The following is a 43,925-nucleotide window of genomic DNA, read 5'->3' as shown; positions in this document are numbered from 1 at the left end:
ATCTTTAATTACAGCGTATGATCTGCGGTGCAGCATGAGCGCCAAAGGTAATTGCTATGATAATGCTTGTGCAGAAACGTTCTTCCACTCACTTAAGGTAGAAGCAATCCATGGTAACCGCTTTCCTACAAGGTGCCTCATGCGAGAAACCGTATTTGAGTATATAGAGATAGACTACAATCGAAATCGCTTACACAGCGCCAATGGCTACTTAAGCCCTGAGGCGTTTGAGGTACAACTAGTCGCTTAGTGGTGTGTCCGTTGTTGATGGGTAGGATCATAGATCACAAAACCTTAAATGCTCTCCAGGCTTGGAAGGATACCGCTGAACGAAAGGTTTCATGGGATTGGGAATTTTCCCGGAGCTATAAGATTTTCTACCCGAAGTCATTCGATATGTCAGTTTGGTTGGGAAATACTCTATGTTCAATGTCCCTTGGTCGCCCTACATTCAAGGGCACCGAAATGCGTTTAGATTTTATAGAGAGAGCCCCTAAGAATTGTCCATACACCGGTGAAATGTTCAGTATTTCTCTATTGGCGTATGAAATTTATGGGGATCTAATTGGTGCAAAGAAAATTCGCATCATGGAGCCTATGAATGACAAGCTCATAAAGTACTATATGTCTCATGGTGGGTTTAAATTGGTTGGTTCAAAGAAAGGCAATCCACATTATCTGGTAAGAGACTTATGAACGATAAAGAAAGATACGAACAGGCAAAAAAGGAAGCCGAAGAGAGGGCAAAAGAGTTGTTCAAGCCACTTCCCGAAGATATTAAGGAAGAGCTTGAAAAAGATAGCACTTTGGGCTCACCGGAAAACCTAATAGATCGTAGTGATGAAGAAGAATAGGTTGAAAAATGACCTCAGTTTTCTGCGAGCTAGTTATACTGCTTGTTCGATCCAATTTGTGTTGACTTTTACCTTTCTGTGGAGAGGTGACTTTTTGTAGTTGTGAAGAGGGCTGTTTAAGTTCACTGCCCTATACCTCGAAGATAACTAGCTATTAATAGCGTCTTTATTGAGGTGTAGCCTCCTTCCCTGGAGAGCCTATCCTCTACGCCTTCCATTGCCTAGTTTTTGTTCATTTTTATGCGTACATAGATCTCTTCACGATGGACGGGAAGAGATTTGGGGGCGCGGATGCCTATCTTTACTTGATTTCCCTTCACTTCCAACACTGTGATCGAGACATTCGTTCCAATTCTTAGGTTCTCGCCTGTTCGGCGCTTTAGGATCAACATGTTTTCTTCCTACCGATACTCAAGCTGTGGATGGGCATTCCTTTGTGGGGAAGCTTGGTGAGTGATACTTGGTAGAAGAGTGGAGGGGCGCGTGGGCGGTGGGCGCAGAATAGGAAAAGGCGGGCGCTAGGCTCCCAAAGCTTGGGGAGTCGCTCCAAGCTACTGATTGTGCTCCACTTTATTGAAGACGAGCGGGTTTCTAGCGTAGTATGCATACAGCCATCTTGATAGGACTCTTATCAATTTGGTTAGCTGGCCCCTGGTGTTGCAGCACCTTGGGTCAGCGCCTTTTCTCTATTTTTACTTCACGCTACCTTCTCCTATTGTGGGCAGGTTCTTTTAGAAAATCTTTGTGGCTCTTGCAGAGTGTTGGCCTTGTGAGGGTTTGTCTAGCTATAGACCACAACTTTGACGGTTATCTTTTGATTTTACGTGGCTTTGGCGAAAGGGAAAACCAAATAAGTTCCAATAAGATAATTTAGGCGCCTATATATTCTTCGATGCGTTAGCAAGAAAAGCCATTGAATAACTATTGTTTTGTGTAATGTTCTTCTTCAGTCGAAACTCTTGGCGATTTATACTTCTGTTTAGAAGGTGTATGGGGTCACCATTTATTAATAGTGAAGTTGTAAAAAGGAATTTTGATGGCTGGTATGGAAATCGATTTAATATCTAAACAAGCACAAGACTATTATGGAAGTACACCAGTTATTATTTTGGGTAGTGGTGCATCCGCTGCTCATGGTATGTCAGGTATGGGAGCTTTATCTCAACATCTAATTAGATCAGTTGAGGTTGAGGGTTTAAGTTGTCAAGAGGTTGGATTATGGGGAGAATTCTGCGGCTTTCTTGAGGATGGGGTTGATCTTGAGACCGCTCTTCATAAGGTTAACTTAACTCCAGCATTAACAAGTAAAGTCGTATTGTCTACATGGAATCTACTTTCTCCTGAAGATGTTGCAGTGTTTGAGAAGGCTCTAGTTGATCAAGAACTATTTCCGCTCGGCAAGCTTTTAAGACATATGCTGAGGAGCACTGTAAGGCAGGTCAATATTATTACTCCAAACTATGATCGATTGGCAGAGTATGCTTGTGAACAGGAGAGTATTCATCATTTTTGTGGGTTTTCACATGGGTATAAGGGCTTTCCAGAAAAAAAAGATTATTTGAAGCCCTCGAGACAGGTTAACATTTGGAAGGTACATGGTTCTTTGGGGTGGTTTGTTAATGATCAAGGGGTTGTCTGTTCGCTTGGTAATATTGGTAGAACACCTGAAGGTTTAACCCCCCTCATAGTTACTCCAGGCAATGAAAAATACCGAAGTACTCATAGAGAGCCATATAAAACAATCATTCATGAGGCTGATGATGTCATTGATGCTGCATCCTCATATCTTTGTATCGGGTTCGGGTTTAATGATGATCATATTCAAGAGAAGCTGGTGAATCGCTGTGCAAAAGGTGATGCCTCAATAACTGTTGTTACACAAAAGCTTTCTGAATCAGCTAGGAATTTTTTATTTAGAAGCCAATTGTCGCGATATCTGGCAATTGAAATGTGTGAAGATGGTCCCGGTTCGTTAGTATATAGCTCTGAATGCGTAGAGCCGATTAAGATTGAGCGCAACTGTTGGTCTTTAGGTGGATTTTTAAATTTAATAATGTAGGGCTTAGCTATGGCAATTTTTAACTTTTCAGATGATGATGCACTTGGGACCGTTTCTTCAGTTGATACTGCAACTGTAATCGTGTCTGTTGAAGACAGTGAAAAGCTAAAAAGATTGCAAGTAAATAGACTTGCTGTTTTACAAAGCAGCAAGCCAGGGCAGCACTTGATCGGTCTTATAAGTCAAGTTACCCGAAAGCGGTTGATTCTAGATCAGGATGAAAATCATGGCGAAGAGTTTGATGAACAGAATCTTTGCAAAGTTTCATTGATAGGATCATTGCTCGATGCGGAGGGCCTTAACCGAAATGTTTTCCGAAGAACATTGGAGAGCGTACCTGAGATTGAAGCAAATTGTTTTTCGCTAGAGGGAGAAGACCTTACAGAATTCATGCGCGTTATCTCTCATTCGGAGAATGATGGAAATTCCTTGGTGCTAGGTAGATATACTTTAGATGATAAAGCCGAAGCTTTTCTTAATGGAAATAAGTTTTTCCAACGGCATGCTTTTATAGGTGGAAGTACAGGGGCGGGGAAGTCATGGGCGACTGCAAAAATCATTGAGCAAGTCGCACACTTGAAAAATTCGAATGCAATTATTTTTGATCTTCATGGTGAGTATGCTCCACTGGCTGGTGATGGAGTGAAGTATTGTAAGATTGCCGGGCCTGGAGATGTGGAGTCGGGAAAAACCATTTCTGATGGCACTATATTTTTGCCTTATTGGCTTCTTTCTTATGAGGCAATGGTTTCATTGTTCGTAGATAGAAGTGATCAAAATGCACCAAATCAGGCGATGATTATTTCTAGAGAGGTTAATGCGGCAAAAAATAGATATTTATCTGACGGTGAATATAAAGATATATTAGAAAATTTCACTATAGATAGCCCTGTTCCTTTTGATCTTTCATCTGTGATGGATGGTTTGAATAGAATTAATGAAGAGAAAGTTGCTGGTGTAAGGGGTCCCAAGGCAGGAGAATTTAATGGAAAGCTGAGTCGATTGATATCCAGACTTGAAAATAAAATCTCAGACCGGAGATTGGGTTTTCTTTTTAAAGGAGGCGCTGATGTTCTTCAATTTGATTACCTTAATCGTTTGGCAAATTTACTGTTAGGCTGTGCTGTTGAAAATGGTACTGGTGGAGTTAAGATTATAGATTTTTCAGAAGTGCCATCTGATGTATTGCCATTAATGGTTTCATTGGTAGCGCGAGTATCATTCTCTATTCAGCAATGGACTCCGCTAGAGAAAAGACACCCGATAGCCTTGATGTGTGATGAGGCTCATCTTTATATACCAAATAGAAATCTCACCGGATCAGCAGATGATATATCAATAAAAATCTTTGAAAGGATTGCAAAAGAAGGTAGAAAATATGGGCTTAGTTTGGTTGTAATCAGCCAGAGGCCATCTGAGGTTAATAAAACAATTCTTAGTCAATGTAGTAATTTTGTTTCAATGAGGCTTACTAATTCTGATGACCAAGGTGTGATCAAAAAATTGCTTCCAGATAGCCTGGGTAGCTTTAGTGACATACTACCTACGCTCGATACTGGTGAAGCTTTGGTAGTGGGTGATGCCAGTCTATTGCCTAGTAGAATACGAATAGATGAGCCAGTAAGAAAGCCAAATAGTGGAACTATAGAATTTTGGAGGGAATGGCAAGGCGAGGTTGATCGAGCACGGCTTGGTTCTGCCATAGACAACTGGAGGAAGCAGAAAGTAGAGTGATGCTTACATAAATCGCTTTTATCAGAAAAATGTGAGCGTTCTAACTATGATATTGAGTGCGGCTTTAAGCCGCACGATAATCTATACATCCCTCTAATCCAGCTCCACCAACCTCCGCATCAACGGAAAATACAGCGCACACCGAATATTCCGCTCCCCCCGCGCATAAAAAAGCTTGCGGTAATTTTCCAGCTGATTCCGATACTGCTCCAGCTGAGCCGCAATAAACTCTTCCTGGCTTTCCTCACCACTGGTCTCAGCCGTTTTGTAGTCGACAATCCAGCGGGTGCCTTCGTTATCGATAAAGGTGCGGTCGACAATAGAGCGTCTTAACTGTCGGCCGCCGCTGTGGAGTTCCAGTTCGCAGGCGGATTCCCTTAGTGAGCCATCCAATAACCAACGGCCGGTGGGGCAGTTGAGGCTGTTGCGTACGGCGATCTCCACTTTCTCGGCGGCGCGGTCCAGGCTGGTGGCGGATAGCCCCAATTGCTTTAGGCGCAGTTGCCATAGGGGGCGTTGGGCTTCCAGTTTGCTGGGTGTCCAGTCGTTGATATTGGTCTCGGCAATGGTGGCGAGGGTTTCGTGTGCTACGGTGCCGGCGTGTTTTAACCAGCGCAGGGCTACCTGGCCCAGTTCGGGAATATTGTCTTCTTCCTCGGTTTTGGGTTGGTAGTCTGGCATGCGGTATTGGGCCAGCCATTCCTGCCGGGGCACGGCCTGGGGTTGCCATTGGTTGGGCAGGCGCAGGAGGTAGTCGTGATCTCTGCTGGCTTCGTCCTGGTTGAGTAGGGGGTCTTCCGCTTCCAGCCAGTGGCACCAGTCGCTTTCCTGGTGGTGCAAAACACTGGGCCAGATGCCGGCGAGTAGGGCGGCGCTGCCGGGGGCTTTTAGGTGGCCCTTTTTTTCATCCCGGTTGCTGCAGGCTAAAAGATGCAGTGAGCGGATGGCGCGGGTGCAGCCTACATACAATAGGCGGGTGCCTTCCAGGCGCTCGCGTTCGCTGTTGTCGTGCTTCAGGTATTCAAAAACCGGGTCGCGGCCGCCGCGCGCATTTTTAGGAGCGAGCAGGAAGCGGCTTTCGCCTTCGCGGCTAAGCCATTCGCTCCAGCGCAGCAGTTGGTCGCTGCCGGGTTTTCCGCCTTGGTCCAGGCCTGGGATCAGTACGTGTTCGAACTCCAGCCCTTTTGATTTGTGAATGGTCATCACCTGCACTTTGGCATCCTGGGCGGGGCGGGCGTAGAGCTGTTCCAGGGCCAAGGTGAACTGTTGCCAGTCGGTAATGGCTCCGCCGGTATCGAAGGCTTCTAATAATTGCAGAAAGTCCTGCACATTATTCAGGTCAGATTTTTGCGCTACGGTGGCGGGGCCGCCCAGTTCCAGCCAGAGGCCTTCAATCCAGGTGCGCAGGGGTTTGCGGCCGCGCTGTTGCCAGGCGTGCAGCAGATTGGGGGCCACTTGGGCTAGGCGTGTGCGCCCTTCATCGCTGAGCAGGGCGATATCGTCTACTTCCTGCAAGGCCATTAACAATGGACGCGCGCTGGTATCGGTTACGGTGATATCCCCATTGCCCCAGTTGGCCAGGGTGTAAAGATCTGGCAGTTGCAGTCCGCACCAGGGGGCGCGGAGTACGGCCAGCCAACTGATTCGGTCGCTGGGGTCGAGTAAGGCGCGGGTGAGACTGAGTAAATCCAACACCACCATTTTACTGGCGAGCGGCGCCAGTTCAGGGGCTTGGAAGGCGATATTGGCAGTACTTAGGGCCGGCAAAATCTTTTGCAGGTGTTTTTTCTTGCGCACCAGAATGGCGATGCGGCTTTCCGGATCTTGCGCTTGTAATTGCTGCACCAGTTCAACCGCTTGGGTGGCTTCGCGGTTGCGGTCTTCGTCATCAATGCAGCCGTAAAAATTCACCGAGGGCTCGGTCCATTTGCTGCCTTTAAACGCTTCGGATTGCAGATAGCGTACGGCGCCGCGACCGATATTGTCCGCTTGCGGAAAGGCCCTTTGGAAAGTCTCGTTGACCCAGTTCACCACTGCGCTTTCGGAGCGGAAATTGACCTGGAGATCGAGGGCCTCCAGGGGGACTTCACCGATACCGCGTTCGCGCGCATCCAGGAAAATACCCACGTTGGCATTGCGGAAGCCGTAACAGGATTGCATGCCGTCGCCGACAATAAATAGGGTGCGGCCGTCTCCCTGCTGCCAGCCGGCAGTGAGTTTTTCCAGCAGTTGTAGCTGGGTGTGGGAGGTGTCCTGGAACTCGTCCACCAGAATATGCTGGGTTTGCAGGTCTAGTTTTAGGGCCAGGTCTGTGGGGTTATCGCTATCGCCCAGGGCGATCAGTGCGGCTTGGGCCACTTCGGTATAGTCGGTGGCGCCCAGCTGCTGGAAGACCAACTTTAATTCGGCGACTAACTTGGGCAGTACCTGGGCGAGCCCTTGCAGCAGTTGCCATTGGCTCTGTTGCAGTCCGCTGGGAAGCTTGCCCACTTCTCGCAGTGCGGAGAGCAGCGGTTCGTTGCCGGCCAGTTCTGCCAGCAGGTTTTTCATGCGCTGTTTGTATTCTTCGGCGATTGGGCGCTCGGGATCTTTTTTATCCGGTAGGCCAAAACCGAGTTTTTTATTGATGCCGCCGCCTTTGCGCAGATCACCGGTGGTGGTGAGGAGCAGGCTGCCGAGGGCGAGCCAGGCGGGCAGGCCGCTGCTGTCTGTGCTGGGGAAATCGTCCAGTTCGGCGAAGAGGCACAGGCCGTGGCTGGGGTTTTCCTTTTGTAAATTGCCGCCGGCATAACTGGCCAGCTCCAGCAGTTCCCCGGCGTAACTGCCGAGGGCTGTGGTGAGGTCTTGCAGCTTTTCCGCTACCAGTTCGTCGATAACAAAATGGAAATAATCCTGGGCGCCGTCGAAGTTAACGCTCAAAAGTGGGCCGAGCCATTGCTCGCGCTTGTCCAACAAAATACGCAGCAGCTTATTGAGCTGGCCCAGGTCGTTGTCCAGGTGGAGCAGTAGCTGCTGTAGATCTGCGTCTGGGGTTTCGCCATCGAGGTGTTTGAGCAGGTTCACCACGGCCAGTTCGAAGGCGATTTGAGTGCGCTCCAGGGGTTCACCCGGTGCGCCCAGGCCGCTTTCGATCGGCAGTTGGCTGGCGAGGCTGCGGCAGAGGCCGTCAATGGTTTGAATACGCAGGCGCTGGGGTGTTTGCAGCAGTTCCCATTCCAGTTCGCGATCCCGCTCCAGCAGGGCGCGGGCCAAATCCCAGGTGATGGCATCGTGTGGGTTATCTGGCCGGGCTTGGTCACGGGCGCTGTGGAGGGCATCGATCAGGCGCTCGCGCATTTCACCGGCAGCTTTGCGGGTGAAGGTAATGGCCAACACTTCTTCTGGCTGCTGGCAGGCGGCGAGCAACTTTAATACGCGCTGGGTGAGCAGGCCGGTTTTACCGGAGCCCGCCGGGGCGGACACAGCAAAACTGCGACTGATATCCAGGGCTTGGCTACGGGCGTCGGCATCGATGGGTCGGCGCAGGGCGGGAGTGGTCACAACTTCGTTCATTCGGTTATTTGCTCCCTTTCCGGCCAGCGGTTTAGGGGCCAGAGTTCACTGTTGTTATCGGTGGGGCGATCAAAGGCGAGGGTGGCTACACCACTGCGATATTCTGTGGCGAGGGATTCCAGGCTGTAGCGCCAGTGCTCCACCAGATTGCTCCAGGTGCCGTAGGGGGATTCTTTTTCCGTATCGCCCACGGCTTTTATGCCGGCGATGGGGTGCTCCAAATCTCCGCAGCCATTCCATTTGCAGTCGCCGTTGCGCACCTGGCCGAAGGCGATGGCGTGGGCGTCCGGTTGGAAGAGGGCGTAGAGCGGCAGCTGGGGTTCGCGGATACGCTGGGTAAGCCAGTCGCGAATACTGGGAATACCGGTTTTGTAATCGATTACCAGTTGCTCGCCGCTGGCGAGTTGGTCCAGTCGGTCCAGGCGCAGGTTAAAGTGCAGCCCGCCGATTTCCACGGCTTGTTCCCATTCCACTTTTTCTACGGAGAAATTGGGCCTGTCCAGTTCCACAGACAGCCATTGTTGCAGCAGACGCTCCAGGCGCTGCTTTTCCATGGCCCAAAATCCGATCGGCAGGTGATTGTATTTTTTGCGCACACTGCCGAGGGAGCGCTCCACCGCGCGTTCGATTTGCGCTTGGCGTTGCTCGTCGTCCATGGCTTGCAGTTGTGTGAGGGTGCCGCACCGTTGCCAGAATTCCGCCAGCACCTGGTGCACCACATTACCCCGCTCGGCAGGGCCGAGGCCGATATCCGGTTGGGTAAAACTGCTGGCGCCAAGGCGGAAGCGCAATTGCGCATTTAACGGGGACAAGGCCTGGGCCTTGAGCACCGAGGCACCGCCGCGCACCCGCTCGCATTCGGGGGGGGTGAGTGGCGGTAGCTTTTTGTCTTCGATTTTTTCCAGCTGACAGGCTTGCGCCAGTTGGCTGTAGTGATTATGCAGGGCGCCTTTGGCAAAGTGTTGGGCTTGTTGCGGGCTTTCAAACAAGCTGCTCAGGCCTTGCTGTACACCGTCTTCTTCACAGGTGTAACTCACGACGATATCGCCGCTGGCATTTTGCAGGTCGGCGGTGAGTTCGCGGGCCAGTTCCAATTCCCGCTCGGCGCTGGCGCGGGGCATCTTCCAATGTTTTTGCCATTGAATCGGCAACAGCGGATTGGGTGCCGGTGCCGGCGGCCACTGTTGTTGACCGAAGCCGACCAGGCGCAGGTGATCGAAGGCGAGGCCGCCGGCTTCCAGTACCCCGAGAATTTGCAGGGGGCCATCGCGGGTTTCCGCTTGGAAGGGGGTGCGGCTAGCAATCTGACGCAGCAATTGCAGGGCCTGGGTGAGGGTAAGGTTGCCACCGCAGGCGCTGAGTGCGGCGAACTCTTCCAGGATGGACTCCCATTGCATCAGCTGCTGGTATTCCTGGCTGTCCGGGTTGCGGCTGCCGGGCCAATTTAATGCGGTCAGTGTTTCGGAAAAACGCGCGGCCCAAATTTCTGCGGGGGCTCGCTGCCAGCGGCGGGCGCGTTCGGCCATTTGCTCCAGCTGGCGGGGCAGTTGCGGCGATTCCAAGTGGAGCACTTCTGCGCTGCGCTCGGCCCAGTAGCGCAGGGTTGCGCCGTCGATGCGGCGCAGCTCCAGTTTTTGTAAACGGCGGAACAGGGCACTGCGCAGCCAGGTTTCACTGTCGTCACCCCAGAAGGGGCTGAACAGGATGTTTTGCAATTGGGGGTAATCCCATTCGTCTTGCAGTAGCGATAGCAATTGCAGGGCGGCGCTGCCGACCGGTGTCTGCGCCAGTGGCGTACCGGCGGAGAAGTTAAACGGCAGTGTGTAGCGCGGTTGCTGCGGGTCCAGGTATTGGGGTTCGAGCACGCGGGAAAATACCGCTTCCACCTGGGCGCGGCATTGGCCCAGATTGTTCACCACTATACCGACGCTGTGGCCGGGGTTTTCGGCGAGCTTTTGTCCGGCCCAAAGAGCTGCTTGGTAGAGTTCTTCATCCAAATCGGCGCAGGCGGTTACGGATAATTCACTTTGCTGGGTAAGTCCCGGCCTTTCATTAACGGCTGTTGCACCTGCGTGAATCAGGGCATTGGCGAGGGGCGAAATCTGGGCGAAGCCGGCGGTATCAATTTGCGCGACGGGTTCCAGAATGCCTTCCTGGAATGCGCGCAGGATCAGTTGATCGCGCTGGTCTGGCGTGATGGCACTGTGGGCTTGAAGCTCAGTGGCAAAGGCCTTGATCATGGCGCATAGCGGCAGTTCGTCGCTGCGCATAGAGAGTGCGAACTGCTCCAGTAAGGGAGTTAGCGCTTCATCTATTTGCGAGAGATCGGAAATCAGCTGCCATTGGAGTAGCTGCGCCAGGGCGCTGTCGGCATCCCGGCACAGTTGTTGGCTGTTGAGCAGTTGCCGGTCCAGGGATTCATCCAGGGCGCGCTGCCAGAGTAATTGCCGCTGCTCGCGATTCAATACCTGCTGCAAGGCGGGCTGCCAGTTGCGTTGTTGCAGCTGGAACCAGAGCTTGTCCAGCCAACTGCGCAGGGATTCCACCGGCGGCGGCATCCAGCAGGCACCGGGCGACTGCTGCGTGGCAAACACCTGCTGGCAGCGGTTGCGCAAACGGTTGTTGGGGGTGAGCAGCAGTCCTCCAGGGGGCAGCTGCGCAAATATTTCGAGAGCGGAAAATGCCGGCTTCAGCATGAATTCGGGTACCGGTTAGGGCTTGTTATTTGGGGAACGGTCGCGGTTTGTCGTGCTGCTGTCAACTTGACGACATTTTTGCGGAGGCGTTTCTGGGAATGAACTCGCGAAAAGCCGCGGCAATATTGCCACAGTGGTCGCTGGCACTGGTTATCAGTTGGCTACAGTTCGGCTGGCTGGATAGGGGCAGGCCGAGTTCGTCGAGCCACCAAGCTACACGGCGGGCGATAGCCTCGCCAGAATCCAGCCACTGTATTGGGCGGGGTGAGAATTGCTGTAATTCTTCACGCAGTAAAGGAAAATGCGTGCAGGCCAGCACGGCAATATCCACTTGGTCGCCCCCGGCTGTGTGGAAGATGCGGTGTAATACAGGCTCCAGGTCGCTGGAGTTAATTAGGTTGCCGCGCAGTTTGGCCTCTGCCAGATGCACCAGCTCTGGGGCGGGTACATTGATTACCCGGTTACCATTGGCAAACTGCTCTATCAACTCGCGGGTATAGCGACGATTTACGGTGCCCTCGGTGGCGATCAAGGCAATAGTGCGGGACCGACTGGCGGCCGCGGCAGGCTTGACGGCGGGCACCACACCCACCACAGGATTTGTCAGATTCTTTCGCAGTTGGGGCAGGGCCAGGGTGCTGGCGGTATTGCAGCCCACAACGAGAATATCTGCTCCGCACTGGGCCAGCATACTTTGGGCCTGCGCCACGATCCGTGGGCGCAGCTGCGCCTCCGTTTTATTGCCGTAGGGGTAATAGCCATTATCCACCCCGAAGTGCAGAGTGAGGCCCGGCAGCATACGGCGAATTTCCCGCGCAATACTGATTGCGCCCACGCCGGAATCAAAGATCAAGGCGCTCGCGGGCGTGTAATCGGGAGAGGCGCTGTCTGCATGCATAAGTTCGGAGATACCAACATCGAGAGTAATTCTGCAAGAATACCTCAAATTTCGCGATAAGTTACGCTTGCGCCGGGTCCTACGACTGGGTGGGCCGGGGACGACAGTACATTCCCCGGTCAAGCTGTTAGAATGGCCGCCTCGCCTGGGGGGAACTTCGGGCATGTCGATTGCGGACACATGTTCCCAGGAGAAATCCTGCTTCATATACCTCTATTCCGGGTCTGGGAGTACCTTCTATGCCAGCGTTCCCGCTGCAACTCAATACCGATCATGCGGTGTTGGCGGCTATCGCCTTATTCGTTTTACTGGGCTTTGCCTTTTGGCTGGGTCGTTCCGGTGGTCGCCGGGCATTACTTCAAGTGCAAGCGGCCCATCAGGATGCGATTGCGGCTCAACAGGTGACCCAGGCACGCCTGGACAACAGCCGTGAACGGGAAGTGCAACTAAATGGCGAGGTCGAAGCTTTGCGCGGCGAGCTGACCGGCAAGCTGCAACAGCTCACCCGCAGCCAGGTGCTGGTGGAGAAGGGAGAGCAGGCACTGGCGGAGCAACGCCAGTTGGTGGAGCAGATGCGCGCCGCCATGGGCGAGCAGTTTGAGAACCTGGCCAACCGCATTTTCGAAGAGAAGCAGCAAGTCTTCGCGCGCCGCAGTGAAGATAGTTTACGCAAGAGTCTCGACCCGCTGGAGCGCCAGCTGGGAGACTTCCGCAAGCGGGTGGAGCATGTTTATGACCGCGAAAACGCCGAGCGCAACAGCCTGCTTGGGCAGATTAAGGCCCTGCGCGAGCAGACCCAACGTATCAGCGATGAGGCCCTAAACCTGACTTCGGCCCTGAAGGGAGACCGCAAGATCCAGGGTAACTGGGGCGAAGTGGTGCTGGAGCGTTTGCTGGAAGAATCCGGTTTACAGAAGGGCCGTGAATACGAAACCCAGGTAACCCTCACCAGTGACGGCCGCAGGCGCCAGCCGGATGTGATTGTGCGCCTGCCGGAAAATAAAGACCTGATTATCGACTCCAAGGTCTCTCTGGTGGATTACGAGCGCTATAGCTCGGCGGAAACCGATGAAGCACGTGCCCAGGCCCTGAAACAACATGTAAACTCCTTGCGTGCTCATATTACTGGCCTCAATAAAAAGGCCTACGAGCAGCTTGAGGGTGTGCGTACTCTCGACTTTGTCTTTATTTTTATGCCGATCGAGGCTGCGTATATGCTTGCCATGCAGGCCGACCCAGATCTGTTCCGCTTCGCTTATGAAAAACAAATCGTATTGGTAAGTCCCACCAGCCTGATGGCCACTCTACGCACGGTCGAGAATATCTGGCGCTATGAGAAGCAGAACAAGAATGCGGAAAAAATCGCCGACGAAGCCGGTAAGCTGCACGACCAGTTTGCTATGGTGCTGGAGTCGCTGGACGATTTAGGCGGGCGCTTGCGCCAGGCTGAGGAAGCCTACCAGCAGACCTACAAACGTTTGGCCACTGGTCGCGGCAACGCGGTGAAGCGCATTGACAGCCTGCGGAAGCTTGGTGCAAAAACCCGCAAGCAGATTGCCTCCGATCTTAGGGAGCGGGCCAACACCCCGGAAGTGAACACTTTGCCACAGACCGAGGTGGCAACTACGGAAGATTAATCGCCCATGGAAAACCTTGCATTTGCACTCTCGGTCACCGGGCCCATCTTCCTGATGATTATTGGTGGGTACCTGCTGAAGCTAAAGGGGATTGTGCGAACCAGCTTTATCGATGATGCCTCCAGGTTGGTTTTCCATATCACCTTGCCGGCACTGCTTTTCATCAATATTTATTCCTCAGATGCCAGCCCCTCTAAAGAGATACCTCTGCTTACCGCGGGAGTTCTTGGCACTTTTTTGATGCTCCCGCTTGCCTGGCTGTTGGCTCGACCGATTATGCCTATGGATCGCAGCGCTTTTATACAGGGCGCTTTTCGTGGGAATGTGGCTATTGTCGGCCTCGCGTGGATTCAAAAAGCCTATGGCGATACAGGTGTCTCTAACTCGGCTGCGTTAGTGGCTGCGCTTACGATTCAGTTCAACGTGATCGCCGTCGTTCTTTTTGTGCTTTACAATAAGGAGACGAAATTTGGCTGGCGGATATTGTTTTGGGAGCTGGTCAAGAATCCTCTTATCCTCGGTGTATTCGCAGCTATTGTGTGCCGCATGTTGGCGATCAGGCTACCGGAAGTACTCCACGATACAATTCAGTATTTGGCCTCCGTGAGCCTGCCTTTGGGTCTTATCTGTGTCGGTGCCAGCATGAAGATGCGAACACTCATGCGCAGCTCCCCAACAGCGCTGGTCGCTTCGTTACTTAAGTTGGTAGTGGCCCCGATGGTCTGTTTACTGATTGGCTTGGTATTGGGTATGAGTCCCGAATATTTGGGTTACCTGATGCTGATGGCGGGTTCCCCCTGTGCTATTTCGGCTTTCGTTATGGCCCACGCCATGGGTGGAAACAGCCAGCTTACTGCGAATATCGTTGGGCTCAGCACATTACTCTCTGTTGTTACTGCCAGCATCGGACTGGCATTGCTTAAGGTATATTTGTGAGTGCGAAGGACTCAGTCTAAATATATCAAAGTTTAAGATAAGGGGTGTTGTGAGGGGTGGTTTGTGAATAGAGAGGACTAATATGGAGGAGCTGGAATTTTCGTTTTCAGTAATTAGTCCAATTTTCCTTACCATGGCTGCGGGATATTTTTTGCTCGTTTCAGAGCGCTAGAAAAACAATTTGTTGATAAATTATCCAGGTTTGTCTTTAACATAACATTGCCAGCCCTATTATTTTTTAATATTTACATGTCAGATGCTGGCCTGAAGGAAGAGTTTTTATTTTTAACTGCAGGGGTTCTCGGTACTTTTATGACAATCCCAATGGCCTATCTTCTTGCATTTCATGTAAGGCAGAATGATCGAAGCACGTTTATTCATACCGCCTTTCGAGGTAATATGGCAATTGTTGGATTGGCATGGGTGGAAAGTGCTTATGGCTTGAGTGGCTTAGCGCAAGGAGAACTCTTAGTTGCTTTTGTCAGTATTGTTTACAATGCAGTTGCAGTAGTTCTACTTGCTTATTTTAGTGAAGATAGAAATTTCAGCTGAAAAGTGTTACTCAAAGAGGTTGGGAAAAACCCCCTGATTTTTTCAGTTTTGTTAGCACTTTTGTTGCGAGAATTAAATGTGCAACTTCCTCAAGGCCTCTTGCAAGCGGGAACTGAGGTGGGATCAATTACGTTACCACTGGCTTTGCTGTGTATTGGCGCTAGTTTTGATTTTAAATTGCTTCGTGATAGCTCATTAGCAACATTTGGAGCAACTGCGATCAAGTTATTACTGGTGCCTATGGCGATGCTAATACTAGGTTGGCTGTTTCGTCTTGAGCAACAAAAATTGGGTGTGTTGGTATTGATGGCAGCAGTTCCCAGCTCTTCAGTTTGCTTTGTGACAGCAGAAGGTATGGGTGGAAACAGCCGTATGGCAGCAAATATAATTGGACTAAGTACATTGCTTTCTATCATTACTGCTAGTTTTGTATTGACGATCTTTAAGGTGTTATTTGAATGACTGTTTTTCCAGTTTTTGTGTTAGTTATTGCAGCATTAATAATTTTCTTCCTCGCCACTCTTGCCGGTTACTACTTGCGCAAGCTTGCAGTCGCTCAAAAAAAACAGGCTGAGCAACTGGCTGAATTGGAGCAGGCCGCACAAGAACAGCGTCAAAGAGTGAACGATAGCATTCAGATTATTGCGCGTTCCCTACTGGATGATGGGGTAGGGCTTACTGAAGCTTCCATTCGTATTCGCGTGCTCCTGGATTCACTTCAAGTGGAAGATAGTGTGCGTGAAGAATTTGTCGCTTTCTATACCATCGCAGAAAAAACCAGCCATATCCCAATCCTGAAGGACTGGAAAGCACTACCGCGCAAAGAGCAATTTCAGTTTGAGCTGGAGATGGCGAAAGTAGAAGTAGACTATAAAGATTTTGCAATGGATGCGGCCAAACGCATTCTAGGTCGTTCGTTCTGAGGGCGTAGTGCATGGTTCAGAAATCATCAGTTTGCCTGCTGATTTTTGAACCGATCCCTTCTACAGCTTGCGCGCAGAGCCATTTTTCATTTTCGCGCCACTGAATTGCTCAGTCTCATTTATCCCAGCTGGCAAAGAGCAACTTCCCATTCGAATGATAGTGTAGGTTTTTTCAGTGAGACTTGCTAATTTGTCTGGATAAAGCTGTATTTTTCCCGCGATTTTGTGTGTTAAATAAATCAACATTCAAAATACGCCTCTAAGTATCCTTGTAAAGATAAGCTGCCAATGCCAATGCCAATGCCAATGCCAATGCCAATGCCAATGCCAATGCCAATGGGAAAGGGAATGGTGGTTTGATCCCTTACGTTAAATAGGGTGGTGGCTAACGATCTCAAGTAGGGCGATGTGGGCAAGCTTCTGTGTAATTAACCCGATAGGTTTCCATAAAAATACGATATCGAAATTTTAATCGTGGTGTGGGTCGATATTCATGGGGGAACATGTTCTGTAGGGATTTATCCGGAAAACAAAATGCCTGGTAATCTGGGGGTTTGTACAGTTTGTCCTCGCCTTAGCGGGCAGCGTTGTTGTGTATTTTAATGCTTCTTTTTGGATGCGCAGCGGTTTCCTATTACTCTTGGTGTAAAGAAAGACGCAATAGGACTTAACGGCGGCGGGCTGTTCATTTTCCTGCTGAAAGGATCTTTGACTCCCTGCTGAGGCATCAATTAAGCCTTACAATTCCTTCCTTAAGGGAATCGACAAGTTCTCAAATGGAGCTAAATTGTGAGTTCGAATAGGCTTTTAATGTTTGCTGGAATATCCTTCTAGCCCACCTGGGTATAGGTTTTGTGTTTCAGGTAGTGTTTCTCGGCTTTCGCGGCTCCCATCTCCATATTAAGATATTTATAGATTTGCCAGTCGCAATGGGTTATTTCAGTATCAATATAAAATAAATATAAATTCAGAAAAGATTAAGCGTATCAATTTTATTGGGCCTTTACTCATGGTTTTGAGTTGCTGGTATTTCCTTTGGACAGTCTATTGTGTGTGCTTTATGATCGTAGTTAACCTTCTTTGTGATAAGTGAGGCTGTTCTTGATAGGTTACTTGCAAATGCGGGTCAAGTTTGAAGGAATCTGTATAGGGGCGCTATCAGTTTTTAAAATAATCATGTGTCGGTTATCAAAGTGTGAGATTATCTGTTGTAGAGCGACGAATAGATATGTTAGGTGGATTGATCGCCGGTAAGGGAAAACTCTATGAACCTTGAAGTCGATACAAGCTGCGTAGGGGAAAAATAAAGTGCGTGTGGCAGATATTCGTGATAAACCCAAACTGTCGACTTAGAGAATGTTTAGGGTTTGCTTTATAGATTTTCAGCTGCAAAATCCTGATAAAGGTTAGCGTTTACAAGACAAGTTGAGTTTTTTGTGACATTGATATTGATTTCAATCTTTACGGCTGTAATGGCCATATTTACCTTGACTCCAATTTGTAAAGTTGAGGCTTGGTATATACGTGGTTTCGATTTTCCGCGGGTACAGTTTTCATTGCTCATTAGTCTTCTTTTGGTTGCTCAATGTATCTTTTTGGACTTGAGCAGTCCTATTGTATGGGGGCTGATTTTAGTTGCGCTCAGTTGTTTAGGCTATCAACTATGGTGGATAGCTCCGTATACACCACTTTTTCCGGTTGAGGTTGAGCGTGCTAAACGGTCCGGGGGGCTTACAAAGCCTTATGATACGGTTAGTATTCTAACGGCAAATGTATTGACGCCAAATAAAAATGCTAAAGGGCTTGTTGATCTAATAAAACGGCATCAACCAGATATATTTGTTACATTAGAGTCGGATAATTGGTGGCAGTCTCAGCTGGATGTTTTAGAGTTAGACTACCCCCATACCATGAAATGTCCACTCGATAATCTATACGGAATGCATGTTTATGCCAGGTTCCCCTTATCGAAGAGTCAAATACAGTTCTTAGTCGAAGATGATGTGCCTTCAATGCACACGCTGATTCACACCCCGAGTGGTCATACGATCAATGCCCACTTTTTACATCCCGCCCCACCAAGCCCGACTGAAAATGAAACCTCCGAAGAGCGAGATGCTGAGCTGCTCGTGGTTGCAAAAAAAGTTTCTAAAACTGATGTGCCCACCATCGTCGCAGGAGATTTAAATGATGTTGCTTGGTCGTACAGTACAAGGCTATTTCGAAAAATAAGTGGGTTACTTGATCCACGGGTTGGGCGAGGTATGTACAACACTTACCATGCCAGCTATTGGTTCATGCGCTGGCCATTGGATCACTTGTTTCACAGTCATCATTTTAGGCTCCTTAAGATAGAACGTTTACCGGGCTTTGGGTCTGATCATTTTGCCCTGTTGACACAGTTACAGCTTGAAGCTGAAGCTAAGCCGGTTCAAAACACAGTGTCATTGGAGGAGGGAGATGAAGCTATTGCGCAAGAAAAAATTGATCAACAAAATGTTGAGGTGAGTGATGTAGCTTCTTTCAACAATTCGAAATAGAAGCTAGGCAAGACTATTGTTAATTTGTCGTCTTTTTAGTTTGACAGGTGGATAGTATGGCTGTTTTACTAAATTTTGCACTCTAGGCGTAACTCTCAGCAAAGGGCGTTGTCGACCCCGCGAGGGAGGTTGAATGTCCTAGTCGAGTTGATTTTCTACAAGTTAGAGAACCTAACTGAGAGGGAAAGAGCTCGGATGTTGGGTTGGTACACCGGTAATAAGAGGTTTATAAATTGGCCGCAATTGATACGTTAAGAAAGCAGTGCATTGGTAGGTTTGATTTAGATTGTGGTGATGATACGTCGACGTTTTTAGATAAGCTTCGTCCCTTTTCTGAAGTGTCCATGAGTGATTTTTATCAGATTATTTGTGCGGCCGAAGAGATTTATCAGTCAACGGCTAATGATCAGGTAATAGATAAGGATGTGATATACCAGCTTAATGGGTGTGCTCATTATGTTTATATCTGGGCGTTGAGAGATGGCGCGATGTTAACCTGTAATGGATTGATTTCCGATGCTCAGAAGAAACAGCTGGAGAAAATATATAAAGTATTAATGGGGGTTATTGCTCAGTTATGTAATCCTCATGATAGATCGGATAACGGAACTTCACCGATGGAAGTCTATGTGGGTGAGTTTGGGACTGGGGACAACAAATAGAACAGCTGTTTCTAGGGTGGTGTTTAACTTAAGTCTATTGCTCAGCATGAATCACAGCCTGGTAATTTCTTTACGCTTGTTGGTATGTAAAAATACAGAAGCATGATGAAGTTTGGCTTGGGAATGCAATGCTGAGTGACCGGAATCGAAAAGAGCAGGGGCTGCTGCGCAGCCCCTCGATATTTATCATCCGGTTACCTTGAGCTTGTTCACTACTTTTTCCACGTCATCCGTGTTCTCTGCAATGGCTTCAGCCAAGTCTTTCTGTGCTCCAGATTTCACCGAACCCTTAAGGGTAATGGTGCCCTCCTGAGCTGAAACATCAATCTTAGTGCCGGAGACTTCTCGGTCTAACAGTAGGCGGGTTTTTACAACCGCCGCTATTTTCGTATCTGTGTATTCTTTTGAAAGGGTTTCGCCAAGGCTCTCATTGTTGGCAACGGTAAGCTTATTTTTCACTTTCTTGACACCGTCAATACCAATGATTAACTCTTCCGCAAGGCGTTTGTCAATGTTGCTTTCAACTTCACCGCTCAAAATCACAACACCGTTATGGACATCGGTATCAATAGCAAAGTTATTTAAGTTCTCATTAAGGAGAAGTACTGTCTCGGCTTTTCCGTCCAACCAGGCATCACCCATGGTGAAACTCTTCTGTTCAGACTTTTCTCCGGCGATGGCGCCAGCTGATACGGAAACTGCAATGACTGCGGCACTCAGGGTTTTTTTCATAAGTTTCATAACTTACTCCTTCTTTGCTAGTGGTAAAATATATTAAGCAGCTTTCATGCCAAGTTTTCGGTTTCGTGATTTATTGGCGCATGTACGCGGTTTGAGTGGTGGCGATATTCTTCAGTTGATCGATAGCAATTTGCAGTTTTGCTGTTTGTGCAGAGAGCGCCAGACCAAGACGAAAGCCGCATAGGGACTGAATAATCTGTAACTGCTGGTTCTTTTGGAATTTCTCACACTCTATAAGAGTATTGATCAAACTGCTGGGGGGCGATTCTGAAATCAGTGCGACTGGACGATGCTTAATCTCCATATCGGGTACCGTCGGTGAAGAGTTAAAGGGAGGGCCCTTGAGTAAATTTTTTACATCGCCGTGTAAATTTTTCAAAACACCAAAAACTTCCTTCAATTGATGGTCGCGAACATTTTTTGTACCAGTTTTATAAAAAAGTTCTGCGTGGGCACTCAGATAGCGGACGGTGCTTATCTCCGTCTTTATATTGTGTTGGGAAATTTCTGCGGATGCTGATAATTCTACGGCCTGATAACTCATTGGACTCTCATTTGTTTACGATACTGCAATATAGTCAATTTTCGTGCCAATGTTGTTATTTGCGATATTTAGTCCTTCTCTGGAAATATTATTCACCGAGTCCGCGCCTTTTGTAGGTTGAAATCCAACGTATAGAAAAGAAAACCCTAGTAACCCACGAGTTGTATCTATCAGTTGTTAGAAAATAAAGATGGTCGTCAACAAAGTATTGAAATAATCCAATCAAAGAAATCCGTTGGAGTCTTTAGGCTGGGTCGTTTTGATGAGGTCAGCGGCAGGAGTATATTTTTGTCGTTGAGCGACGTGTTCTAATTTTTACTTTGGCCGTTTGTTGTGTGTATAAATACCTTTACCGCTGTTGGGCGGCAATAAAAGATATTTTTCTTTAGGGCGGGGAGATGGTGAGTTTTACAGTAAAGTACTTTTCCTTGGTGAAAAAAATCGGCAGGGCAGGGCGCTTTTGCGCCCTGCCTTAAGGGCTAGCAATCGGAGTCCTTTGCATCTACTCCTTCTTTAACCTCTTCACAGGCGTCTTCAATTGTGTTGCCTAGCTGTTCTGCTTTTTCGTCAACGCGCTCTCCAAGCGTCTCTGCTGGCTTATCTTCACATGCGGTAATAGAAAAACTAAACACGGTGGCCAGTAAAATCATACTGAGTTTATTGCTTGGCATTTTCATTGTACTTTCCTTTGTAGTCGATTTTTGATTTGTGGGCGCTTTACAAAATTCCCAGGGGAAAGAGTATTCTAAAAGTTCGCCGGTTAACTGTTACAAGGCAAGAGCCGTGCCAGCTTATGTTTTATGGGCTTTTCGAGGGATTAACGCTGGTTTTGGGCTTTATGGTGATCTGAGGAGTGAAAATATTTCACTGCTGTATGTAGGGACTACAATCGCAACCAGTTCCCAGGCAACGGTTGCGCCTGATGATTAACTCTGAACAATAAAGGCGTCACTGAGACTTTAAAGTTAGCCGTTGAAGCTTAATCCGGCTAGGCCGGGGTTACTACCAGGTAGCACACCCCAGCCGTTAGATACTTTTGATACTAAGGAATTACTTGCGAACCAGCATCAGGCCAGTTTCGGTGTGGTCGGTGTATGGGAACTGGTCGAATAGAGCAAAGCATTCGATGCGGTGCGTCAGGCTCAGTTGCTTGAGATTTTCTAGCTGGGTTTCTGGATTGCATGAAATATATAAAATGCGCCGAAAGCGGGCCACCATTGCACAGGTTTCACTGTCCAGGCCTGCGCGGGGCGGGTCTACCAGAACCGTGTCGAAATTGTAGCTATCCAGATCTATCTCTGCCAAGCGGCGAAATGGTCGGATCTTATCGATGGCTTGGGTAAACTCTTCACTGGACAGACGCACGATATCGAGGTTGGTGACTCCGTTGGCCTGGATATTTTCCTGGGCAGAATTTACTGAAACTTTGGAGATTTCTGTGGCCAGCACTTTCTCAAAGTGCTCACTCAGGGGGATGGTCAGATTGCCATTACCGCAGTAAAGCTCGAGCAGGTCGCTTGTATTCTTGCCGCAGGCATTCTTTGCCCAATGGATCATGGAGCGGCAGATCTCCCCATTGGGTTGGGTAAAACTGCCTTCCACTTGCTTGTATTGATAGGTTTTACCGTCAATGTCGAGCTTTTCGGTAACGAAATCCCGCTCTAGCACCACTTTCTGCTTTCGAGAGCGACCCAGAATAGGGAAGCCCAGTTGTTCCTGCAGAGCCCTGGCTTCCTGTTCCCAGCTTTCATCCAGCTTTTTGTGGTAAATCAGAGTAATAAGTGCATCGCCACTCAACGTGGTGAGGAATTCGGCTGAGAATAGGCGCTTGCGCAGCACCTCGCTGTGATTTACGGCCTGTAAGACTCTAGGCATCAGCTGGTTCATCAGCTCAGAGCCCACCGTGAACGCATCAATGATAAAAGGTTTCTTATATTCACCCTGGCGGTACATGGCATAGTGGGCCATGCCGTCTTCATGCCAAACTTTGAACTCGGCGCGCAGTCGATAGTGAATCGGTGGGGAGGGGAACAGCTCAGGCTCCAGGTTAGTGAATTCCCGGTATGCTTCAGTCAGGCGTTCAGCCTTCTTGTGGAGCTGGTCTTGATAGTCGTCTGTGTTAACGCGGTGCAGTGCCATATTAGAATACGGTAGTCTCATTGGTAGAGCGGGCGCGAATTATATAGGAATCCGTATGGCAATAGGTGAGATTGCAATAACAGTGGCAGGGCAGGGGTTGCACGAGTTTACTGACCAGGTCGCTGGCTGGGTCTCCAGGCAGATTGTGGGGGAAGGTCTCTGCACGTTATTTATCCAGCACACGTCCGCGAGCTTGTTGATTCAGGAAAATGCGGACCCCAGTGCACGTAAGGACCTTGAGCAGTGGTTAAATCGTCTAGTACCTGAGGGGGATCGGCTCTATACCCATACTCTTGAAGGCCCAGATGATATGCCTGCCCACATCAAGGCCGCCCTAACAGCCAGCAGTCTCTCTATTCCTTTTAAAAAAGGTCACTTGATGCTGGGTACTTGGCAGGGAATCTTTTTGTGGGAGCACCGCCACCACCATGGAGAGCGGCGTGTGATATTGCATATCTAGCCGCTCGGTGGCGTTTTACAGGCAATTGGTAGGTTTTGGCAGGCCGGCGATTTTACTGGCGACCTTGGCCGGGCTGGGTGGAAAAAGTTGCATTAAATAGATACTGCGGCCTTTGTCTGCCCCCAGGTTCTGGCCGATAAATTTCACCAGAGGGCGCATGGCAGGAGAGAGCTCGAACTGGCGATAAAAGTCCTGTAGCAGTCTGATGATTTCCCAATGGGCATCGGTCAGCTGTATGCCCTCAGCTGCCGCCAATTGTTCTGCGACATCCCGGCTCCAGTCATTGAGGTCACGCAAGTAGCCCTCTTTATCGAGGGGGATTTCCTGGGCGTTCACTTTCAGGTTGCTCACTCTTTTGGTCACCGGAACCAGCTGACGATGGGGTTGTGTTCGGTGCACAGGTGCACCCAGCGAGCGTCGTCGATTGCCTCCACGGAACAGGATATGGCAGAGGGCAGCAGCCCGCGCGCTTCGCTGTCGGCGGCCAGATAGAAGATCTCTGTGTTTTGCAGGTCTTGTAAGGCCTTGTGCTGCAGAGCGTACACACCGTCCTCGATCAGCAGAAGGGCATCGCCATCGGCAAAGCTCTCTAGACAGTCGCTCAGAGCCTGGGTACTGAATGGGGACTTACTGACAATATGTAGCGTCATATTAAAAGCTCAACACACATTGATAAGCGGCGATCAGGTTCCCAGGTTGGTCGACCAAGGTGATTTCCGCACCGGGAATTTGTATTTCTTCCGGGGTGAGTCCCCTCTGCGCCAGGCTGCCTCGGGCAACATACAGCTGTTCGATGCCAAACATGGGTAATGCCATCAGGTTGCGGCGTAGGCTTTTTTGTCCAATAGCCATTGGGGATTGATGATCCAGCAATTGGAAAACGCCATCGCCGAGAAACAATAGATCGATTTCTTGCTCCATAGCGGCGGAGGCGAGAACCGCTTCGAGGCCTTCGCGGGCCAGGGCACTGCCATAGGGTGCGGCCCGGCACAGGGCCAGAGTTCGCTGCTTCATTGCGTACCTCCAAAGGTCACCAGGCGTTCGGAGTTGGCGACGGCATCGGTGAGCTGGCCGAGGCCTGCTAGCTGAAAGCCTTCGGCGAGATTGGCGGAGGGTTTCTCCAAACGTTCTGCCTCTCGCTGATTCAATACCCCGCGTCTCTGTGCGGCGGCGATACATACGACAAGATCTAGGCTGTGCTCGCGTTGTAAAGCCTGCCACTGCCCGGTCAGATCGGTTTCATCCTGGGGAGGCGCGGCGATGCTGTTGGCGTTTTGTACGCCATCGCAGTAGAAAAAAATCCGGTAGATCTCGTGCCCTTCGGCCAGTAATGCTCTGGCGAAGCGCAATGCGCTGGCGGCGGATTGGGAGGAATGGGGTGCAGCGTAAACAGCCAGGGAAAACTTCATAGGGTTTCAAATAGTAAAATGCCCCGCTGGGCGGGGCATTGAAACTTATTCAGCAAGCTGATGCTTAATCGTCAGAGGATGCGAATCCAAAGATGTGCAGCAGGCTGGTGAACAGGTTAAAGATATTCAGGTACAGGGAGGCGGTAGCCATCAGGTAGTTGGTCTCACCGCCGTTGATGATGCGGCTGGTGTCATACAGGATGAAGCCAGACATCAGCAGGGCAACAACACCACTCAGGGCAACGCTGACCAGAGGCATATGAATGCCGAAGAAGCCGGCGATGATCACTGCCAGGAAACAGACCAGTACGGCGATCAGGCCTACGGCGAGGAAACCGCCCATAAAGCTGAAGTCTTTACGGGTAGTCAGCACGTAGGCAGACAGGGCAAAGAAGATTACCGCTGTGGTGCCGAGCGCCTGCATTACAATCTGACCGCCGCCAGCGAGGCCTACATAATGGTTAAGCAGTGGGCCGATAGAGGCGCCCAGTAGGCCGGTAAAAGCGAAAACAACGCCCACACCGGCGCTGGAGTTGGCGGTACGTGGCAGTACGAACCAGATCAGGGCCAGGGCTCCAAGGGAGCAGATCAGGCTCATGCCGCGGCCCATGCCGACGGCCATAGAGATACCGGCGGTGACGGCACTGAAGAGGACCGTCATGGCCAACAGGGCGTAGGTATTGCGCAACACCTTGGCCGATTCCGAGCGGTCCAGTGCGCGGGTATTTGTATAAGCTTGCGGTTGCATTTAGCGACTCCTGCTATTTAATCGATACCGGAATCATATAGCTCGCGGTGGGGACCATCAAGTCGGGAAATCCCTTTTATACGCGGGCTATAAATTGAGTGGAATTCGAAAAACCGTAGTTTTTACAGGGTTTTAGTCGAATCTTCTCCTGCTATTAATAGGGATCAGGCCAGGTTTTTCAAGGGGGTTGAGACGATCCCGATCGAAAAGGCACTTCTATATCGACAATGAGCGGCAGGTGATCCGAGGCTCGGCGTGTAAGTACAGTGCGTGGTACCCGCACTTTTTTTACCGCGATGCCGGCGCTGAGAAAAATGTGATCGATCCGCACTTTGAGAAAAGTGCCTTTGGGAGTGTGCCTGGGGGCTTGCTCCTGGGCGTCGCGCAGGTAACCACAGAGACGTTTGCATTCGGCCGAGGTGGGTAGTGCGTTAAAGTCACCCAGTAAAATTCGCTCACCTTTGCAACGCGGGTTACTCAACCATTCCGGTCCGAGCAGTGCATCTACTTGGCGCAGGCGCTCCGCGCGGGAGAGTCCAAGGTGCGTATTGATGACCTGAATCTTACAGCCATTGTGTTCAATTTCCACCCAGATAGCACCGCGGGATTCATCGGCAGCCGGGTTGAATAGGCGCCCTTTTCCTTTAGGAGGGCCGGGTAAAATGCCTTTCTTGATCAACTTGGCAGGTAAGTGGGTGAGAATGGCGTCGCCATAACGCTCTTCATTCAGGTGAATTGCGGGCTGGAAGTGCACATCCATAGAGAGAAGCCGCGCCAGCCGCTCGGCTTGGTCGAGCCCCCCGCTGCGTTTTCGTTTTACATCCAGTTCCTGCAGGGCGACCACATCGGGGCGATAACGGGCGATTACCCTGGCGATACGCTGGGGGGATAGCGTGCCGTCGATACCCTGACAGCTGTGCACGTTATAGGTCATGACTCGCAGTGTTTTCTGCGGTGCTCGATGCTCATCCAGCTTCATGGGGCGCGCACCGCGCAGGTAGGACCTGGCCGCGTTACGAAGGTCCTGCGGACGCCAGTAGTCTATTTGCGGGTCCGGCGGTTGTATATCCTCCGGCATCAGTGCAAAAGCGTGGGTTTCCCTGGGGCCGGCGGCACCGTGACTGCCATTTTCCATGGCAAAGGTCAGCGGTTGCTCCTCGGTGGCACACCAGCCGTACATCATAAAATCACCGGCATCGGGGTGACTGCACAAGCTGATCATGTCGGCGATGGTCTGCTCTGGGTAGGGGTGTTCGTCTCCCATCAGCTTGCGGCCGTCCTCCGGAAGGCGCACGGGGCCGTGTTTCCACCAGCCGTGAACTGCGGAACTGGCGGCGGTGGGATCTACCCGATAGAGCACAAGGGGCACATGGGCCTGCTCGACGATTTTGCGCGCGACTTCCGCGCGCTCGACACCGCCCAGCTCCAAGTTGTAGAGCATGGCGAGGGGGCCGAGGGCGGTAAGTGCCAGTGGTGTTTTGGTGCTGTTGCCCTCAGTGGGTTGCTCTACTTCTTTTTTATCCATCCACTCGCTGCCAAACAGGCGAGCCCGCTCTAGCTGAACTCCGCGACGGCTCTGGCCGGGCTCTATCTCCGGTGGTTGGGGAAGTTCGGAAAGCGTTTCAGACAGGGCATCGCCGAGGCTGCGCCCATAGATTTCTTCGTAGGGCTTGGTTTGTTCCTGGCCGTGGTCGGAAAAAATCCAAACGTCGTAGTGGCGTCGGTCTGAAGCGTGCGCGGCGCGCCAGATACGCGCTACCGCATCGTCGATGCCTTTTAAGACCCAATGGGCGAACGCGGAGCGCGGACCTCGGCGGTGGGATTGCTCGTCATAGCCGAGCAGGTTGACGTAGATGATAGGCAGGCCTCGGCTGATATCCACCTTGGCGCCCATGGTACAAAACTCCCGTGAGAGGATAGTGACGCCGACCCGCGTGGGTATGAACATCAATTCCTTCAGAAAGTCTTGCCCTTGCATTACCCCTCGCACGCAGTCGACGAGTGACAGCAGTAGCTCAACCACAATCAGTGCGCCTGTGCGGATCAGGCTCCATAAATTGGTGAGGAGCAGAATGCAGATGGTCAAAGGGCCGGCGCTGCGCAGGGCGGGGCCCCAGCCTTGATCGGCGGGGCAAAAGTGGGCTTCACCGGTCTTGGTACCGGCGCGAAACAGGCTCAGGTAACAGCTGCCACCGCGTAGCAGGGGGTCGCGCTGGTGGAAGATGGCTCGGTTTTCCACCAATGCGGCCACTTCCGGGTCGTACATACGGCCGAGCTTCTGGGTTTCATGCACCAGGAAGCCAAAGGCCGGAACCGCCTGGCGCACCCCATAGAAAAGCTCTGCCTGTACGGCGGGGGTGGTAGAGGGGACCCCTGAAAACATATGTTCCAGGCGGTAGTGTTCCTTGCGAATCAGGCGTTTTAAAAATGGCATCCTGCCGTTGGCCAAAGCCTTTAATAATTCCGGGTAGGCCAGGCCGTCGATCTGAAGCAGGATCAGCCCTGGAGCGTGAGGTTGTCGGCCACTGCTGGAGAGCCCCAGCAGGTTGGCGATCCACTCGCTGCGGCTGAAACGGCGGCGCCAGCGCCTGATGGAGAGTCCGACTCGGCTTAACATAGTTTGTTCTTACTGCTCCGACGCTTGGCTGAATGCCGCGCCGGCAGCCCCTGTCAGCCCTTCGAGAATTTCCCACTGGGCGCCGACCAGGTTGCGCATACGCAACCACTGGGCGAAAAGCGAGTCATCCATCGCCCAGCCATATTTCAGCAGAGGTTGATAGAGGTCGAGCGCCCGTTGGGCACAACTGTACAAGGAAAAATCCTGTGCTGTGCTAAGGGCCTCGCGGTTGAGGGCTCGGCGCCGCTCCGTGGGCAGCTGGTAGAGCCAGCGGATAGCCTCAATAAAGTCATCCAGGTTTACCGCTCCCACTAGCCGGCCATTTTTACCGTCGCGCACCATTTCTCGCGAACCGTTGGCATCCAGGGCAATAACCGGCACGCCGCCAGCCATGGCTTCGGAGAGTACCAGTCCCTGGGTTTCGCTGGTGGAGGCGAAGACAAACGTATCCATGGCACTGTACATATCTCGGCGGGCTTCGCCGAGCACCGCCCCGGGCATATGCAGCCGCTGGGACAAGCCGCGACTGGCAAAGATGGCCTGTAGCTCATCTTCGAGTGGGCCGCTACCGGCAAAGAGGAAATGGGTGTTTTCGTTATCCCGCATAAATCGGGCGACCGCATTGCAGAGAAAACGCAGATTTTTCTCCTGCCCGAAACGCCCGAGGTGGCCCACTACAAAGGCCGATCGGGGGATACCCAGGCGGCGGCGCACCCTGTTACCGTCACCATTGCTGTAATCTTCCAGCTGAACACCGGTAGGTACTTCGGCGATGGGGGTCTTAACCCCTCGCTCACGCAGCAGTTTGACAATACTGAGACTGGGCGCCAATACCAGGTTGGCTAAGTTGGCATAACGGGTGGCGAGCTCAACCACAAAGCGTTTCAGTACTTGTGAGTCGGCGGGTACATAGTGGGTGTAGTGTTCATAGAGTGTGTGGTGGGTAAATACCAGGGGCAGTTCCCGCTGTCGCGCCACCCGCAAAGCGGTCATGCCGAGAAGAAAGGGGTGGTGGGCATGGACGATATCCGGCTTGAACTGGTCCAGGCGATCGCTCAAATCTGGGGAGAAAGGCAAGGCCACGGAGAAGTCGCTGCCATTAAAGTTCTGGATGGCGTGGATGCGTACAACATGGCGTTCGCCAGCAATTTTTTCCGGAAACTCCGGGGCGACGATCAACACTTTGTGACCGCGCTTGCGGTATTCCTCACTGAATGCAGCGACCGAGTGCGCCACGCCGCCGACGTGGGGCAGATAGGTGTTGGTCAGCATGACAATATTCACTGAGATCTTAACTCCACAGACTGTAGCCCCTCGCCAACCAGGGTGGGTGGAAAGCCGATGGGGTTAATCGCAATGGCCGGTGGCTTTCCATACCAGTCTGCCGTCCAGGATACTTTGGGGTGGGTTCCGGGTGTAATTTCCAGTGAAATCACCCCAAAGCGGGTTGGCGCCGGGCCAAAACGAATTGGCTCCTTGGCGGATGAATCTTTAAGCCACTCTGGCGGTAATCCTGAGACAAGAACCAGTGCGTCCTGTTCCTCCCGCACAAAGCAGTTGCGCTGCATCGCAATCCACTCCGCAGCTGCCCAGGCATGTTGTCCATCACCCATGCAACCGCCCAGGGAGTGGGGGTGGATAGCCTCGGGCCACTGTCCCGTGGGGGAGGCTAGCTTGGCAACATTACGCATCAATTCCAGGCAGCGTCTATCGCCGGCGCGCAGCAGCACCTGGGCGATGTGCAGGGTGAGATAGGCGTTGATGCCGGAGTGAATCATGTCTTGAAAAAATCCGCCGCCGACAAAACAGTTGTCGATCAGGTAGTCGGCGAGGTCGGTGAGGCGGGGGTCATCCGGCGGGTAGAGTTGCAGTGGGTAGCCAGCGACTACGGATCCAATGGCCCCTGCATCCAGGCGCCGGTTGGGTGAGGCCGGCATGGCCGCGCGGCCGGTCTTTGTCTGGGCTGTACTGAGGCTCTCGTCGATGGTGCGCTGGAAATCATTGGCGGCGGTGTTGAATCGGTGCGCGTTATCGTCGATACCTTCCCTGATACAGATGTCGGCCGCGGCGTGCAACCCGGCCACCCCCCAAAAATCATCCCAGTAATAGCAGTCGTTGGGGCCTAAATGTTCGGCACTGAAGCCCGCCGGTAGCAGGCCTGCACAGCGGCTGCCGTCTTCGGGCAGACGTTTGTTGATGATCCAGCGGGCACCCTTCAGTATTGGCTCGCACCAGAGCTGTTTGAGGGGTTTGTTGGCCAGCTGACAGAACAGGTTGAAGATCCACAGGGCCTCGCCGTTGGAGTCCCACTCACCGTCCTGGGAGTGAAAGAAACCGTCGCGCTTCTGTCGATGGGGGAACTGGTCCAGGGCCCGCTCCGCCCGGTCTATCAGCCCGGCGTAGAGAAGCGACTGGATCATAAATGCGGCATCGCGGAACCAAAATCGCTTATAGGTATAGGGGCCGGGGTACACATCTTTGGGCGAGTGGAGTATCAGGGTGTGAATGGCCGAGTCGTAGAGGAATTGAAAATCCCGGTCCGGCACCTTGAGCGCACAGTGCCCAGACAGGCTCTCTTTCCAACTTTTGACCACGGTGTCTTTGTCGGTCTCGGAACTCAAGGGGATAGAAACATCCAACTTCAGGGGTTTGTGTCGCTCCAGTCGAAACATGGCGGCCGCCGTGGCCATACCCACATCGCATTCGCCTTGCATGCTGCCGGTTTCGTCTTTCAGATGTAGATAGATATCCCCACCGCGATAATCCGATGCCAGGTGCTTATCAATGGGTTGGCTAAATGTCACCGCCGGTTGATCCTCGATCAGCCAGGATTTCCCATCGTCACCCAAGCGCACTTTATGCACAAAGCTGACCCCCTCGGGATTACAGGGGCGCAGTACCACCAGCAGCCAGCCACTGTCCCTACAGCTGGCGGTGAGGTGGATATGGCAGTGGGGCGTGCCCCGCGATGCCTCTACCTGCACTTGGTTGCGCAGTTTCAGTCCCCTGTGGGCCGACTCTGTGACTACGGCCAGGTTGTTGCCCAGTTCCTGGTGCTGCTCGCAGTAGGCGAGGGAGGCGGGAGTCAGCTCCTCGCCGGCATTACCGATCACCCAGGCATCGATAGACCAGCCATCGTAGTGAGGCGTGACCATCCCGCGGGGATCAATCACCGGCAGAGCCTCGCAGTCCGGCAGACCTACGGCGGTCCAGTTACGATGGCTGAGGTTGCAATGGGTAATGGAGAAAGCACGGGGGATAAACGACTTATCGAGTGGATCAAACTGGCGTTGAATCCAGTAGGGCCAGACCCAGTCCAGGTTGTGCTGGATTACCTTGCTGTTGATCAGCGCGCGGGCGTGAAACACCGCTCCGGCGCGCAGAAGCTCGATGGGTTCACTGACCTCGGAGGGCTCGGCAAAGCGTTGCAGGCGCGCCATGAGTGTCAAGGGGTCGAGGAAACCGTGGGCCGTGGCGAATCGGCGTACGAAGAAGCGCCACGGTAGCCATTTCATCCAGGGCATCAGAGGTCCTCTTCTTTCACGATTTTCTTAAGAGCGCGTCGCGCCATACGTGTTAGGCCGATGAGGGCAAGTACCGCGAGTACGAAACCCATGATGTACAGAGCCCACTGTACGGTAGTGCGCTCTTCCACTTCGCCCAGGGAGGTCAGGTCTGCGGCGATAGAGCCCACGTACACATTGTTCAGCGTAATGGGAATGACTCCCAGCGCATTTCCCAGAACAAAGTCGCGCAGGCGCACCGGTGTCAAGCCAAAGAAATAATTGGAGAGTTTGAAGGGAAACAGCGGTACCAGGCGGGTGAGCATGATCATCTGCCAGCCCTCGCGCCGGATCACTTCACCCACGGTAGCGGGTTTGATATGAGACATAATCCAGCGCGATGGCCTTTCTCCGAGTAAATAGCGGGCGATCAAGAAGGCTAGGGTAGCGCCGAGAACGGTTCCCCCCAGTACCAATAGGGTGCCTTTAACCACTCCGAAGACGAACCCGGCCCCCATGGTGAAAATAACGCCCGGCAGCAAGAGCACGATTGCCGCCGCCACAATCAATACAAACAGCAGGCTGGTCTGCCAGCCCCGATCATTGAGCCACTGGAACAGTTCGATCAACCGTTCATCCAGATCGAAATAGAGCAGCAGACTGAGCGCCCCAGCCAGGGCGATCAAGCAAATTAGAATCACAATTACCGGGAGGAACTTCACCGCCATAGAACTGCTCAGGAACCAACAACAAACGGTTTTGATCGCCGCCAGTTATTAGCCTAGCTAATGGAAATGGGCAGGTGAAACTTCACGCTGGCGCCTTTGCCGCGTTTTGCTGGGGGAGGGGTGCTCTAAGATCACTGGTGGGTAGGGCAAGGGTTAGAAGGGTTATCAGAAATAGAAATAAAGGAAGGAAATTATCCGTTGGCGTTGGGATAGGCTCCCCGGCATAGCCAGGGGCGCGAAGCACATATACTTATCTGATCTTAAATATTTATACATTGAGCGGGTGTGTGCTGTTGCCAGCTAGGGGTGATCGTTGTTCAAAGGCGGGTTCGCAATATGGATATTAATGGGTGCTGCCTGGAGCTCTGTCCCCGAGCCGGTGCTGCCCCTCAGTGAGGCGGTACAAACGGCAATCAGGACCAATCTGCGGGTGCAGGGCGCGGCACTGGAAGTGGATGAGGCAGGAGATATGGTCGAAGCACTGAAGACCCGCCGCTATCCCCGGCTCGAGCTGGATGCCGCCATCAATCATAATCTCACCACCCAGAGTTACACCTTTCCTGAGGGTAGCCTTGTTCCCGATTCTGAAATAGGACCAATACCGCCAGACAATGTGGAGATCACCACAGAGGAGGGGACGACAAAGATTGTCTCTGTCAGTGCGCGTCAGCCTTTGACCCGCCTTTACACCATTGCCCTGGAAATTTGTGAAGGCTATGTCACCACTGAGATGGCGGTGCAAAAAGTGCGCTGGACCCAGCAAGACGTAGCTTATCTGGTGAAATTGCAGTACTTCCAGGTAGGTCGGATTATCGGCGATTTACAGGCGATCGATGAGTCCATCCTGTTTTTGAGTGCCCTTAGTGACCTGGTGGGTAATTACGTTGATCAACAGGTGGCTCTGGAGTACGAATTACTGGATGTACGCGCCAGGCTGGCGCAGCGCAGATTGGAGCGTCAGCGGCGTGTTGACGAGATGATCACGGCTAAGGAGCGGCTCAACGCGTTGCTCGGGCGTGATGTGGAGACACCGTTTAGCATCGAGCACCTTCCCGTTCCCCATCAGTTGGTCTATGACACCAATGAATCCCTCTTACTGGCTTTTGAGCAGCGCGCCGACTTTATTGAGTCGCAATTGGCTATCGAGAAGGCCGAATACAGCTACGACGTGAAAAAGTCGGAGTACATACCCGATGTGGATCTTCACTTCAGCTACCTCAAACTGTATGACGTAAGCCTTATTCCCGACGCAGAAATTTTTGTTGCTTTGGACATGCGCTGGGAGTTTTTTGACTGGGGGCGCAAGCGCGACGAGCTGTCCAGTCGGGCAAGTAAGATTGCCGGGGCCGAAGTCAAAATGGGCGAGGTGCGCAATCAAATTGAAATCGAGGTGCGCGACAGCCTGCGCAAGTTGCGCACCGCACAGGAATCGGTGGGGGTGGCTAGAGGGCTACAAGCTGCATACCGGGAAAAGTTGCGTGTGATGATCAACCGCTATCGGGAGCAGACGACACTTCTCACGAATGTACTTGAGACGGAAACTCAGCTGGACCGCGCCAATAGTGATTACAACAAAGCGGTGCTTTCTGTTTGGGGGGCTCTCGCTGAATATGAAAAAGCGGTTGGGGAGGTGTAGTGGTGCTCCGCTTACTGCTCCCGCTGTTGTTTTCGTTCATGCTTAGCGCTTGCCAAAGTGAACCTCCTGGAAGAAACCCTGTGCCAGTACAGGCGGCGATAGCGCGCATCGAATCTGGTGTTGAGGGCTATCCGTATTCAGCTGTGGTGAATCCCTATACCCAAGTGAATGTGGCCTTTCGCACAGAGGGCTATATCGATGAAATACCCACTCGTAAGGCCCTGGATGAGGTACGAATACTCCAGGGCGGGGACATTGTGATTCGGGGCGAGCCACTGGCAATAGTCAATGATGAACAGTATCGGGATAAAGTGGTGGAGGCCGCCGCAAATGTGAGCAAGACCGAGGCTGCCCGGCGCAAGGCGGACCTGGATTACAAGCGGGCCTCGGCCCTGTTCGCCACCGCAAGTATCACCGCACCGGATTACGATGCCGCCAGGGAGGAGTATGAGATATCCCAGGCAGCGGTTGTTGGCTCCAAAGCGCGCCTGGATCATGCGAAAGAGAACCTGAATGATACGGTGCTTCGCTCCCCTCTTACCGGCGTAATTCTGCAACGAAAAATTGAAGTCGGCACCCTGGTGCATAAAGACACTGTGGGATTTGTGGTTGCCGATACGGCCCGCGTTAAGGTGGTGTTCACCGTGCCCGATGTGGTGTTGAGCTATATCAAGCTGGGCAGTGTACTGTCTATGCGTACTGAATCTATGCCGGGAAAGGTATTTACCGGTCAGGTCACCGAGATTTCGCCCGAGGCTGAAGAGCGCACCAGAGTTTTCGCTATTACTGTGACTGTCCCCAACCCTGATGCTCTGCTGAAAACGGGCATGGTTATGAGTCTCCTACTGGAGCGGGGCAAAGCAATCCGCAATCGTATAGTTATCCCTTTGTCCTGCTTGGTGACGCACTCCAATGGAGGGGAGGGCTTTGCAGTTTTTGTTTTGCAAATCGACCAAAAAGTCTTACGGGCAAAAGTGCGGAGAGTGATTCCTGGCCCGGTAATTGGTAATCGTATTGTGGTTTTACAAGGGCTTACGGTGGGAGAGCGGATAGTATCCAATGGCGCGGCACAGTTGCAGGACGGTCAAGCGGTGAGGATAGTGCCCTAATGTCCCAAGGGAATATCGATGGTGGATAAGGATGAAAAAACCAGAGAGGAAATTTTGGAGGCGGAGAGTGAACACCGCTTCAATACCGCCCGTTTTTTTGTCGATAATCCCTCTATTTCCTGGGCATTACTGGTGGGCGTCATGTTTTGGGGACTTATCTCCTACCTTGCGATGCCCAAGAGTAAAGATCCGAATATTCCCGTACGTATAGCAACGGCGACCACCAAATGGCCTGGACAGAGCGCTATTAAGGTAGAGGAACTGGTAACACGCCAGATAGAGGATGCAATTGCCCAGAGCGAATACCTATACCAGCCAGATGCCCGCTCTTTCGCTATAAAGTCCCTCACGCTCGATGGTGTATCCATTGTACAAACCCAGCTAGCACCCCACACAGATGTTACCAAGGCATTCAATGACATCAATTTAAAGTTGATTGATGCCCAGGGCCAGTTACCAACAGGTACAGAACCCACACAATTTAATACTGAGTTTGGCGATACGGCCGCCGTACTTTTAGCGGTGGCCAGCCCACGGGCAGACGCTACTGAAATAAGTCTCAGAGCGGAGAATATTCGTGAGGCAATAACCGAGGTGCGTGCCGAATATAAACGCCAGGGGCTGGAGCAGCGTGTGAGCATTATGGTGGCGCTGCCACTGGCAGTGCATGGTGCAAATGCGATGGCGGCTTTTCGTGTGTTTTCCCACTGGATTGAGGAGGAGGGTTATGGCATCGCGCCTAAAGTGCTGACCGGTCCCGGCTACATTGGCGTGGATTTTACCTCGGATAAAACGGATGAAGAGCTGATGTTCGCGGAAAGGCGCTTTCTCAATGACCGGCTCAGCGCACAGAAGTTCTTTCCCGATGCCTGGAAGCCATTTATCGTGCGGGATATTACTGAAACTCGCGAGCGATTGGCGGCAGTAGCAGGAGCAAAATATAGTTATCGGCAGTTGGATGATTTTACCGATTTGATCGCTGCAAATATTCGCACACTTCCCCAGGTTAAACGGGTACTGCGCTCCGGGGTTTTACAGCAGCAAGTCGATTTGATCTACTCCCAGGAGCGGCTCGCCTCATATGGCCTGCGCCCGGATATGATCGCCCCAATATTAAACGCGCGTAATACAACAATCCCCGGCGGTACCCTGACGGTGGAGGATATGGATGTTGCAATATTTCCCAGTGGGGACTTTAGCAACTATGAGGAAATTGGTGATGTGCCTATCAATCTTAGTAAAGAGGGCACACCAGTTTATTTGCGTGGGGTGTTGGATGTATCGATGGGTTATGAGTCGCCGCCAGAGCTGCTGAATTATTATGTCAACCGATCCAAGGATGGCACATGGCATCGCCATCGCAGTATTAATTTATCAGTACAAATGCGCGATGGGGAGCAGATCGGTAAGCTGGGCAAAGTACTCACTCAACTACTGGAGCAGGTCCATGCTGACTTACCACCAGATTTAATTATTGAGCGGGTTTCAGATCAGCCCCGGCAAGTAAGGGAAAGTGTCGGACTTTTTATTGAGGCGCTGATTGAAGCCATTATTCTTGTAGTAATTGTTGCCTTTATAGGGTTTTCAGATTGGCGCTCTGCCGTTCTGTTAATGATCTCTATCCCGATAACCCTGGCGATGACCTTTGGTTTTATTCAGTTCTTGGGTGTGGATATTCAGCAGGTTTCTATCGCCGCGCTCATTATTGCCCTGGGGCTTTTGGTGGATGACCCGGTTGTGGCAGGGGATGCAATTAAGCGGCAGATGGCTGCGGGCAAACCCTCGTTTATTGCCGCCTGGCTCGGACCAACCTTGCTCGCCAAGGCTATTTTCTTCGCAACGCTCACCAATGTAGTGGCCTATCTACCGTTCTTGCTATTAACCGGTAATCAAGGTGACTTCCTGCACAGCTTGCCGGTGGTTATGGCCTGCGCGCTGATTGCTTCACGTATCGTATCCATGACCTTTCTCCCCTTCATCGGTAATCTCATTTTACGTCCCCCAAAACGCAACGAAGCAAGTTTGGAGGAAAGGCGGAAACATGGTCTTACTGGGTATTACTATCGGACAGCGAGCTGGGCGATAGATCATCGAAAATTTGTACTTTTAGCTTTTGTGGTTGTGATAGCAGGCGGATTTACACTAAAAGCTCTGCTAAAGAATGCCTTCTTCCCCGATGATATACAGTATCTTTCCTATGTGGATGTGTGGTTGCAAAATGATGCGAGCATTGATGCCACTGATAGTGTTACCAAGCTGGCAGAGCAGGTGATTCGGCAGGCGATTGAAAAATATCAAAAAGAAAATGGCGATAACTCGGGAGAGTCAATCCTGCAAGCACTCAGTACTACGGTGGGTGGGGGAGCTCCACGATTTTGGTATACCGTGAATCCCCGCCCCCAGCAGGCCAACTATGGCCAGATTATTATTCGGCTTAGTAACAAGAATCTGACACCGGAATTGGTGCCAATTATTCAGCAGGCCCTCAGTAAAAATATCCCTGGCGCCGACCTGGATGTGCGTCAATTGCAGACTACACCGGTAGATTACCCCTTTGAAATTCGTGTGTCTGGGCGTGTCACGACCGGTTCCGAAGAGGAAATGAAGGATATCGCCATCCTGCGCCAGATTGCGCAAAAGGTAAAACATATCGTACAGACGTCCCCGTATGCGCGCACTGTACGTGAGAATTGGGGCGATGAAAGCTTAACCCTATACATGAATGTTCTTGAGGATCGAGCAGCCATGTCTGGAGTTACTAATGCGGATATCGCGCTGTCTTCTTCAACAGGCATTAACGGTACTGAGGTAGCCACCTTGCGCCAGGGCGATAAGGAAATACCAATAGTGGCCCGCTTGCGACTGGATCAGCGAGGGCAATTGGAGGATATTAATAATCTGTATGTGTTTGCCTCCGATAGTGAAGTAAGGGTTCCATTAGAGCAAGTGGCCACTACGAGGATAGACTTTAGGACAGAAAGAATTCGGCGGTTGGAGAAATTTCGAACCATTACCGTATTTGCCTATCCTTATAGTGGATATATTTCCTCAGATATTATGGGGGATATAAAAAATGAACTGGAGGCCCTGCAAAAGACCTTACCCAGTGGCTACCAGTTACAAGCCTCTGGTGATGCAGCGAATTCAAAACACGGTTTCTCGCAACTGTTAATGATTCTTGGTGTTTCTTCCGGCGCTATTTTCCTGGCCCTGGTATTTCAGTTCAGCAACCTGTTAAAACCATTGGTGGTGTTTGCCACAGTACCACTCGGAATGGTCGGAGCATTGACGGCTCTGTTTGTTACCGGGCAGCCTTTTGGTTTTATGGCCTTTTTAGGGATTGTTAGCTTGGTGGGGGTGATAGTGAGCCATATTATTGTTCTATTTGATTTCATTGAAGTTCGACATGCGGCCGGAGATCCGTTCCGGGAAGCCCTATTAGATGCGGGAATTTTACGCCTGCGCCCGATCCTGATTACCATCGCTGCCACTACCTGCGCCTTGGTGCCCCTGGCTATCCACGGTGGTCCCCTTTGGCAGCCGCTGTGTTTTGCGCAGATAGGCGGTTTAATTTTGGCAACCTGTGGAACCTTAATGTTAGTGCCTGTGCTCTACACCATCATGGTGGTGGACTTGAAGTGGATTCATTGGCAAGAGAAAACACCCGATCAGGAGGATGATAATAACCTGATAAAGGCTTAAGCCAGTTTTAACGGGAATATACTCTCAAAGGAAAAATAGTGATTTCACTTCGTTCAGTTTTCCGAGCACTGATTCTGTTTGCATCCGATAACCTTAATCAGTAATGACAGGAAATCAGATGCGGCTATTAATGAAGGTATTGATGCCCGTTAAGAGTGAAAACAATGCGATAACCGACAAATCGATGCCCAGTGTATTTAAAGATTTAATCACCTCAGCTAACCCGGAATCCTCCTGTTTCTACCTTGAGGATGGCAAGCGCGCCGCTATTTTTGTTCTCAAGCAGAAGCGTCAGTATCATGTAATGACTTTTAATAAAAAATTTTTCTCTGCTCTGGGGGCGGAAATCTGGATTGCTCCGGTGTTAAGTCAAAAAGAGCTGCAAAAGCACCTTTAACTGCCCCTGAGACTCTGTGGGAGACTACAGTACGGCATACTACACTAGTGTGCCGGTTTATCAGCATTTGACTGAGAAGGTCGACATTGCAACTCACCAGGGCCGATTTATGCGAGCTACTCAGAGAAGCGGTAGATTTGAGATGCTATTTGGCTTGTTCAGCCTGATGCTGCTTGTAGTTTTGACTTCTCTTCATACGGCTGCTGAAGTTCACTCCAGGGCTGTTGGAGGCCTTGATGCGGCTATGGGCCCGGATCGGCGCCGAAGCGACGGCTCGATTTTGGGGCTCCTTTTCTATAGTTCCTCTAGTGGCACTTATAGCAATAGCACTTCTCGTGGTAGCAGTGCCTCTAGCGGAGGGCTTCCGGCTATAAACAGAGAGCTGGTCTCTCAAACCTTTATATGGTCAGTAGGTAAAACCCCTTACCAGTATGCTTCCGGCGAACTTCTGGGGATCGTATTATTTAGGACAATTGCCTGGGATATCTCAACCTCACCAAGGGCGCAGCCGCTGCCTATTCGCCACTTTGATGCCGTGACTGAGCATGATTTTAAGGCAACTATGGCCCGCAAAAGATACCACCGTATTTGCGATCGCCGAGCCCCGCAGAGGTTAACACCTTGCGCCGTGGCTCAGTGGCAATACCGTCAAGCGAAGGACTGCCTCGAAGCCCGTGAGAAATGGGAGGTTAAGTGGGGCAATGCAGAAACGGCTGCACCTCATAAGCGGGCATTTGAAAATGTCAGGGCTAGATTAAAAAATGCGGAGAGGAATCAAAGACGGCACTGTGATCTGCAGAATGAGAGAGAAGAGTAAAAGCCTACAAACTGCGCTATATCTTGCTCAGTCTAAATCGTAGCCTGGTCGCCCAGTAAGTGGATCTTCACCCCCTACGCTGTTTGGCAACAGTAAGTACCAGTGACTCGATACCTGTCCATCTGTAGACTATCGGCCAATTACTATTTTTTGAAATGAGTGATCTTTGTGGAAGAGCGTGTGTTACTAACCGGCGCCAGCGGGTTTGTGGGGTGTACACTATTACCAGCCTTAAGAGATAAAGGCTATAAGGTACTACCAGTGTATCGCCAGCCGGTGGAGGGAGGCTTCCAGATACAGGGATTAGATGCACAGATAGACTGGAGTGCTGCCCTGGAGGGGGTTAGCGTGGTGATCCATACGGCAGCGCGTGTCCATGTCATGCAGGAAAGCGCAACCGATCCCCTGGCTGAGTTCCGCAAAGTCAACGTGGATGGCACACTCCAGCTTGCTCAGCAGGCCGCCGCGTCCGGAGTGAAAAGATTTATTTTCTTAAGCTCTATCAAGGTGAATGGAGAGTCCACAGCGGGCCAAAGCTCGTTTTCCGCTTTAGACGATTGCCACCCAGAAGACCCCTATGCTGTTTCCAAGAAGGAAGCTGAAGATGCGCTGCTGGCACTTGCCGAAGAGACGGGGTTGGAAGTGGTGATAATCCGCCCACCCTTGGTTTATGGCCCTGGGGTAAAAGCCAACTTTCAATCCATGATGGTTTGGTTGCAGAAAGGTATCCCATTGCCACTAGGCTCTATTGAAAATCGACGCAGCTTGGTTTCTGTTTATAATTTGATCGACTTGATCACGGTTTGTATTGACCATCCCAAGGCCAAAAACCAGATCTTCCTTGTTTCTGATGATAGGGATATGTCGATCACTGAGCTGTTAACTTGTCTGTCCACAGCCCTACAATGCCGCGCTCGGCTATTGCCCGTGCCAAAATCTGTTTTGGTGTTTATGCTTTCCTTGTTTGGGAAGAGGGCGGTGGCCGATCGGTTATGTGGTTCTTTACAGGTGGATATCGTGAAAACCAAGGAATTGCTGGGCTGGAAGCCAGCGGTAACTGTTGAAGAAGGCTTGGCAAAGACCGCAGAGGCCCAGTTAGAATACCAAACGGTGGCGGTCGAAAATAACCGCCTGGATGGTTAAAGGCCGCGAAACGGGACTGCCGCTCCGGCCCTCTATACCTTAGCCTTGACGGTTTACAATCGCAGCGTAAAAGCCCATCAGATAAGAGCTGGAAACTTCGACCACTGAGCGGTGCCCGGATTTTGCCTTAAGTTTTACTCGGAGGTTATCGCGGCGCTCGAGCGCGCTGGTTATCTGATCTTCTTGCAGGGTGACCTCAACTGTTTCTTCAAGCATACAGCTGATTGAGCTAGCACAGTTGAGGACTTTTTTATCGACCTGAGTTACATCAACCTGGTGCCCGCCGCGAAATGACGCCAACTCATAGTTACGCCAGTCTTCCCGGTAAGTGATATCGATATGCAACCGGTATTGAATACTCCCACCATCCCTGCTCTCAACAGCTCGAAGATTGTAGTAGTACAGGTTGTGGTCTGAACCGTCGGTGGTGGCCTGCATCGGAGGTCCGCTATACTCAATAACCGGGCTCTTCGCATCATTTTGTATCGTCACGGCCTGCCGCACTTCTGCGACGCTTTTCTGCGTAAGGCTTGTCGTCGCACTACATCCGGCTACAAGGATAGCTATCAGGGCGATTGCGAGCTTGGTCATATACCTTTCCTGCTGCGATAGAGATTTTATAAAGGGGGAGTATCTCATATTTGGCTGCTCGTGCAGGAATTGAGCCGCTTTTTTAAGCATCTGGGCGGGGCGCTCAGAAAATAATGCAGCATAAAAATTGAACATATAATTCCTAGAGCCAAACAATATTTGACATACTTGGCAAGTGCGAAGTGGGTCACCAGCCATCAATCGGAGGTAACACCGCTTGAGATTACTGGGGATGTCAGTGCGAATTTAGCCGGTGAGGTGAGGCAGGTGTTGGGGGCATCAGTGGGATGTATTGGGATAGCCAAGCCATCTAGTAGTATCGCCATTCTTAAAGTAGGCAGCTTGCCAACTGGTTTTCGCTCACGGTGATTGTTATTTCCCTGATTTGCCAAAACTTACCAAAAAGCGTTTTAAAATAAGCTGGCTGCGCGGATGGCGAAAGTTGTGGATAGTGGCCATGATAATCGCTTTCCCAGTTGGTTCTCTAGTGCTAAATGGCTGTAAGGTTTTGATTTAGTGGAAGAAGATGGTGTGTTGGCGTAAATTTCGATCAGAAATAGTGGCGAAGTAAGTAGTAGTCATTATGACCACTATATATAAATGTTAGGTGTCAAATACTATGAAGTACATCTTATTGCTCAGCGTTTTAGTTGTGGTTCTGATTGTGCTTTTCAGACGTCAAAACAATAAGCCTGTCAGTCTATCTGCCAATGAGGTAATTGAACTTTTAGAGAGTTGGCATGGCGACAAAATTGATTGGGAGGCGCGGGACTATTTTGAATCCTGTAAGATCGAGAATCCAGATTTGGAAGCGGTACGATTAAAGTGTTTGGCGATAGATGTTATAGGGTCCCCTTATTTGTTCCAACCGGAAAAACATAACAAATTGCTAAGTTAAGATGGAAAGAAACTCGTAAAGAGCCTAATCGTTGAGTGTAAAAAAATTGGATCAGTGCCAAACACCATATTAGTGCAGGTTGGCGGGCAGGTTTTCCGCTGCACTCCAAACCAGTCGCAAATACGAAGGTTAGAGAGCCAATGAATAACGAGCATAGGGCACGGGATTGGATTAACTTCATTTTAGAGAGGTGTCAGTTCCCTGATGTACAAGCGCTAAAGAATCACCTCGATAAAGCTGTGTTTACTGAGTTCTGTCAGTGCGGATGTAATAGCTTCAAGGTTCTCGTCCCGGCTTCTACTAAAGGGATTGCCGCTCCAGGTAAGTATGGTGTTTTTTTTGAAGCAAACTTTAATCTTGTAGAAAAAGGTAAAACGTTAGAAATCCTAATTTTCTCTGGAGAATCAGGGATGATTGAATACATAGAAATAGACTGTTGTGGCAACAACTTTCCTGTTCCAGAGGTGGTTGAGGTTATGGGGGAACCGTTTCATGTCAGTGCCAGTAGTGCGCTGGACTCGCAATAAGTTGCTCGCCTGTTCGGCGGGCGTTAAGTTCCAAGGAGTCAGCATGCTAGTAACCATCGCTAGATTCTCATTTCCATATGAAGCACAGATTGCGAAGGCGAGACTTGAGTCTGAGGGAATAGAGGCTTTCATTGCAGATGAACATACAATAAATATGCAATGGCTATATTCTGATGCTATGGGTGGCGTAAGGCTTCAGGTTACGGAAACCGATGTTGATGAAGCCAGAGATATCTTGAATCAGGATCGTTCCGCACTTGTGGATCAAGCATTAGGCGGCAGGGGAAAAAGAAAATGCGAGCGCTGCTCCTCAACAAATCTAGAGCCCTTTACCAAGGGGAAAAAGCCCGCGTTTCTGGTCTTTCTGCTTTTGGGGATGCCGCTGTTTTTTTATCAGCACGGAGTAAAGTGTAAGAACTGTGGCCACTTCAAAAAAATTAACAATCGCAGGCAGTAAAGCTCCGGCCCTCCGCGGGACGTTAACTGTAGGTAAGCTTACGAAGGAGAATGATCAAGCCAAAAAGCTTTTCATCCAAAAAGTGACGGGAGTTACTCTTGAAGCTTCAGTGTCAGCGATGAAGAGGAGGTTTATCTATAGAAGTATAATGTTTGTATTCTAGGGTTTATGTTACTGGATTATGGGAGTGGTTTATTAGCTTTTGCTTTAGGTGTTATTGTGGGAGCGATGATACGGGACGTTGGATGGTTCCGTGTAATAGAGAAAAATTGGCTATTTACTGTAAGTATAACCGACTGGGAAGAAGTTGAGCGCATTGCAAAAAAAGCACAGCTAGCAAGTCAATTCAACCGACCTATGACGCGCCGGTCGATTGAGGCGTTATGTAGGGACCCAAGTCGAACTTCAAGTCGGGCCCGTTGTATAGCTCAGGCCTGATTCAAGCGAGCGAGGTTACATAGCTCAAACAGGCCCCATCCAAGTATTAGGCGCTTGCGTGGGCTATGCCAGCGACAGTACGGAGCAGTTAGATGACAAAGATCCTCTTGGTACAAGGAGCAAATCTCAGCTATTTGGGGAAACGTGAGCCACACATTTACGGCACTACTTCGGCTGCCGACCTCGATATGCATCTTCGCTCCCATTCGGAGCAACTCGGATATGACTTGGATATCTTCTACACGAACGTAGAAGGGGAGGCGATCAACCGAATTTAT

Annotated in this window: 39 protein-coding genes and 1 pseudogene; 21 read left to right on the top strand and 19 right to left on the bottom strand. The window is 51.0% G+C overall.

Annotation, left to right across the window (positions count from 1 at the left end; genetic code table 11):
- The 3 genes from ACCI51_RS17920 to ACCI51_RS17910 form a co-directional block, all read left to right on the top strand.
- Window positions 1-250 (top strand): IS3 family transposase (locus ACCI51_RS17920; RefSeq protein WP_371844795.1); only part of this gene is annotated, 250 nt, incomplete at its 5' end.
- Window positions 251-429: 179 nt separating this feature from the next.
- Window positions 430-696 (top strand): hypothetical protein, encoded by a 267-nt coding sequence (locus ACCI51_RS17915; protein ID WP_371844793.1) that lies wholly within the window; start codon window positions 430-432, stop codon window positions 694-696.
- Entirely contained in the window at window positions 693-854 is a 162-nt protein-coding gene (locus ACCI51_RS17910; protein WP_371844792.1) for a hypothetical protein, read from the top strand. The genes ACCI51_RS17915 and ACCI51_RS17910 overlap by 4 nt, the downstream gene beginning before the upstream one ends.
- Window positions 855-1,075: 221 nt before the next feature.
- On the opposite strand, the gene csrA is transcribed toward ACCI51_RS17910, so the two are convergent.
- Complete coding sequence (gene csrA / locus ACCI51_RS17905) at window positions 1,076-1,246, bottom strand: carbon storage regulator CsrA (RefSeq protein WP_371844791.1); 171 nt, start codon at window positions 1,244-1,246, stop codon at window positions 1,076-1,078.
- 644 nt (window positions 1,247-1,890) lie between these two features.
- On the opposite strand from csrA, the gene ACCI51_RS17900 reads away from it, so the two are divergent.
- Together ACCI51_RS17900 and ACCI51_RS17895 are read left to right on the top strand one after the other, a co-directional pair.
- On the top strand, window positions 1,891-2,913 hold the full coding sequence (locus ACCI51_RS17900; RefSeq protein ID WP_371844789.1) for an SIR2 family protein: 1,023 nt from the start codon (window positions 1,891-1,893) through the stop codon (window positions 2,911-2,913).
- Window positions 2,914-2,922: 9 nt separating this feature from the next.
- The gene (locus ACCI51_RS17895; RefSeq protein WP_371844788.1) at window positions 2,923-4,647 is read left to right on the top strand and encodes an ATP-binding protein; all 1,725 of its coding nucleotides are present in this window, start codon (window positions 2,923-2,925) and stop codon (window positions 4,645-4,647) included.
- 93 nt (window positions 4,648-4,740) lie between these two features.
- Here ACCI51_RS17895 and ACCI51_RS17890 read toward each other — a convergent pair whose 3' ends face one another.
- From ACCI51_RS17890 to murI, 3 genes are all read right to left on the bottom strand, one after another.
- The gene (locus ACCI51_RS17890; RefSeq protein WP_371844787.1) at window positions 4,741-8,199 is read right to left on the bottom strand and encodes a UvrD-helicase domain-containing protein; all 3,459 of its coding nucleotides are present in this window, start codon (window positions 8,197-8,199) and stop codon (window positions 4,741-4,743) included.
- Window positions 8,196-10,895, bottom strand: a complete 2,700-nt coding sequence (locus ACCI51_RS17885; RefSeq protein ID WP_371844786.1) for a PD-(D/E)XK nuclease family protein — start codon at window positions 10,893-10,895, stop codon at window positions 8,196-8,198. The genes ACCI51_RS17890 and ACCI51_RS17885 overlap by 4 nt, the downstream gene beginning before the upstream one ends.
- Before the next feature lie 61 nt (window positions 10,896-10,956).
- Entirely contained in the window at window positions 10,957-12,000 is a 1,044-nt protein-coding gene (gene murI / locus ACCI51_RS17880) for a glutamate racemase (protein WP_299587142.1), read from the bottom strand.
- Window positions 12,001-12,032: 32 nt separating this feature from the next.
- Between murI and ACCI51_RS17875 the strand changes: the two genes are divergently transcribed.
- From ACCI51_RS17875 to ACCI51_RS17860, 4 genes and pseudogenes are all read left to right on the top strand, one after another.
- On the top strand, window positions 12,033-13,430 hold the full coding sequence (locus tag ACCI51_RS17875) for a DNA recombination protein RmuC (RefSeq protein WP_371844785.1): 1,398 nt from the start codon (window positions 12,033-12,035) through the stop codon (window positions 13,428-13,430).
- A 6-nt stretch (window positions 13,431-13,436) separates the two neighbouring features.
- Window positions 13,437-14,366, top strand: a complete 930-nt coding sequence (locus ACCI51_RS17870; protein ID WP_371844783.1) for an AEC family transporter — start codon at window positions 13,437-13,439, stop codon at window positions 14,364-14,366.
- Between the two features lie 144 nt (window positions 14,367-14,510).
- Window positions 14,511-15,380 (top strand): annotated as a pseudogene (locus ACCI51_RS17865) (AEC family transporter).
- On the top strand, window positions 15,377-15,841 hold the full coding sequence (locus tag ACCI51_RS17860; RefSeq protein WP_371844781.1) for a DUF2489 domain-containing protein: 465 nt from the start codon (window positions 15,377-15,379) through the stop codon (window positions 15,839-15,841). Before ACCI51_RS17865 ends, ACCI51_RS17860 begins: the two are co-directional and overlap by 4 nt.
- Window positions 15,842-15,901: 60 nt before the next feature.
- On the opposite strand, the gene ACCI51_RS17855 is transcribed toward ACCI51_RS17860, so the two are convergent.
- Window positions 15,902-16,087: a hypothetical protein gene (locus ACCI51_RS17855; protein ID WP_371844780.1), complete on the bottom strand. Its 186-nt coding sequence runs from the start codon at window positions 16,085-16,087 to the stop codon at window positions 15,902-15,904.
- Window positions 16,088-17,277: 1,190 nt separating this feature from the next.
- Between ACCI51_RS17855 and ACCI51_RS17850 the strand changes: the two genes are divergently transcribed.
- Together ACCI51_RS17850 and ACCI51_RS17845 are read left to right on the top strand one after the other, a co-directional pair.
- A complete protein-coding gene (locus ACCI51_RS17850) occupies window positions 17,278-18,381 on the top strand; it encodes an endonuclease/exonuclease/phosphatase family protein (RefSeq protein ID WP_371844779.1) in 1,104 nt (367 codons plus the stop codon).
- A 233-nt stretch (window positions 18,382-18,614) separates the two neighbouring features.
- A complete protein-coding gene (locus tag ACCI51_RS17845) occupies window positions 18,615-19,043 on the top strand; it encodes a hypothetical protein (RefSeq protein WP_299587123.1) in 429 nt (142 codons plus the stop codon).
- Window positions 19,044-19,229: 186 nt separating this feature from the next.
- Here ACCI51_RS17845 and ACCI51_RS17840 read toward each other — a convergent pair whose 3' ends face one another.
- The 4 genes from ACCI51_RS17840 to trmA all read right to left on the bottom strand — a co-directional run bounded on the left by ACCI51_RS17840 (window position 19,230) and on the right by trmA (window position 22,467).
- Window positions 19,230-19,784, bottom strand: a complete 555-nt coding sequence (locus ACCI51_RS17840; protein ID WP_371844778.1) for a BON domain-containing protein — start codon at window positions 19,782-19,784, stop codon at window positions 19,230-19,232.
- 70 nt (window positions 19,785-19,854) lie between these two features.
- Window positions 19,855-20,328 (bottom strand): hypothetical protein, encoded by a 474-nt coding sequence (locus ACCI51_RS17835; RefSeq protein WP_371844776.1) that lies wholly within the window; start codon window positions 20,326-20,328, stop codon window positions 19,855-19,857.
- A gap of 479 nt (window positions 20,329-20,807) precedes the next feature.
- Window positions 20,808-21,005, bottom strand: coding sequence for a hypothetical protein (locus ACCI51_RS17830; protein ID WP_299587117.1), 198 nt, complete (start codon window positions 21,003-21,005; stop codon window positions 20,808-20,810).
- Window positions 21,006-21,378: 373 nt separating this feature from the next.
- Entirely contained in the window at window positions 21,379-22,467 is a 1,089-nt protein-coding gene (gene trmA / locus ACCI51_RS17825; protein ID WP_371844774.1) for a tRNA (uridine(54)-C5)-methyltransferase TrmA, read from the bottom strand.
- A 55-nt stretch (window positions 22,468-22,522) separates the two neighbouring features.
- On the opposite strand from trmA, the gene ACCI51_RS17820 reads away from it, so the two are divergent.
- Entirely contained in the window at window positions 22,523-22,927 is a 405-nt protein-coding gene (locus tag ACCI51_RS17820; RefSeq protein WP_371844773.1) for a secondary thiamine-phosphate synthase enzyme YjbQ, read from the top strand.
- Window positions 22,928-22,942: 15 nt separating this feature from the next.
- Here ACCI51_RS17820 and ACCI51_RS17815 read toward each other — a convergent pair whose 3' ends face one another.
- The 9 genes from ACCI51_RS17815 to ACCI51_RS17775 all read right to left on the bottom strand — a co-directional run bounded on the left by ACCI51_RS17815 (window position 22,943) and on the right by ACCI51_RS17775 (window position 31,932).
- On the bottom strand, window positions 22,943-23,278 hold the full coding sequence (locus ACCI51_RS17815) for a TusE/DsrC/DsvC family sulfur relay protein (protein WP_371844771.1): 336 nt from the start codon (window positions 23,276-23,278) through the stop codon (window positions 22,943-22,945).
- An 8-nt stretch (window positions 23,279-23,286) separates the two neighbouring features.
- Window positions 23,287-23,577: a sulfurtransferase complex subunit TusB gene (gene tusB, locus ACCI51_RS17810; protein ID WP_371844769.1), complete on the bottom strand. Its 291-nt coding sequence runs from the start codon at window positions 23,575-23,577 to the stop codon at window positions 23,287-23,289.
- A gap of 1 nt (window position 23,578) precedes the next feature.
- Window positions 23,579-23,941, bottom strand: coding sequence for a sulfurtransferase complex subunit TusC (gene tusC / locus ACCI51_RS17805; protein WP_299587107.1), 363 nt, complete (start codon window positions 23,939-23,941; stop codon window positions 23,579-23,581).
- The gene (tusD, locus tag ACCI51_RS17800; RefSeq protein WP_371844767.1) at window positions 23,938-24,336 is read right to left on the bottom strand and encodes a sulfurtransferase complex subunit TusD; all 399 of its coding nucleotides are present in this window, start codon (window positions 24,334-24,336) and stop codon (window positions 23,938-23,940) included. The genes tusC and tusD overlap by 4 nt, the downstream gene beginning before the upstream one ends.
- Window positions 24,337-24,400: 64 nt before the next feature.
- A complete protein-coding gene (locus tag ACCI51_RS17795) occupies window positions 24,401-25,084 on the bottom strand; it encodes a Bax inhibitor-1/YccA family protein (protein ID WP_299587102.1) in 684 nt (227 codons plus the stop codon).
- 178 nt (window positions 25,085-25,262) lie between these two features.
- Complete coding sequence (locus ACCI51_RS17790; RefSeq protein ID WP_371844765.1) at window positions 25,263-27,701, bottom strand: endonuclease/exonuclease/phosphatase family protein; 2,439 nt, start codon at window positions 27,699-27,701, stop codon at window positions 25,263-25,265.
- 9 nt (window positions 27,702-27,710) lie between these two features.
- On the bottom strand, window positions 27,711-28,985 hold the full coding sequence (locus ACCI51_RS17785; protein ID WP_371844764.1) for a glycosyltransferase: 1,275 nt from the start codon (window positions 28,983-28,985) through the stop codon (window positions 27,711-27,713).
- Window positions 28,982-31,225, bottom strand: a complete 2,244-nt coding sequence (locus ACCI51_RS17780) for a hypothetical protein (protein ID WP_299587094.1) — start codon at window positions 31,223-31,225, stop codon at window positions 28,982-28,984. The genes ACCI51_RS17785 and ACCI51_RS17780 overlap by 4 nt, the downstream gene beginning before the upstream one ends.
- Window positions 31,225-31,932, bottom strand: a complete 708-nt coding sequence (locus ACCI51_RS17775; protein ID WP_299587092.1) for a TVP38/TMEM64 family protein — start codon at window positions 31,930-31,932, stop codon at window positions 31,225-31,227. Before ACCI51_RS17775 ends, ACCI51_RS17780 begins: the two co-directional genes overlap by 1 nt.
- A gap of 313 nt (window positions 31,933-32,245) precedes the next feature.
- On the opposite strand from ACCI51_RS17775, the gene ACCI51_RS17770 reads away from it, so the two are divergent.
- From ACCI51_RS17770 to ACCI51_RS17750, 5 genes are all read left to right on the top strand, one after another.
- Window positions 32,246-33,568: a TolC family protein gene (locus tag ACCI51_RS17770; protein WP_371844762.1), complete on the top strand. Its 1,323-nt coding sequence runs from the start codon at window positions 32,246-32,248 to the stop codon at window positions 33,566-33,568.
- 80 nt (window positions 33,569-33,648) lie between these two features.
- Complete coding sequence (locus tag ACCI51_RS17765) at window positions 33,649-34,677, top strand: efflux RND transporter periplasmic adaptor subunit (RefSeq protein ID WP_371844761.1); 1,029 nt, start codon at window positions 33,649-33,651, stop codon at window positions 34,675-34,677.
- Window positions 34,678-34,695: 18 nt separating this feature from the next.
- Entirely contained in the window at window positions 34,696-38,379 is a 3,684-nt protein-coding gene (locus tag ACCI51_RS17760) for an efflux RND transporter permease subunit (RefSeq protein ID WP_371844759.1), read from the top strand.
- 118 nt (window positions 38,380-38,497) lie between these two features.
- A complete protein-coding gene (locus tag ACCI51_RS17755; protein ID WP_371844758.1) occupies window positions 38,498-38,776 on the top strand; it encodes a hypothetical protein in 279 nt (92 codons plus the stop codon).
- Between the two features lie 985 nt (window positions 38,777-39,761).
- Window positions 39,762-40,736 carry a UDP-glucose 4-epimerase family protein gene (locus tag ACCI51_RS17750; protein WP_371844757.1) on the top strand — a complete coding sequence of 325 codons (975 nt, stop codon included), beginning with the start codon at window positions 39,762-39,764 and terminating at the stop codon, window positions 40,734-40,736.
- A gap of 39 nt (window positions 40,737-40,775) precedes the next feature.
- On the opposite strand, the gene ACCI51_RS17745 is transcribed toward ACCI51_RS17750, so the two are convergent.
- Window positions 40,776-41,327: a hypothetical protein gene (locus ACCI51_RS17745; protein WP_371844756.1), complete on the bottom strand. Its 552-nt coding sequence runs from the start codon at window positions 41,325-41,327 to the stop codon at window positions 40,776-40,778.
- Between the two features lie 619 nt (window positions 41,328-41,946).
- On the opposite strand from ACCI51_RS17745, the gene ACCI51_RS17740 reads away from it, so the two are divergent.
- From ACCI51_RS17740 to ACCI51_RS17725, 4 genes are all read left to right on the top strand, one after another.
- The gene (locus ACCI51_RS17740) at window positions 41,947-42,225 is read left to right on the top strand and encodes a hypothetical protein (RefSeq protein ID WP_371844754.1); all 279 of its coding nucleotides are present in this window, start codon (window positions 41,947-41,949) and stop codon (window positions 42,223-42,225) included.
- A gap of 140 nt (window positions 42,226-42,365) precedes the next feature.
- On the top strand, window positions 42,366-42,752 hold the full coding sequence (locus ACCI51_RS17735) for a hypothetical protein (protein ID WP_299587074.1): 387 nt from the start codon (window positions 42,366-42,368) through the stop codon (window positions 42,750-42,752).
- A gap of 43 nt (window positions 42,753-42,795) precedes the next feature.
- Entirely contained in the window at window positions 42,796-43,209 is a 414-nt protein-coding gene (locus ACCI51_RS17730; RefSeq protein WP_371844753.1) for a putative signal transducing protein, read from the top strand.
- Between the two features lie 530 nt (window positions 43,210-43,739).
- On the top strand, window positions 43,740-43,925 hold a 186-nt coding region (locus ACCI51_RS17725; RefSeq protein WP_371844752.1), incomplete at its 3' end, for a type II 3-dehydroquinate dehydratase.

The organism is Microbulbifer echini (assembly GCF_041447225.1).
Classification (GTDB): Bacteria; Pseudomonadota; Gammaproteobacteria; order Pseudomonadales; family Cellvibrionaceae; genus Microbulbifer; species Microbulbifer echini.
The sequence above is the reverse complement of the archived record's forward strand: the minus strand, read 5'-3'. Positions and strand labels throughout refer to the sequence as shown.

What these genes read in the sequence shown, in the direction of transcription:
- ACCI51_RS17915 (WP_371844793.1), top strand. Translation starts at nt 430, where the DNA reads ATGTCCCTTGGTCGCCCTACATTCAAGGGCACCGAAATGCGTTTAGAT.
- ACCI51_RS17910 (WP_371844792.1), top strand. Translation starts at nt 693, where the DNA reads ATGAACGATAAAGAAAGATACGAACAGGCAAAAAAGGAAGCCGAAGAG.
- csrA (WP_371844791.1), bottom strand. Translation starts at nt 1,246, where the DNA reads ATGTTGATCCTAAAGCGCCGAACAGGCGAGAACCTAAGAATTGGAACG.
- ACCI51_RS17900 (WP_371844789.1), top strand. Translation starts at nt 1,891, where the DNA reads ATGGCTGGTATGGAAATCGATTTAATATCTAAACAAGCACAAGACTAT.
- ACCI51_RS17895 (WP_371844788.1), top strand. Translation starts at nt 2,923, where the DNA reads ATGGCAATTTTTAACTTTTCAGATGATGATGCACTTGGGACCGTTTCT.
- ACCI51_RS17890 (WP_371844787.1), bottom strand. Translation starts at nt 8,199, where the DNA reads ATGAACGAAGTTGTGACCACTCCCGCCCTGCGCCGACCCATCGATGCC.
- ACCI51_RS17885 (WP_371844786.1), bottom strand. Translation starts at nt 10,895, where the DNA reads ATGCTGAAGCCGGCATTTTCCGCTCTCGAAATATTTGCGCAGCTGCCC.
- murI (WP_299587142.1), bottom strand. Translation starts at nt 12,000, where the DNA reads ATGAAGCAGGATTTCTCCTGGGAACATGTGTCCGCAATCGACATGCCC.
- ACCI51_RS17875 (WP_371844785.1), top strand. Translation starts at nt 12,033, where the DNA reads ATGCCAGCGTTCCCGCTGCAACTCAATACCGATCATGCGGTGTTGGCG.
- ACCI51_RS17870 (WP_371844783.1), top strand. Translation starts at nt 13,437, where the DNA reads ATGGAAAACCTTGCATTTGCACTCTCGGTCACCGGGCCCATCTTCCTG.
- ACCI51_RS17860 (WP_371844781.1), top strand. Translation starts at nt 15,377, where the DNA reads ATGACTGTTTTTCCAGTTTTTGTGTTAGTTATTGCAGCATTAATAATT.
- ACCI51_RS17855 (WP_371844780.1), bottom strand. Translation starts at nt 16,087, where the DNA reads ATGTTGATTTATTTAACACACAAAATCGCGGGAAAAATACAGCTTTAT.
- ACCI51_RS17840 (WP_371844778.1), bottom strand. Translation starts at nt 19,784, where the DNA reads ATGAAACTTATGAAAAAAACCCTGAGTGCCGCAGTCATTGCAGTTTCC.
- ACCI51_RS17835 (WP_371844776.1), bottom strand. Translation starts at nt 20,328, where the DNA reads ATGAGTTATCAGGCCGTAGAATTATCAGCATCCGCAGAAATTTCCCAA.
- ACCI51_RS17830 (WP_299587117.1), bottom strand. Translation starts at nt 21,005, where the DNA reads ATGAAAATGCCAAGCAATAAACTCAGTATGATTTTACTGGCCACCGTG.
- trmA (WP_371844774.1), bottom strand. Translation starts at nt 22,467, where the DNA reads ATGGCACTGCACCGCGTTAACACAGACGACTATCAAGACCAGCTCCAC.
- ACCI51_RS17820 (WP_371844773.1), top strand. Translation starts at nt 22,523, where the DNA reads ATGGCAATAGGTGAGATTGCAATAACAGTGGCAGGGCAGGGGTTGCAC.
- tusB (WP_371844769.1), bottom strand. Translation starts at nt 23,577, where the DNA reads ATGACGCTACATATTGTCAGTAAGTCCCCATTCAGTACCCAGGCTCTG.
- tusC (WP_299587107.1), bottom strand. Translation starts at nt 23,941, where the DNA reads ATGAAGCAGCGAACTCTGGCCCTGTGCCGGGCCGCACCCTATGGCAGT.
- tusD (WP_371844767.1), bottom strand. Translation starts at nt 24,336, where the DNA reads ATGAAGTTTTCCCTGGCTGTTTACGCTGCACCCCATTCCTCCCAATCC.
- ACCI51_RS17795 (WP_299587102.1), bottom strand. Translation starts at nt 25,084, where the DNA reads ATGCAACCGCAAGCTTATACAAATACCCGCGCACTGGACCGCTCGGAA.
- ACCI51_RS17790 (WP_371844765.1), bottom strand. Translation starts at nt 27,701, where the DNA reads ATGTTAAGCCGAGTCGGACTCTCCATCAGGCGCTGGCGCCGCCGTTTC.
- ACCI51_RS17780 (WP_299587094.1), bottom strand. Translation starts at nt 31,225, where the DNA reads ATGCCCTGGATGAAATGGCTACCGTGGCGCTTCTTCGTACGCCGATTC.
- ACCI51_RS17775 (WP_299587092.1), bottom strand. Translation starts at nt 31,932, where the DNA reads ATGGCGGTGAAGTTCCTCCCGGTAATTGTGATTCTAATTTGCTTGATC.
- ACCI51_RS17760 (WP_371844759.1), top strand. Translation starts at nt 34,696, where the DNA reads ATGGTGGATAAGGATGAAAAAACCAGAGAGGAAATTTTGGAGGCGGAG.
- ACCI51_RS17755 (WP_371844758.1), top strand. Translation starts at nt 38,498, where the DNA reads ATGCGGCTATTAATGAAGGTATTGATGCCCGTTAAGAGTGAAAACAAT.
- ACCI51_RS17745 (WP_371844756.1), bottom strand. Translation starts at nt 41,327, where the DNA reads ATGACCAAGCTCGCAATCGCCCTGATAGCTATCCTTGTAGCCGGATGT.
- ACCI51_RS17740 (WP_371844754.1), top strand. Translation starts at nt 41,947, where the DNA reads ATGAAGTACATCTTATTGCTCAGCGTTTTAGTTGTGGTTCTGATTGTG.
- ACCI51_RS17735 (WP_299587074.1), top strand. Translation starts at nt 42,366, where the DNA reads ATGAATAACGAGCATAGGGCACGGGATTGGATTAACTTCATTTTAGAG.
- ACCI51_RS17730 (WP_371844753.1), top strand. Translation starts at nt 42,796, where the DNA reads ATGCTAGTAACCATCGCTAGATTCTCATTTCCATATGAAGCACAGATT.